Source organism: Candidatus Falkowbacteria bacterium (assembly GCA_016699775.1).
In the GTDB taxonomy this organism is placed as follows: Bacteria; Patescibacteriota; Patescibacteriia; order Patescibacteriales; family Patescibacteriaceae; genus Patescibacterium; species Patescibacterium danicum.
Genome location: CP065010.1, coordinates 346,028 through 403,698 on the forward strand (window position 1 = coordinate 346,028; position 57,671 = coordinate 403,698).

The window sequence follows — 57,671 nt, forward strand, 5'->3', positions numbered from 1 at the left end:
AATGTCCCAGGAATTATCCTAGGTGTTAATGCTGCTTCTGATATCGTAGCCTCAGGTGCAACTGTAACTGGTTCATTCCCAATGAATGGTAATCAGATGGCAGTTAACACTGTTGCTGACCTTGGTTATGCAAACATTACTTCTTTCACAACCTACCCTGCAACTATTGATCCAGGTTTGTTAAACCAGGAACTATGGCGCTTTGGTATCACTGCCAACGATCAGGATATGGCTGTTGAACAGATTAAGTTAACAGGTGTTGGAACTGTTTCAACAACTGACTTAGCTAACTTCAAATTGGAAGTTGGTGGCGTTCAAGTAAGCACAACAGCTGCTACTATGAATGCTTCAAAGGAAATTGTATTTGCCTTTGCTACTCCATGGGTTATTACTAGTGGTCAAACCAAAACTGTTGTCCTAAAGGGTGACGTTTTGAACGGAACAGGCCGAACTTTCAAGTTCACTATTCGAAAGTCTGCTGACGTTATGGTCAAAGATAATAGCTATGGTGTATATGTTGCTCCAATGAAGAGTGGCTCAGCCTTCTCATTAGTTGAACCAACAACCGGTTCTGGTACTTCTATTAATAACGGTACTATAACTGTGTCTGTTTCTTCAGATTCTCCAACAGGAAATGTTCCATCTGCTGGAACAAACATTCCTTTGGCTCGTTTTGACTACAAAGCTAATGGTGAAGATGTAAAAGTCACAACCGTTAGAGTTTCAGTTAATGAAGAATCAAGCGACTTAAACATTAAGAATGGTAAATTGTATTTCAATGGTTCACAGGTTGGATCAACTGACACAGTTGTTACTGATGCAACTGAAAATGCCTTCACAATGACTCAGGTCATTACTGCTGGCACAACTGGTGTCTTTGAATATCGTGCTGATATCGTAAATAATGCTGATAATACAGGTTTGGCTTCTGGTCAAACTTTAGTAGTCAGCTTGATTGCAGGATCAACTGATGCAACTGGACAGTCTTCACTTTCCAGTATCGCAACTTCTGCAGCTACTGCAAGAACTATGACTGTTAGAACTGGCTTATTGACTGTTGCCAAGAATCTTTCTTTGGGTAACTTCACAGTAGCCCAGCCAACTGGCGTTGTAGGTGCTACAAATACAAAGGTTGCTTCCATGATCATTACCGCCGGCTCTGCCGAAGGTGCAACAGTCACTCAGATTGTTGTTGGTGATGATGGTGATCAAACTGATTCTGAATTTGGTGCCAACTTCCAGAACCTGACTTTGAAGAGTGCTGCTGGTGTAGCTTTGGCTACTACTCAAGGTACTTTGTCAACAGCAACAGGTGCTGACTTTACATTCAGTCTAAGCCCAGCTATTACTGTTGCTGCAGGTGCACAATATGTAGTTGATGTCTATGCGGATATCTTAACTGGTGCCACTGGATTTACAACTACTGGTGAACCAGGTCTAGAATTCGTTAACTTAAGCGCAACAAGCTTGGTAACAAGCACAGACGCTTACCCAACTGCTACCATTGCTAATTTGCAAGAAAACGTAATTGTAGCTGGTGGTTCGTTGACTATAACTACTGATTCCAATACTCCTATTGCTACTCAGATGGTTATGGGTTCAACAGATCAGGAATTTGCTCGTTATAAGTTTGCTGCTGGAACTTCTGAAGACGTTAATGTTAACAGAATTGAAATTTCAGACAGCTCAACTAACAGCGAGAACTTGAATAACATTTATCTTTGGGATGTTACTTCAGGAACTCCTGTCCCAGTAGGTGGAACTATTGCTGCTTTTGACGCAAGTCATAATGCTACCTTTAACTTAGCTACTCCTTGGGTAATTGCTAAGGGTACAAATAGAACATTGGTGGTTGGAGCTTCTGTTAATCCTTTCCCAAATGCAACTTCTAATGATTCTGTTACTTTAGCAATCAGTTCAAACGCTGACGTTGACAGTATTGGCGCTGCTTCTGGTACCGCTATTACTGAAACCGTTACATCTGCTACTGGTACAGCTCAAACTGTAGTTAAGACTAAGCTTTCAGTTACAAAGGCTAGTGATACTCCTTCTGGAGCTTCAACTGGATCTTTGGCTCAAACTGTTGCTAAGTTCAATGTTACAAACTCAGCTAACGTCGGTACATATGACGCTACATTAAAGTCTTTGACTGTTAATATGGCTTCAACTATTGCTAACACTGCTGACAGTCTTAAGTACGTAACATTCTACAAAGACTCAGTTTCTGGTACTGCACCTAATCAAGGTAACTCTGGTGTAGGTTCTGGTAATGCATTAGCTTCAATTGGTGTTGAAGATGTTGACAACGCAACTAACCCTTGTACAACAGCTGCCCAATTGACTTGTGTAACTGCTAGTCCTGTAACTAAGTTCACCAACACAGCAATTCTTGACGCCGCATTTACGGACGTTACAATTGCTTCTGGTGCTACCAAGACAATTATCGTTGTAGCTGATACTGATGACGCTGCAACTGGTAAGAACTTCTCTGCTGGTATTGCTTCTGACGGTATTATCTGGAGTGACGGTGTTACTTCAGCTCTTACTTCTGTTAATAGCTTACCAATCATTGGAAGTACTTTGACTTACTAATCATTTAGTAGCTCAAATCTAAAAGAAGCAATTCTTTTATACCCCTTCTGTCATTTGACAGGAGGGGTATTTTCTTTGCTTTTTTGCTTGATATTTTTGGTAAAAATGCTATACTTTTTGTATGAATATACAAAAAAATAAATCAATTTTTGTTATAATAATTTGTCTATTAGTATTAATTGGGGCAGGATATATTACCTATTCAAAGGGGTATTTTAACTATTGGCAAAAAGAGACAGGTAATGTAACAAATCAAGATCAAAAAAATCCTGATGAAGAAATAAAGTTTACTGATGAAGAAGTTAAACAGTATGAACAGTATCTAAAAGATGCCTCGCCATTAATATTAGCTGGCGATAATGGGAATAAAGAGTCATATTTAAAGGCTATTGAGTTATATGAAAAAGCGGCCGCTATTGGCAATAATAATGTTTGGATACCATTTTTAAATATTGGTAATATTTATAAAAAAATGGGGGAGTATGATAAAGCTGAAGAAGCATATAATAAAGCTTTAGAAATTTCAAAGTATGGAAGTGAAACAGTCTATTTGCAAAAGATTGATTTATATCAATATTATTTGAAAAAATCTAATGAGGATGTAATTAAGATTTATGAAGAGGCCTTATCAACATTAGTTGAAAATGGAAATATAGTTGTAAGGTATTCTGGTTTTTTGCGTGATATTGGAGAAAATGAAAAGGCTTTAGAATATTATAAAATTCTTCTTGATCGATTCCCGGAAAATGAGTTATATAAAGAAGAAATAGCAAAGCTTGAAGCAAAGATACAGAAATAGTTTTAATCAATTGTTTTAAAATATTCAACCCTCTCCTCACGGAGGGGGTTGTTTTTTGTTATGCATAATTTTCCTTGTAAAATTTGTTCTACTTAATAAATGGCTAAGATAAAAGTTTATTTTTTTATTTTTTCTATTATTTGCCACCACTTTTTCTTTTTGTTAGACTGGGAATATTCCCTCCATAATTTTTAAATTTTGGAGTATGAAATTTATCACTGAAGAAGAATTTATGGAATATATGGATGTACTATTAGAATCTTTTTCTAGATTAGAACAAAAGATAGATGATAGATTTGATAGGATTGATGAAAAATTTGCTTCTATTGATCAGAAGTTTGCAGTGATTGACAGAAATTTTGAAAAAGTCTTCCAAGAACTGAATTATCACAGCTCTCGGCTTAAGTATATAGAAGAGAATATGGTACATAAGTACCAATTCAACAGCCTGGTCGGTATTCTTGAGCGTAAGAAAGTTATCACCAACTTTGATGCTAGTCATGTTTTGTATAGGCCTAGTGAGTGAAGTAAAGGTCATTGCGTTAATTACAACCAGATCCCCGTTTGCACGGGGATGACAGAGGAAAGACCGGGATGACAGTGGAGAGTCAAAATGACATGCTAAAAAACTAATTTTACCCCTCCTTAACTATTAATTTTTAAGGAGTATAAAATTTATTACTGAAGAAGAATTTATGCAATACATGGACATATTAAAAGAAACATTTTCTAGAATAGAAAAAAGGATGGACGAAAGATTTGATAGGGTTGAAGAGCAGTTTGCTGAATTAAGAGATGAAATCAAGTATTTAAACACAAGAGTTGGTAGAATTGAGAAATATATGGTTCACAAGTCTCAGTTCAATAGCCTGCTGATTATTTTAGAGAAAAAAGAAGTAATCTCATCTTTTGATAAAAGTCATGTTCTGTTTAAGAATACTGATAGATTAGATTAATTTTTAGTTACAGTTTTTGCGTGCAAATAACCCTCCTTAACTATTAATTTTTAAGGAGTATGAAATATATTACTGAAAAAGAATTTATGCAATATATGGACATATTAAAAGAAACATTTTCTAGATTAGAACAAAGGATGGACGAAAGATTTGATAAAGTCGATGAAAGACTTGATAAGGTAGACGAACGCCTTAATTATCATCAAACCTGGCTTGAACGGATAGAAGGTAATATGGCGACTAAGGGTCAGTTAAACAGCCTCGCTATTATTTTAAAAGATAAAGAAGTGATTAATTCTTATGAGGTTGCTCATATTAAACAAACTGATTCAGTGTAGTATTATATACTTGTAGTACAGCAAATATCCCTCCTTTTATTATTAAAAAAGGGATATGATATCAGAAAAAGAGTATTTAGAGTTATTGATAATTATTACTGAGTCTTTTGATCACCTGGAGAGACGGATTGATGATCATTTCGCGTCATTGGAAACACGGATGCGATGTAATGAAATATGGATGAAACGCATTGCCGAGATTATAGCTGAAAAAGACACACAATAATATTCTTGGGATTATTGGTTGAGTACAGATTTTGGCAACATTTTAATTTTGTGGTATACTATAGAAAAGTATTATGCGATGTCCGAACTGCCAAAAAACAATCCTAGATAATATTAAGAAGTGTCCATATTGTGGACATGACACAACCAAGAAAACAAATATTACTGATATGTTTGAAAATCCAGTAAACCCCATGGGGAATGTTCCAAGTAAGGGAGCCGTTCCATTAGCTGAACACCATGAAGCCGTTCAGACGGAAATTAAAAAACGTCATTGGCAGAGATGGTTTTTGTATGGATTAATTATTGTAATCTTTGTTGGCTTGATTGGGCTTATTGTAAAGATGAATAATGACACTATCACATTATTGGCCTCTAGGGACACTTTTTCTAAAGATTTAGAGAAATCAAAGGCGGAGATTGAGGAAAAGAATAGGTTGGTTATGCAGGCCGAAGAAGCGTTAAAGAAGACTCAGGATGAATTAAATGTTAAAGCTGATCAATATAAAAAAGATATTGAAGTTCAGGCCGGGGCTGTTAAAGATTTGGAGCAATGCAAAATTGAATTAACAGCATCAGACGCAAATATTTATAATCTAATCTTAACCTTAGGGACTGGAATTTCTAAAAAAGATTTAGCCAGAATCCCTATCGCTGAAGCTAATATCAGTACTGGTCTTGATACAGATCAAGATGGCTTATCTGATGATGTTGAGATCGCCGTTGGAACTGATAAAGAGAAAGCTGATACCGATGGAGATACATATACTGACCGAGATGAATTATTACGTAGTTTTGATCCATTAAAAGCTAATGCTTCAATGCCGATTGATATTAATTATAGTAATCAACAGAAAGGAAGAATAATCATTGCCGTAGAAGGAAACAAAGAAGCGTGGTATGTTAACCCTGGTGATGGTAAACGTTACTTCCTGGGACATCCTGGAGATGCCTATAAAGCAATGCGCAGTGTTGAGTATTGGACTAAGAGTTATAGTAAACAATAATTTAGGATAATAAAATAACACCCCGGCTCTGAGTCGGGGTGTTTTGTTATGGTTATTTTTTCACCATTAAGCAAAAATGCTGGAATGGGAAAAAGTATGAACCATTTTTTGTATATTCATTTAAAATTTCTTTCAGTTCTTCTGAATGTGAAAGAAATAAATTTTTTCGTTCAAGATTACCGTCACTCGCGACGAATGATAACGCTTCAATCATATCGTCTAATGTATCAGTTGTTACTTCAGTGACAACTTTATTTATTTGGAGATTGCCGAAACTTTTTAAGGTTTCCTCAATAATTGTATAGCAATCTTGGTATTTTTTCAGAGGATTTTCTCCAATCTTTGATAGAAGCGAGGTCCAGTCATCATCCTTTGCTCTAAATGTAATAATCAATAATATCGCGGAAGTCTTTAAAAGTTCCCAGCCTTTATTAATGAAATCAATTATGAGATTAGGTTTGTACGTGAGCGAATGTGACATAAGAACCATGTCAAATGACTCATCGATATCCAACGGGAAATCTCCATGCACTATCCTAAGATTAGCTGCTCTGAGTTTATTTACATACAGTGAATTTGATTCAACTCCCACGTAGTTGTCTACTTCTAAAGACAGAGGAATACTTAATCTTCCATCTCCAGGACCAACATCAAGTAAGGAAGAAATGTTGTGATCACAAATTTTTTCTTTTATAGCTTTGAGTAAGAGTAATTTTTCACTCGTATGACTCAGAAATTTTTCAAAATCTTTTTCGTATTGCTGATTTTTTTTCATAGAACATTTTATTTTTTTATTTTGTATTCTGAAAACTTTAACAGTATTTGCTATGAAAGTCAACTTGAATATTTTTTTACTTTTTCTTGAACTTTTCTTGAATGTAATTTTGGTAATGTATATGAGTCAAGATGTGAATACATTTTGACCTATGATCAGACAATCTCAAGTTACTTTGTGATGGTTCATTTGGAGGGGTGGACTATTGTAAAGCACTGAGATTGTCCGATTATAGATTAAAAAAAATGTATGATTTTTCAAAAAAAGTATGTCTACTCCTTCCTGATTATTATTTTTCTTGGTGCATGCCTGACTATTGGTCTGAAATTTTGGAGATATGGGGTATACCTACCTTTTATTTGGGAAAAAATATATGCAGAACCAAGCACTACTCCATTGGAAACCTTTGAAAAGTTTCAGCGGGCTCTGTCAGAAAATAATGATAATTATCTTTCATATATAACTAAAGACAAGAGAGATGGATATAAAAAAATGTTTTCTGATACTGAAATTAAAGACCGGTATCTTGAGCCACTCACTAATGTTCGTGAGGAATATATTATTGATTGTGAGAATAGTTTAACCTGCGAACGGATCGCAGTATATTCCTATGACTATGTAAGTAATGAGCCATATTGGGAGGAAGTTTCGGGAGAACGTTTTTTAGTCCCTTCCGGTACGCAAAAGTTGGAAATACGTTTTGTTGAAGTGAAGAAAGGGTATTGGCAAATTAATGAATTTTAAATAAAAACTATGAAAAAACAAAGGAGGGTCTGGTTTTTATTGCTTCTGTTCTTTTTATTCCCTCTAAATCAAATACAAGCTTTTGATACCTATGTTATTCATCCAAAATTAGCCGGGGTTATTGCTTCATTATTTAATGAACAATATCCTGAGTATGCATTAAAAGAAAATGAAATAGACTGGCTGGCCCAAGGTACAATTGAGGAAGATGAACCAATAACCAGAGCTTTCAATCATTTTTATAATCCCTTAAATAGACAAGGTTTAAAAATTGCTGGAATACAAATGGGTTTACCGTCGCCGGAGTGGACATTTAACACAGCCAAGCAAAGATCAACCGAAGGAGGGGATTGTTCTTGGCAAACAGCCATCAATGCTTATAAAAATAATGATATCGCCAAGGGCATACGATGTTTAGGCCACACCCTTCATTTATTAGAAGATGTTGGTGTGCCGGCGCATACTAGAAATGATCAACATGCCTTTGGAGACCCCTTTGAAGAATGGGGGAAATATAGCAATCCAGCAGTTATTACCGAGTCTAATGGTTTTGTCTCAAACTGTAAGAAGGCAGATGATTGTATTATTGAGCTGGCGACGTGGGTAAATAGTAATTTTCTCAGTAAGGACACAATCAATAGTAAAAATTTCCCTTCTCCAATGAATAGGGCTATTCGTGAAGACTTATATTTAATGGATAGTTCACGTAAATTAGCAGCCTATAATCCAAAGAACAAATCATATTATCTTTCCCAGGAAATTCAATATGAGTATTGGCAAGAAATTTCACCAAAAATTATTGCCTATGGTTTACGTTTACTGGAAATTTTTTATAGAGAAGTTGGTGTGCTTAAACAAAATACAGTCATTGAAAAAAATAATCCTTTACCAATACCATCAAGCGAGGTCATCCCTCAAGTAAATCAATCAGGAGTTCCCTTGCAGGTAACAACTTCATCAAATGCAAAGGCAAATACTCCACGAACACCATCAGTTCCTGTGATTCCTAAAGTTTCTGTTGAAAGTCCAAAAAAACAAATTGTACCAATTCCTGTGCCAGTTATTCCTAGCCAAACACCTAGTTTACCAAATCAACCACCAGTTCAAAATTCTTCAAAAGTCCCGGATACGTATATTTTAACTCGTCCAGCCTCAAGCACTAATCAGACTACAGCTACTTTTATTTTTTCTTCTGATATTCCGGAAGCTAGTTTTGAATGTAGTGGTAATGGCCGAAATTGGCAAAGTTGTTCATCAAATCACCAGATAACAAATTTATCTGAAGGCAAACATGATATTTATGTTCGTGCCATAACCCAGATTGGCTCTGATCAAACGCCAATTCATTATAGCTGGACAGTTGATACAACTCCGCCTATAACAGCTCTTATCTCAGATGTTGGATATAATAAGCGATCAGCTACGTTTCGTTTTTACTCCGAAATTGGTGCCCATTTTGAGTGTAAGCTTGATGATTCTGCCTGGGCAGAGTGTCTATCACCGAAACAATATACAGATTTGTCTGCTGGGAATCATTTTTTTCAAGTAAGGGCAAGTGATAAAGTTGGTAACAAAGAAGTAATTGCTTCAGGCCATACCTGGCAAATTGTTATTGATAAGCCAGATGCACCAATTATTGTTTTTCCATCATCATCACCTTTCTATACAAATAGTTCTATTATAGAAATTAAAGCCACGACTGAAGAAAATACAAAACTATTAATTAATGGTAGTGAAGAAAATATTGAGAAACAGGACAATGTCTGGGTGAGTGAACAGTCATTATCTAATAATGACAACGTTTTTACATTAACTAGTCAAAATATATATGAAGAGATCAGTGATGCTAATACTATTACCGTAATTAAAGATGCAATAACACCCTCAGCGATTATTGAAAATTTGTCTGAGAGTTATGATCAATTACAATTTACTGTGCAATGGCGTGGCTTTGATTCTAATAGTGATAATCTACGGTTTGATGTCCAGTCTCGGTTGGCTGAGGCTGATTGGCAAGTCTGGCAAGACATGACAACTGAATTGCAAGCTGAATTCATAACACCATATCTTGGTCCACCAATATCTTTTAGAGTTAGAGCTCGTGATCAAGCTGGTAATATTAGTGACTGGTCAGAAATAGCTACAACAAGTTATTCTTTTAATCCAATTAGCCATGTCGTTATTAGCCAAGTTATAACTAATGGTCCACAAGGTAGTTTAGATGAATTTATTGAGTTATATAATCCAAGTTCGGCGCATGTTAATCTGCAAGGCTATATCTTACAAAAAAAATCTCAGATTGGAATTTCTTGGCTTGATAGTACGGCCACACATTCTTTTGATGGTATAACTATTCCACCTTATGGGTATATCTTAGTTTCTGGGAGAGACTATAGTTACCAAACAATTTCTGACCTACGCATAACTAATGAGCTAGCGTTTGATGAAAATGGACATATTAGAATTATTAATTCAGCTGGTGAAGAGATTGATCGTTTGGGCTATGGCTCAGCAACTAACCCAGAAGGCTTAGCAGCCCCGTCCCCAAATCAATCAATTTCCTTACAACGAAAAGCATATTATTCATCAACAGCCCATAGTCTTCAGACTAACCCGCTTGAAGGTAATGGATATGATTCTGATTATAATTTATTTGATTTTGTTCTGCAGAATATTGTGATCCCAAGAGCTTCACATAATCAAGCGCTGGTGTCAGGAAATGTGGAAGCAGGGTTACTATATCTTTGGCATTTTGATGAGTGCAATGGGGCAACCTATGATAGTCTTAATCTCTCAACCACATATCAAACCTCTTCTTGGTCAGTGGGAAAGTATGGTTGTGGGATGTACCAAAGTTGGCAGACGGATCAAGAAATTAATTGGAATCTACCAACTTCAATTACTTCAGGCGAGCTAACACTATCATTTTATAGAAAAGAAATATTTAATGCCTCTGCTAGCACTATGTGGTTCTTAAATAGCCAGCGAACAGCTGGTATTGGCACAAAACTTTCTCCTCATGGCATTAATCCATTATTTAACAACCAAGAAATTCTTTCCGGAATTTCACCACTACCTGTAGGCACCTGGCATCATTATTCAATTGTTTATAGTAATAATTACTTAGCAATTTATATTGACGGTATCTTAAAGAAGAAAATCCTTGGAGATTATAGTTTAAATCAAATTTTAACCAATGTCGCTATTGATGAAGATAATCAACCCTATAAGTTTGATGAAATTGCAGTTTGGAATCGGGCATTGAGTAGTGAAGAGATTATTGCTTCTTTGGGTAGGCAACTTTCACCTCATATGCTTAGGCCAGCGCAAACATCAGCTCAAACTGTTCACTATTGGAATTTTGATAATCAGGGGAATGCTATTGATTTGATTGGAGGAAGAGAAATAGTTAATCCCGAAATAATTCCTGGTCGCTTGGGAAATGGTTTGCATATCACCTGGCAACGACAACTGGCGAATACTTCCATTTCTACAATTACAAACAAAGATGTTTCTCTCTCATACTGGCGTAAACGTGGTTTAACGGGAAATGGCGGGGGAGCTGTAGCAATTTCTAACCAACAAACTGGACGTCATTTTGGAATGGGAGGCGGCTATGGGGAATCATACTATTATTTTAATGAGAGTGTTGATGGTTTAGGGTGCTATATTCCGGCTGATAATAATTGGCATCATATTGCTCTGGTCTATGATTCATATTTGTATCAATTACGGTATTATATTGATGGGATATTACAAATAACACGTGAACAAGTTTGGCTTTGGGATAGCTTTAATTCTCTTGTAATCGGTGAACAACAGTATTCTTATATACTTGATGATCTAAAAATATGGGAAGGAGCTCTTACTAATCAACAAGTAGCTGAAGAAGCTAGTCTAGGTGAACTATAGTAAAAAATAGCTAATATTAAATAAAATATTACTATCTAAACTTGAAAAATAATTTGTAGCAAACCTTTGTTTTCTAGCTCTTGAGAAAAGCCTTGTATTTATTGTAGTTTTTTTAAAGATAGGGTATAATTATTAATAGATAAAGGCTTTTTGCCTCTTAATAATTTAACTTAGTCTCATATGACAAAGTCACAGTTCATGGAAGCCTTGTCTTCCAAATCAGGTATGGCGAAGAAAGATGTCGTCAACCTAATGACCGTTTTAGCCGATATGGCTTATAGCGAAGTTAAGCGTAATGGCGAATTTGTTTTGCCTGGTTTCGGAAAGTTAGTAAAAATGAAGCGGGCAGCTCGTCAAGGACGTAACCCAGCTACTGGTGCAACAATCCAGATCCCAGCTAAGACAGTTGTTAAGTTCCGTCTTTCAAAAGCAGCTAAGGATGCAGTTCTCTAAACAAATAGTTTAAAAAATCGCCAGGTCATCTGACTGGGCGATTTTTGTTTTACGAGATAATGTAAATTATAAAATTAACCTGCTTAATAAATATGAAAGGGTTGATTCAGCTCCTTGGTTTAGATTGATTTCATTTTCTCGTAAACCATCATAGCATCCACCTGAGCTTTGATCATACATAATTCGACCCAAAACATTTCCACCCAGGAACCAATCAAAGGTTTTATAAGCACATTTTTGATAATATCTATCTTGGCTAATTTCATACATGCTTTTTAAAGCCGTAATTGTCGTGGCCACATCTTCGGGCTGTTGATCAAATTTATGACGATGACCTCCACGTTTAAACCATCCATCTTGACCGATTGGAATATAGATTCCATCTTCAAATGTATGGGAGATTAAAAAGTCCAAAGTTTTTTTGCCAATTGTATAATATTCTTGGTTTCCAGTAATTTTTGAACTGATTATCAAAGCTTCGGGAATAGCTCCGTTTGAATAGGATAAAATTTGCTCAAACCATTCCCAGTCTTTTGCATTATTAGCTCGGTAATGGCTAACCAAGAGATCGCATCCGGCAATAAGGTTATCTAAATATTTAGGATTTGCTTCTTCTTTAAGAAAAATGGCTAAACTTTTAATATATGAGGCAATGGCTCGGGGTGATGTAAATTTTTTTGCATTTTCAATACTTTTTTCATACATTTGACGAGCTTTATTTTTTATTTCTTTGGGTAAAAAATGAGCTGTGGCTGTTATTGATAACGCGTAAAGAGCTCGACCATTGGCATCTTCTAGATTTTCATGATTATTTTGGATACTACTATGAATACGTTCAGCTGTAACATAGTTTTCAAAGACCCCGTTTTCGTGATGAACAAAGGCTAAAAAATGTAAATAGATTTCAATTAGACGTAAAATTGTCTTTGATTTTTTATGTTGATAGTAGAGAACCGTGAATTGTAAGGCTCTAGCGTTGTCATCTAAGGTATAGCCTGAAGTAAGATCAGGCTCAGTTAATAATGCAAATTGAATAATTCCAAAATCAGTAGTTAATTTTTTTAAATGCCGTAAACTTATTTTTGGAGCTCTTTTTTCACTTTCTTTTAATTCTGGTACATTGCGGACAAAAGTTCTCATATAAGCAATACAAACATTGGCCCACGTCATATTACGGGTTTTGAAATAGGCTAATTTTCCTAAGGAATTTTGACGTTCAGGACTACTAAGTAAGTTGATAAGGGCTTGGCTTATCTGTTTAGAATTTCTAAAATCTACCAGAATCCCAGACTCAGAAGTTACATCTTCTTTGGCTTGAGCAAAAGCAGTAGAAATAACCGGTCGACCAGCGCCCATTGCATAGGATAATGTTCCAGAAACGGCTTGATTGGGGTCAAGCGGTGTGGCCAGATAAATATCTGTAGCACTTAAATAGGTTAAGAGTTGGCTGGTTTTAATATATGAATTAATAAAACGTATGTTCTCGTTTAGACCTAGTTCTGCAATACGTTGTTGTAGAGAATCTCGGTACGCTTCGCCCTCTTCTTGAATAATTACCGGGTGAGTAGCTCCAATAATAAGATAGAGAATATGTGGATACTGTTTAATAACTTCGGGTAACGCTTCAATAACATATTCAATACCTTTGCCTCGACTTAATAAACCAAATGTTGAAATTATTGTTTTGTCAGTCGGTAGTCCAAGAATTTTTTTTGATTGAATGCTTGGGGCAAAAAGAGTTGGATGAATTCCATGTGGGATAACAGTAATTTGCTCGGAAGGGATGGCATAGATTGACTCCAGAATTTTCTTTGAAGTATGAGTCATGGTGGTGATTTGCTGTGCTCGTTTGGCCAAGGCTTGAACAACTTGTTTCATTTCCGGTGGGGGATCAGGGAGAACGGTATGAAAAGTTATGATCAAGGGTTTTTCTAAGGCTGAAGTAAAATGAAGTAAGTAATCACCATAATTCCCACCATAAATTCCAAATTCGTGTTGAATGGACACGACTTTAATTTGTGGTGCAGTGTTAATTTTTTCAGCTATTTTTACATAGTCTTCAAGGTAATTTTTTCTAAGATAGGCAACGACATTACTTGGATATTGATCTATAATTGCCGGGTCGCTATTAATAGCAATAATTTTTGATTCAATGGCCGGAGCATATAATTGATTAAAAGCGGTTGATAAATCACTGGTAAACGTCGCAATACCACATTTCTGAGGTGGAAACGTTGAAAGAGACACAATCCAAGATTTATGTGGTTGTTTAGTAAACATATATTCAGCGCAATAGAATGTTAAAGAGTTGGTGGGTATTTTTTAAGTTCAGTAAGTAAATTGGAAAGGGAAGTAGATTTTAGGCCAATACGGGTATCAGCCGCTCCATAGTAAATATCTAATGTATCGTCATGAATGATGGCGCTGGTTGGAAAGACAACATTATTAACATTGCCTTCTTTTTCCCATGTTTCTTCTGGAGAAAAAAGTGGGTAAGGTAGACGGCCAATAATTTTTTTGGGATTTTCTAAATCAAGGAGAGCAGCTCCGGCAGAGTAACGAACAATATGATCATTTTCTTCCACGGCATGATAAATGAGAAGCCAGCCGTCAGGAGTCTCAAGTGGGGGGCAACCACCACCAATATACCTATTTTCAAAAGGAAACTCTGGTTTAAGCAAACTTGTGTTATTAAAATGTTCAAAATAGTGGTGCCAGAAAGCTGGACTTAAATCGGAAAAATCTTTAAAGGTAACAACTTGAATGCTTGGCATTATTCGATGTGCCATCCAAAAAAGTCCATTAATTTTTTTAGGGAAAATAAATATATCTTTATCCCAGACACGAACATCTAGTCCGTTATATATCATTACTTGGCGAGCATATTCAAAATAAAGACGTGGAGTATGAGCATTTTCCTCTATCAAGGCTAATGCTTCACGATAGGGAATTTGTGGGGAAATAATACCTTGCTTTGTAAAATGTACTAAGTCTGGGCTTGTGGCATAGGCTCCAAGTGCATTTTTTCCATCAAAGGCAGTATAAAATAAATAATAAGTTCCTTCTAAGAAAATAATTCGTGGATCTTCCATTCCGTGCTTTTCATATTCAAATTCCGGAACTAAGACAGGATGATCAAGTCGTTTGATTACTGTATGATCTTTTATTTGACAATATCCAATACAAGAAAAAGTTCCTTCTTGAACTGCTCGGTAGAACATATGAACTATGCCATCAATTTCTATGCAACCAGGATTAAAGACACCTTGATTTTCAAATGGTAGTTCTGTTGATTCAAGAATAATTCCTTGATTATTAATCCGTATTTGTGACATAGATCTGACTGCAAAAGTTCAAAATATCGCACCTCTTCTTAATGCTAGTTTAGCATTTTAAGACTAAAGATGATACTTGCCAAATCATTAAAAATAAGCTATAATTAAAGCTAATTAGCGTATATAAAAAATATTTTTATATGATAGATCCCCAAGCTTTAGATCAACTAATAACACAATTAATACATAAAAAAATCAGGAAATTAATGATGAAAATCGTGTTTCTTTTACTGAAGAAATAGTTGATCGTATAAATGATAGTATTTTGCGCAATATCCCCGATGAGAAGTTACCGGAATTTGAACAAATTCTTGAAGAAGGGGATGAGGAAAAAGTAAAAATTTTTATTCGTCAACAGATTCCAAATTTGGAATATGTTGTAACACATGCCCTAAGTTAATTTACTTTACTATCGTAAAAATTTTGAGAAAAAAAATCCCCCCGGTCATTCGACTGGGGGGATTTTTAAGGAACCTGTACAACATCACGAGATCGTGAGTGCAGGATGAATGCCCACTTACCACTCCCGAGTGAGCGAGGGAGGGGTACGCTATAGGCATGAGAATTCGAAGCCTTAACCATTCGTCATATCAGCACCAGTATCATATGTGGGGAACTAAGTACCGACGCAAGTTTCCCAAAAGCAGTTAAACCAGAGCTCGAGACTATCTTCATCATGCCAGAAAAACCCAGAGCTCCATATGATAGCTATAACACTGATCATGACCATCTATGCAAATTGAAACCCCAGATATAACAGTGTCTACCGTCGTGCAACAACTCAAGTCACTTGCGAGTGCTCATCTCAAGAAGAAATATAAATTTATCAAAACATGTATTTAGACGGCAGTCTGAGCGTTGGGTATTTCTCATCCACCATTGGCCTGAATGAACAACAGATTAGGAAATATATTGAGTACCAGGGAAAAGAGGATCTTCCCAAGCCAGCAGGCTTTGAATTCTCATGAACCCCAAAGGAAACCCCGTATGAAAAAAGTCATCCCGAAGGGTGACTTTTTGAGTGCGGGGAGGAGGTCATTATAGGACTTATTTTTTTATGTCTTGCCAGACGCCAATTGTATTACCTTCTGTATCTTTGATATAGGCATACCAGCCCATTCCACCAACGACCTTTTTTTCCATGACAACTGATCCACCTGAAGCTTTGATTTTTTCAATAATAGTATCAAGGTCATCCACAACTACTGCAATAGTTGGGGTAGTAATAGGAAAATCTTGACCACGTTGAAACATTCCACCATTGATAAAACCTGTTTCTAGCATTTTGTTTTGTTCATCCATGGGGCCAGTATAAAGTCCAATATAGGGAGCGCCATCTGGCATTGGCCAATCCATTGTTTTCCAGCCAAAAATATTTTCATAAAAAGCTCGAGCGCGGCCAGTATCATCAACCGGAATTTCAAAATGTTGTACTTTATTCATAGATATATGTTTATTAATAAATTTTATAAAAATATAGTATCAGGAATTAGTTAATTCTGCTAGTAGATTATTAAGATCAAGTGGTTGTGAAATCATTTCTATTTTTCCTTGAGCATTTTTTGGCCATTGATTATTTGGTCTATCGATATATAGTTCAACGCCAATGTTATCAGGATCTTTTAAATAAATTGCTTCAGAAACCCCATGATCAGAAGCACCTTCAAGTGGGTAGTTTGCTTGTTGTATGTTTTGCACAACTTTTGCTAATTCAAGACGACTTGGTAATAAAATAGCAAAATGATATAAACCAGCTTGTTGTGAATTTGCTGGTCCAATCCCTGGACCTGACCAGGTATTTAATCCAATGTGGTGATGGTAGCCCCCTGCTGATAAAAAAACCGCAGAATCACCATAGTAAGTAACAACTTCAAAACCCAGAATATCACGATAAAAGGTAAGTGATTTTTCTAAGTTTGAGACAGTTAGATGCACATGACCGATCCTTGTTTCAGGATGAATTGACATACTCTGATGTTTAATAGATTTAAATACCCTGCGAAAGTTTATAACCAGCCCAGATTCCTAGGCCTCCACCGACCGCACTAAGGATTACTCCTAAAAATGAAAATGTATTTCCTCCCCAGAGGAGAGGAATAAAACTTCCGACGGTTGAACCAATAAGTAGGCCTAGCCAGATTAAGAATTTTGAGTTCATATACAATTAGTTTCGTTTTGCCCAGTGAATATTATTCCAGATTCGTTCATAAAGATAGTAGGTTGCCATAATAACAAGGGCAGAGATAATAGTGATTTGGGATGACTGGCCAATATCACCAGTATAGAGCCAAGCGACAAACCAGGTGATTGAAGACCCAATGATTCGCCAAATAATAGTTTTTACCAGGGTTCGTTGGTGAGAGTCTTTCATTACAGAATGTTAAGTAAATATATAATAGTAGTATATCATTAATCAACAAAAAAGCCGGTATTAACCGGCCGTTTTGTTTGCTATGAGTTTTTTGTTTATTTAATTGTAGAACGAAATTCCTTTGGTCCAAAGCCCATACCATGGGTTTTGTGATGACCAATACCTTTGCCAACCATACCAAACATTAAATATTCTTTAGGAATATTATTGTCTTGTGCCCACTGCTTGAGAGAATCCATTTGTTCTTTCATAGCAGTTCGACGCTCGGCCTCAGTTTTACTGTCCAAGCTTGCCATAAATGATTTAATTTCATTTGATTTGGCAATGATTGTATCAGCTTGTTTCTGAGTCAATTTCTTATCAGCTACCGCCTGGTTAAGACGATTAGTGAAAGCTGTGAGATGCAGAGCTTCCATGCTTGCACGTCGCTCGGTTTTAACTTGATCAACTACAGTTTGTACTTCAGTTGGATTAAGATTAAATTTTGTAGCTAGTGCGCTGACAAGTGCATCGCTTGGGGTTTGCCCTTCAGATTTTGAGGCAGCAAAGGCTGTACTTACCCCTAATATTGCCAATCCCAACACCGGTAGAATGACATAGGGGATAATTTTTTTATTCATGAGCGTAAATTAAATTAATTATTAGTAAGTCGACCTTTGATCACCATATCCAAGAAAGGATAATGGCAAGGGTTGGAGATGGATCCGTTCTCCTACTTATTAATACAAATCTATTTCAGTTTTATTTCATTATTTTTTTCGTGATTTTTTTCTTTTGAATCACGACGATATGGAGCTGTGCGAACTCCATACGGTGTGCCAACCGGTTGTACCCCATAGGCTTTAATAATATTACCCTGTCTATCTCCTAAGACAACCACTACTTCTTCAACTCGGATGCCTTGTCGAGGAAAGATAGTTCGTGGAGAGACTTCAACCATGAGAATTTCAAATTCTTGATTTCGTAAACTAAAGCCAGAAGGAATTTTTTCTATAACTTTACCCATCGTTATATTATTTGGATGTTTATTACAAAATCTATTATACATTCCACCAGCTACGGGAAGGTTTTTTTCTTCAGCTTGCAGGAGTAATCCAGAGTGCAGGGGAGTAAGAGCAATTAGAAAACCACCAACTGAAGCAAAAATGATAATTCCCAGTGCTGAATATAGGAGTGGACGACCATAGGCAAAGGAATATTTTTTAACTAAGAAGCCAACAATGATAACAAACAATAAAGCTAAGAAAATAAGGAGCCAGGGGAGTGAAATGAATAAAGCACCCCAGCCTTGTACTCCAAAACTTGGCATAAACCAACTTCCATTTTGACGAAGGGTAAAGACAATAAAGCTAACAAGATAGAGTAAACTTAGAGCGGCTAAAATTGTCCCAACAACTAATAAAGAGATATTAAGAATAAAATGCCATTTTGGTCGCATGCGCACATCATCTTTTTGAATAGTTTCTAAGATGTTTTCAGCTAAAGGCGATTGTTTTTTTATATTTTTTGATGTGGATTCGGAATTCATATGGATGGGTGATTTTTTAAATACAGTTTTTGCAATAATTTTTTACCTCTTCGTAACCGTATTCCGACTGTTGCAACCGGTATATGCATGATTGAAGAAATTTGTATATAGTCCATGTCTTCAAAGTAGTAAAGAATAAGTGGTTCACGATATTTTACATCTAGTGTTTCAAGGCAGGTTTCCAGGGCATCTTTTAGATCTTGCTCATTAATTTCTTTGTCAGGTGGATGAGCGGAAACAGGATGAGGAAAAATTGTATCGGGATCAAAAAAAGCGACGGGCTCTCGACCACGTTTTTTTATTATATTAATAAATTCATTGTGGGCAATGCGGTAGAGCCAGGGTGAAAAACGACGTGTTGGGTCAAAACTTTTGATGTTTCGATAGGCTTTAATGAAAACTTCTTGAATGGCGTCTTGAGCATCATCATAACCAAACAAAAATCGCCTCGCATAGCGCATCATTTTTGGTTCATAGCGATTAACAAGTTCTTTAAAGGCATAGACATCACCGCTTTGGACAAGCAGGACGATTGCCTCATCAGTTTGTGTAACCATAGGTGTTGTTATGTATATAATACACCACAGTAGGCTATTTGTTTCATTTTTTATCTATAATAAGCAAAAATCAAGGTATTTCTAATGAAACCTTGACACAAATAATTATTTATGATATAATTAATTTGTAATATATAAGAGGTTTGTGACGTAGTCGATTCAAAAAAACATCTATCTATCTTACGCTTTTATTCACTCAATAAAATCCATGAACGGTACAATTAAAAAATTTGACGGAAAAGGGTTTCGGATTCATTTCTTCTGAAGGTCAGGAAAAGGATTTGTTCTTCCATAGTAACAACTTGGTAGGCGTCCAATTCAGCGATCTTCGCGAAGGCGATGCTGTTTCTTACGAAACAGAACAATCTGAAAAAGGTTTGAACGCCGTCAACGTTCAACGCATCTAAGACATTTGTCTTAAAAAAACATCCAGTCATTCGACTGGGTGTTTTTTTATATTTACTTTATTCTTAAGCAATCCTTTCCATCATAATAGACCTGGAAAGGGATTATAATTTTAGACTGTACTTATTATAATATCTGCTTAGAAAAAATATCTACTGTTTTAGGGTATAATAAGGGGACTCTTTCCTTAATAGACGTGTCATCTCTAAATTGACTTACCTTTATTGCAACTTTATCAAAGGTGGTTTCGTCACCTGAATATTCCAGCTGCATTTTTTTGTAATCGTTAATATGAATAGATGGAGCAGAATGATACAGATCAATGATAAGTTGATTGTAGCGTTCAAGAGTCTGTAAATTCTCTCCATTTGGAGTTTCTACATAATTGAGTAATGGCAGAATTATTTGTATTTCAAAATTACTAATATCATTCATATCTTGAAGCATTTTTATAGCCGTTCTGGTTATCCAATTTTCATCTCCATAGAAAATTTCTGATTGGGGGACTATGTCAGAAAAAATTTCTCCTATAAGCTCGAATTGAATTTTGTCATATATAAGATGAGCTACCCAGCCTTTTTTAAAATCATTATGTTGATAAAAGTTTTTATCAAAAAACTGATTACCATGAGTAAGGTTTCTTTCAATCTTGGTCATATAACGACTATCAGGATAGATAGTCCCACTTAGATATTTATTAAGATCTTGGATTTGAAATCTTTCTTGAACATCTACTGCAAAACGTAGATGAGTGCCCTCAAATGCCATATAGTTTTTATTCAGAATTATAAATTGAGAATGGATTGAAGATTGTGATTTATTTATTTAAAGATAGCTTTTATTCTTTCTTTATTAATTCAATAGTATTTTTTATTGCTTGTCTAATTTCTGATTCTTGTACATTTTCACCCACTCTTGAGGCTTTGTATTCAGCAAAAAATTGTTTAATCCCATTTTTTTCTAGTTCGTCGGCTATGTCATCCATTTTTTCTTCTTTAGTTTTTGAAGATTCATCAAAAAGAATTTTTTGTGCTTCTATTATAATTAATGCATTCTTCTTAATCCAATTATACAGATCTTCAAAGGAATTATATGTAAATTTTTTTTGCTTCTTGTAGGTTTTAAATTTTTCTTCCAAGGTTGCCATTAGACTTGGATTGGCTCTTTTAAATCTCTCCCAGCCACGTTCCCAAGCATCCACCTCTTGTGCATAGAGTACTTGATGTGTTTTTGATGTATTTTTTAATTTGGGGTTTAAGCTCTCTTGTCGTAAATGACCTAATTCATGGATGGTTGAAATATATGATAAAAATATATCGCCAACTGGAAATTTAACTTCAAATCGCATATTTTCTTCACTAGTGGTTTTTCCTCCTCCTCGAAATTCTAGTGGCCAATCGAGTTTTCCTAATTTACCAGACAACTTTGGGGGTTTGGTTATGGCCTCTAAACTGATTTCTTGATTATCAAGAGAAGGGAATTGATTAATTTTTTCCATATTTTTTATCTATACATATATGGTACCCCTAAGTGAAAATTTTTGCCAAGGGTATTTATAATGATCCCAATAGTATTTAAATATGGAATATATGGGTAAGAGTAATTTTTTAATAAAAAACACCCCTCCAGTATAATTGAATAAAGCTCCTTCACGAGAGACCAATTCACAAGAATATGGCGCGAAGGATTTTATTAATTATACTAAAGGGGATAGTAAGCTAAAGAGAGTGCTTACGAGATTTGAAATCAAAGAACGCTGATGTATGTATTGCCCACCTTAGTATACTTTTTGAAAAAAGTCAATACTTTGTAATGATCAAATAAATTGGAAAATTACTACATATAGAAAGTCTAAAAGTCTATAATTTAGCATTGTATTAGTTATAATAATGTGGTATTATCTTATATATAATTTTAGATTAATTTATTAGCTTTTTGGCTACAGTTCAATTTTGCGAATGATCTGAAATTTTTTTAAATAATTGTGTTTGTCCGATATTTTTCTGTTTAAAAAATAATGTTTTACATCAAAAAAATGGGTCATTTTACTAGCTCTAGATCACTTTTAATCTCCTTTGCCATAGGTATATTTTTAGTTGGTTTATATTATACAACCAATATTGTTAAGGCTTCGCCAACAAATTATTGGTTTAATAATGCAGTTAATACTAGCCCGGCAACTTTAGGTAACTATTGGCTTAATGCAGGTTTAACTGTGCCTGCTTCTGAGCTCCCTGATTTAAGTGAAGACATAGTTAATATTGTAGCTGGCGTGACGTATAACGGAAATGTGACTCTCCGGGGTAGTGCCGTTAATGAAGGGACTATTTCCGGTAATGCTCTTTTTTATGATACAGCTTCAAATCAAGGAACTGTTGATGGTGATGGTACATTTTATGAAGATGGTACTGAGAATCTTGGTACGATAGGTGGTACTAAAATCCGTAAATATACAATAACCGATTTTGCGGCAGGGCGGGATTATGTTTCAGATGGACCCTGGACTGTAGTAGCAGCAGCTACGGGAATTAATATAGAAGATACCAGCTGGGATTTTGATACTGTTTTTCAAAGAGAGAACGGTGGTTATTTTGAGGCTGGAATTAGCCCTAATAATGTTTTGGCAGCTAACCAGTCTGTTTCTTTATTCTATCTTTATGATTTAATTCCCGGAACAAACATTACGCCTTCTGATTTTACGGTGACAATTAATGGTAGCTCGGTTGCGGTTAATCAGGTGACTGTTCATTTTAATAAAGTGGTTTTGACACTTGGAACAGCAGTTACTCCAGGAGATACTGTGCTTGTTAGTTACTCAACTATTGGTAGTAATGCTGTTGTTCTGGATCCAAATGGTTTAAATGTCAGCATTTCTAGTCAAACCGCTTTTACTCTAACACTTACTAATGATGCTCCGGTCTACGGAACTGCCTTAGGAACAAAATTATATATTAGTAATAATCATAGTGCGACTGTTTCAGTAATCAATACAAAGACAGACACAATTGTTAAGTCAATTCCCGTTGAATCTTATCCGGAGTTTAATTATATTGTTGGAAAAAAGTTGTATGTTAATAATCTTCAAAGTGATACGGTAAGTGTTATTGATACTACAACAGATACCTCCCTCGGTGTAATCAGGGTGGGAGATGGACCTTATTTTGCCACTGTTGTCGGACGTAAGATTTATGTTAGTAATACTAATAGTAATACTGTCTCTGTTATAGATACTTTTACGGATACTGTCACTGCCACAATTACTGTTGGTGGAAGTCCCTGGAATAGTGGAGTTATTGGCACAAAATTATATGTTCCTAATAGATTATCAAATTATATTTCTGTAATTGATACTACGACCGATACGGTTGTGGCAAGTATTGCGACAACAGCCAGTTCAGTTGGTACCCGAGCTTACCCGATTGGCTCAAAAATGTATGTTGGAAGTGGTAATAATATTGTGACGATTAATACTTTAACAGATACAATTACTAGCACCATTCCTGTAGGTACTACTCCTTATTTTACCTGTGCGTATGGTGGAAAACTATATGTACCAAATCGTGCTTCGGGTACTGTGTCGGTTATAAATAGTAGTTCGGATACTGTTGTGGGGACCTTGGCAACTGCCAATGATGGTCCGTCATCATGTGTAGTTTTTGGTTCGCGAATATATGTTATGCAAGATCGTAATCCAAATAATTCAATTACCGTGATTGATGGACTAACTGATACGGTTGTGCAACATGTCACTACTGGTTATAAACCGTTTTATGGCACTATTGCTGGTAATAAATTATACACAAGTAATAACTGGAGTGATGATTTTACTGTTATAGACACAACTACTATTTCCACTGAGCTACCTAATTTAGTTTCATTCACAACTGATTCGGCTGATGGAATGTATAATGAAAACGATACGATTGAAATTCAGGCAAATTTTGGCCAGACTTTATTAGCTGGTTCAACCATGACGGTTCAACTAAATTCAGGTGGATCGGTAGTGCTAAATTCAGTAGCCGGTTCTCAGCTCTATGGGCTTTATACAGTTGGTGCGGGAGAAACTTCCCCAGACTTAGCAGTTTCTGCCATTACAAGCGCTTCAGTTACCAATACTTTAGCCCAAACAAGAACAAATTATACTATCCCTTCATATCAGCCTGATAATCCAAATTTAATTGCTGAAAATTCTTTTATAACACGTGATCTTGGAGACAATTCTAATATTGTCGTTGGCTCATATTTCTCGGTGGCCACAGGGGATAATCCATATCAAATTTCATCACCCGTGACAATAGATGGAATTAAATATATGTATATTGCTAACCAAGGAGAGGCAACTGTTTCAGTTCTTCGTCTTAGTGATCAAACTGTAGTAGCGACTATCCCAGTGGGACTTGAGCCTTATGGTTTTGCAAATATAACACTAAGTGGAACAACCTTTGTGTATGTAACTAATACTGGCTCAGATACTGTTTCGGTGATTAATCCTATAACTAATACAGTCATTGCTACAATACCGGTTGGTGTTCGTCCATATTACGCAGCAGCCTATGGAAATAATATATATGTAACTAATAGTTTAACCAATGATGTTTCAGTAATCAATGCGGAAACAAAAACAGTTATTGCCACTGTTCCTGTGGGCTCATATCCACGTGGAATTAAAGCAGCCGCTGGATTCATTTACGTTGCTAATTACGGAGATTTAAATTACAGTGGCGGAAATTCTATATCTGTTATTAATCCAGCTACGTATACTGTTAGTGAGACTATTATTTCACCAAGAGGTAGTGATGGTCCCCGGGGATTGAATGTTTTGGGAACAAAAGTTTATGTAACTAATTTTCGTTCAAATAATGTTTCCGTGATTGATACAGCTAGTAATACTATTACCGATACGATCGCTGTTGGTCGTGGTCCGCGGGGTGTGGCTGGTTCTGGAACCAAGCTATATATTGAAAATTTTGAAGATGGCACGATTTCAATTATCAATACAAACACAAATACCGTTCTTGAAACTATTTCTTCCGGACATTCTCCAACAGGAATAATATTTGACGGTACTGATATATATCTAACTCGTTTTCAGGATGGCTCTGTGTCAATTTTAAACTCCACTACAGATACATTACGTCCTGCACCTCCGATCATATCTAATATGACTACCAGTAATATAACTACAGATAGTGTTACTATTAATTGGACAACTGATACATCTGCTTCATCAAGAATTGATTATGGAATTGGCTCTATACATAATAATAGCGTTACTTCACCAACTCTAACAACAAATCATTCTGTAGTCCTTTCTAATCTTTCTGGAGGTCGTTTGTATCGTTTTCGTATAGCTGTTACTGATGCACTTGGCACTGTTCGTTATTCGTCTGAATATACCTTTGTGACTGCTGGCGGAGGAGGAATAAATATCTGCACAAATAATAATTGTATAGGTTCTTCTCATACCGTTGATCCGTCTGGACCTGATTCATCTGCACCTGACAATACTACCACGCCTACAGAACAAATCGGTAATATGGTAAATCATTTTCTATGTAAAGGCTGGTCACGTCTTCTTCCTACAAATATAATTAATCAAAGATTGTTATCTAACACCATTGGTCGATTTCTATTGGCAACGGAAGATCGAGGAAAATTATGGTATGTTGATCCAGAGACAAAATATCGTTATGAGGTAGCGAAGCCAGTGGCACTTTGTTTGTTTGAATATGCCTCGCTGGGTATTACGGAAGATAATTTAAATAAGATTACTGAAGATACCTCTGAACAGGGATCAACAGCTTTAGGCAAGAGACTAAAAGGAAATATTCTGCTTAATGTTCAAGAGAAAGGACAGACGTGGTATGTTGATCAATTGGGCTTTCGTCATAAATTAAATATTGAAAACCTTATTTCTTTGGCTTCTCGTTTTGCTCTTGGGATTAATAATTTTAACCTTTCATTATTACCAGTGGGTGGAAAATGGTAGTTGTGGAAAAATTCTTTTTAGTATACATAGTCATTGTTTAATAAAAAAACTTCACAGCAGTGAGGTTTCTTAATTTTAAGGATTTTAGTAATGCCCTTTAATTTTGTCATAGTGTAGGGACAGTGATACAATAGAATTAATGCAAAAGATTTTTTCCCCTTCATTTTTAAAATATTTGGCAATTGGAGTAAGCACGGTTGCTCTTGATTTTTTATCTCTTATAGCCTTTAAACATCTTTTATTTTTAAGCGCTACAGTGGCGGTGGCGCTTAATCAACTATTTGTCTGGATGTTTAATTTTACTCTGAATAAACACTTTACCTTTAAAAATAAAGCGCTTCCATATGCTCAATTTCTACGTTATTCCTTTCTGGCTGGTCTAAACTATATTTTTTCTGTTATAACTATGCATTTTTTTAGTGATAGATTGGGTTATGATTACTTAGTAGTGCGAGGAGGCACTATCGTTATTATGACTTTATGGAATTACTTTATTTATAAATACTGGATCTATGCTTGAAACACTTTCTTTTGAATTGGCTCAAAATATTATGGTTGCTAAAATTTGCTTAGTGGTGGCCATGAGCTTGGGAATAACGGGAATATTTACCAAAAAAATAAAGGCTTGGGTATTTTTAGTAGGCATTGGGCTATGTATGGGATTGGCGTATTACTCGCTTGTTCATAATTTAGAGCTACCGTTATGGGGTTTGGTTGGTGATGAAATTACTATCTCAGCGATGTATACGACCTTTACTCATCACAGTATTTTTTCTGATTTTGCTTATCACCACTTACCGCCCTTTTATCCGCCCTTATTTTTTATAGTTATAGCACTGGGTGGTAAGTTATTAGATTTGAATGGAATTGCTACGGCAAAACTAGGAGCAACTCTTACCTTTATCTTTTTCCCAATTATTGTCTATGGTATCCAGAAATTATACTGGCGAGGTAAAAATAAGTTTGCTCAGGCCGAAGTAGCATTCCTATCTGCTCCTTTATTAATTTTGACCTTTGTTAATGTTGATGAAGTTATTGGGAAGCCCTATGAACTATTTGCAGCTGTCGGAGCTGTCTATTGGTTGCTTTTTTTATATTTAGAACTTAAAAAAAATAACTGGACGTATAAAAAAGCTCTAATTTTTGGAGTCACTGGTGGGCTTATTTTTATGACCTATTATTTATGGTTAATTTTTGCAGCCATTGCTCTGTCTCTTCTTAGTTTAGGTATTAGCAAAGAGAATCAGTTTAAATTTTTTAGGCGCCTGGCTCTAGTATTTGCGCTGACGTTTCTAGCTAGTTTACCCTTTTTATTCCCCCTTATTAAAGTATATGCCACGACAGGGTCTGAAAATTGGCAAGCGGCTCTTTTTACAATAGCTAACATAAATTGGCGAACATTATTTTTTGACACGTTAAGCTGGAAGTCATTGCTGATGTTGAGTGGTTTTATCGCAATTATCTATAACTATCGGTTGGAAAAAAATAAACCACTCCTGGCGGCTATGACAACAGTGTATATTTGGTGGGGGATGGGTTTAATCACTCTTTTGTTATTTGCAGTACCGATGCAAGAATTCCGAGGTTTCTACTTTTTCTTTCCAACTATTTTGGGAGTTGGTCTATCCTTCGGAATAGCTCAGGGCTGGGAATATCTAGATAAATATAAAAATGGCCAGACGATAAAAATTGTTATGGCCTTGGCGGGTTTAGTATTATTTGTTCAATTGAGTATTCTTGGAACTTTTATTGATGAGCCAATTGTTCATCAACGGCTAATAGCTTCAAAGGTCGCTCCAGCTAATTTAAAATCACTGTCCTCTTTTCTTAATGATCATTCAAGTGATGAATTAACCTTAAATGCTGTGCCATCTCTTTCAGCTTGGGTGCCAATAAATTCAGTAATTTACTTTAATCAGCACAATAGTCATCCTGCCTCTCATTTCTCTAATCGCTTAACTTATATCAAAACATTAGCTGAGGCTAGAAATGCCGAAGAGTTCTTTGAGCTAACCAAATATTCTCCCTTTGGACCAATCAGTCGTCTAATTTTATATCGTAATGAGAGTGGTTATCCGCTATTTTTCCATGTAGATAAAATAATGACAGGCTTTGAGGAAATAAGTCTTACAATTCCTCTAGATTTAATTTCTGATAAATATTTTGAGAAGATTTATTTTATTGATGGTTATGAAGTGTGGCAAGCACGTTGAGTATATATTGTCTAATACAATTGAAGGGGTGCTTTCTTTAGTGGGTAAGTTTTGAACTATGGGTTGGGAACAAATAGACTTAGAATTACAATTATTACTTTTTTAGAACAATAAAAAAAGCCTACTCATTACAAGATTTGTAATTTTCGGCTGAATCTTTAATTCATTCAATAATTAATTTGTAGGAGATTTCAATCGGTTCTCCCGCTGTAACTTTAAGTATTGTTTCTATTCTTTTTTCATTTTTTTGGGGGACAAATCCATACTCATCATCTTTTATGGAGATTGTTTTGACATTTGCCACCGCTGGAATACTTACGGAAAGAATTTTACCTGTATTCTTGTATTCCCAATTTATATAAAAGCGTAGTTCGTAGAGCCAGGCTGGATCTAATTTTTCATGACTAAAACTTTTTTCTAAATATTTATACGTAAACTCTTGATTGATAAAATCAAGGAAAATTACGTTTGTTTTATTCGAAGTATCAATAATCATAACTTCGGCTTGGAACGATTCTGTATTTACCAAATATCCGTAAGGATTTATAGCCTCAGCCATACATCCAGAAATATTTATGGTTTTTTCGGTGGTATTAATTTTACTGTTAAAAATCCAGAATTGCTCTGTGTTTGATTGGCTCATTAAAGAACCTGAACCGAAAAAAATTGCAACTAATACAAGCATTATTTTTTTCATTTCCATTCCCTTTCTTTTGATTAAGTTTAATATATTGAATTATCCCAATCTCCAAATAGAAACTAGAAGAATTCAATAAATCGTTTATTTTAAAGTACTAAATTAAACACAAAAAATATATCATATAATTATATTTTTGTCAAGGGATTAGATTATTGACAAAATATAGATTATATGCTATATTATATGATTCAATGAAATATATTGAATTTGCCCTATAAAAACCAATTAACTAAGTAATAAACTAAAATCAAAAGGAGTAAAATGTCACAAGCAAGTGGAACTTCTCTAGTAACCTATATCATTTATGGTGTTAGCCTACTTGGTATAATTTCTTTATTAGTTTCATCTTTTTTCACAATTGAGCAGAAACACGTTGGGATTGTCCAAAGATTTGGAAAATTCTTACGTATTGCAAATGCCGGACTCAATTTTAAAGTTCCATTTATTGATCAGGTTGCCGAGGTTCTCAGTTTGAAAATTGAAGAACTGGACGTGGAAGTTGAAACAAAGACAAAAGACAATGTTTTTGTTGATATGAACGTTTCTGTTCAGTATTCTGTAATTCCCGGCAGAGAAAAAGAAGCTTTCTACGAACTAACTTCTCCAAAAGAACAAATTGAATCTTATGTTTTTGACGTTGTAAGAGCCGAAGTTCCAAAAACAGTTTTGGATGAAGTTTTCGAAAAAAAGGATTCAATTGCAGAAGCGATTGAAAAAGAGTTAAAAGATACAATGGAAGATTATGGTTACAAGATACATAAAGCTTTGGTGACCAACATTGATCCGGATCAAAAAGTGAAGGATGCAATGAATGAGATCAATTCAGCGCAGCGATTAAAGCTGGCAGCCATTGAGCAAGGTGAAGCAAAAAAGATTCTGCAAGTTAAAGAAGCAGAAGGAGAAGCCGAAAGCAAAAAGTTACAAGGGAAAGGAATTGCAGATCAGCGAAGAGAGATTGCTAAAGGATTAGAAGAATCCGTGGAAGACCTCTCGGAAAAGACCGGGGTTGATTCTAAAACGGTAATGGAACTGTTATTAACTGTTCAATATTATGACACATTGAAAGAAATGGCAGCATCTTCAAAGTCAAATGTAATTTTTACATCCACTTCTCCGGCAGGACTCAAAGATCTCACTTCTCAAATTTCTGAAGGAATAATTGCAGCCAATGTAGCTATTGATAAGCCAATTAATAACTCAGAAGAGAATAAAATTATTCAATCAGATCATCTGGCAATGAAGTAAAAAAGAAGAAAGAAAAAAAGATCCGGATGAGGAAAATAAAGAAAATGATAACGAAGAAAATTAAAGAGTAAAAAAACTCTTCGAAAATATGATAATCCCCAATGAAGTTTTGTTGGGGATTTTTTATTTTCAAAATTAAATAAAAATGCGTGCTGTCGTTTAGATCCTTTATGTAGTTGAAACGATGCTCGAGGACAGGGATTTTCGCCCTCGTTTTGCTCGCGAGGGCGCTCGCAAAACTCGCTTGTCCTGGGTCAGCCCAAATGTTTCTCTGAAACATTTGTGATCGCTCGCTGTGCTCTCGCACGATAGTGCTCGAGCTAGCTCACTTCTGACCTGTTCGAATCCCTCCCGAAGTTAAAATAAATAACCGTCCGCTGGACGATTATTTATTTCAATGCTCGAGGACAGGGATTCGAACCCCGATAGCCAGGACCAAAACCTGGAGTCCTACCATTAGACGATCCTCGAATAAAATCTATAAAATTGACCCTTCCAAGGCTAAGGCTGAGGAAGGTTTTTATTACTTTAAAACAAAGTTATCATATAGATTTTTCATAGTCTTGTCAAAGTCTGCTATAATTAAAGAATTATACTTATATATATTATTATGGAAATAATCCGTACTGCGTTAGCGTGGTCTGTCATCGCAATCACTACAGTTTTTGTTGGTTTTGGTGTTTCTCAAGTTATTTCACATCAAAATGTTCATGCAGATGTTTTGCAATTTGATGAACAAGAGGCAACGATTCGAGCGATTAAAAGAGCTATTCCCGGAGTGGTTAGCATTTCTATTCAACAGCCATCAGATAATCCTGCTGACCCAAAGAAGGTAAAAAAGGGCAGTGGCAGTGGCTTTTTAATTTCAGCTGATGGTTTAATTCTCACTAACAAACATGTCGTGGAAAGTGGAGATGAAAAGAGTGAGTATAAAGTCACGCTCTATTCTGGAAAACAATACTTTGCGCAATTAATTGGCAAAGATCCCTTGAATGATTTGGCAATATTAAAAATCTATGACAAAAATTTACCTTATCTAGAAATAGGGGATAGTAATAAGTTAACGATCGGGATGACAGTTATTGCGATCGGAAATGCCTTGGGTCGCTATGACAATTCTGCAACCAAAGGTATTGTTTCTGGCTTAGCCAGAAATCTTTCTATCTTTGGGGTTGAATCTGGTGATTTAAGAAACTTAATTCAAACTGATGCCGAGATTAATTTGGGAAATTCTGGCGGGCCATTAATTAATTTGGAAGGAAAAGTTGTTGGAGTTAACGTTGCCAAAGATAACGGTGGACAGAGTATTGGTTTTTCTATCCCAATAAACGAAGTGAAACCAATTATTGAGAGTGCTCGAACTAGTGAACGGATTAGCCGAGCTTATGTTGGTCTTCGTTTTTATATGATCACCCCTGAGTTAGCTGATGAAAAGAAATTACTGAGAACTACAGGAGCTTTAATTATGCCTGGGCTTGAAGAGGGAGAAGTGGCAATTATTCCTGGTGGTCCAGCTGACAAAGCTGGCTTGCAAGAAGGGGATATTATTTTTGAAATTGATGGTCGAGTCTTAGATGAACGATTGCCTATATCAGCAATTATTAATCAGTTTAAACCTGGCAAAAAACTTGGCTTTAAAGTTCAACGAGGTAAGTCTATTTTTAATAAAATTGTAACATTAGAGGAAATTAAATAATATGAAACCAAAGTTTGATGTTATTACTATCGGAGGTGCTACAGAGGATATTTTCTATACTGTTGATGACTTTATATTGATTGATAATGCTAATGATGTATTACATAGAAAGTTAATGGCTTTTGAATATGGTTCAAAAATTGGAGTTCCAGAAATATCAGTTGCTTTTGGGGGTGGAGCTACTAATGCAGCCGTATCATTTTCTCGTTTAGGGTTAAGAACAGCTATGATTGGGGCTGTTGGTCATGACGGTCGGGGACTGGCAATTATTCGTAATTTAGCAAAACACAAGGTTAATAGTTTAATGGTTGAAACTATTAGCAATGCTCATTCAGGGGTTTCTTTTATCCTTGAAAATAGTGGTGATGATCATATTGTCTTTACCCACCGTGGAGCCAATGACAATTTAGTCTTGAATCAAAAGCAGTGCAAAGAAATTAAAAAAGTTTCTTTAGTTTATGTAACGTCACTGTCGGGAAACTGGAAAAAAAATCTTGAGGCAATTTTTAATAATGCTAAGTCTGTCGCCTGGAACCCTGGTCGTCAGCAAATTTCTGCTGGCATGAAAGTCTTATCGCCATTTTTACGAAAAACTAATATATTAATTTGTAATAAAGATGAAGCAACTGAGTTAGTAGCTTCTCAGAATAATACTATACCAAGTACATCATTGAATAATATAAGATTTTTATTAAAAGAATTAAAGAAACTAGTGCCTGGATATGTTGTTATTACAAATGGAGAACGAGGTTCAATGGCGTTTGATGGCAAAAAAGTCTATGAACAAAAAATAGTTAAAGTAAAAAAGATAGTGAATACAACCGGAGTTGGTGATGCTTTTGGCTCTTCATTTGCTGCAGGAATGAAATTGTATCAAGGAGATATCGCCAAGTCATTATTGTTAGGGGCAAAAAATTCAGCAGCAGTTGTTGGTAGAAAAGGTGCTCAACAGGGGTTATTATATTTCTAGTATGCCCGAGCTTCCAGAAGTAGAAACAATTGCCAGAGATCTCCATACTCATCTTAAAGGACAGAAAGTTAAAAATATAACCATTATTGGTTCAGATAGTTTCCTGCATAGCCCTATATCAGAGGTACAACGAGCGATAGTAAAAAATAAAGTTAAGCGGATTTTTCGACGGGCAAAGATGTTGGTAATTGACTGTGGTTCACAGCTTATTATATTTCATCTAAAAATGACCGGGCAGCTAATTTATACTTTCAAAAAGTCTTTCTTAGCTGGTGGACATCCTATTGTTTCTACAGGAGTTACGGTCCCGAATAAGTATACAAGGTTAGTTATTAATTTTAATAATGGCGGAGTACTGTATTTTAATGATCTACGAAAATTTGGGTGGGTAAAATTATTTTCAAAGGACGAGTATCTACAACTTGAAAAAAAACTTGGTCTTGAACCCTTGGAAGGCGATTTTTCGTTAGCTTTTTTTAAAAAAATGCTTGCTCGGCGTGGTCGTTCACCAATCAAAGCAGTCTTACTTGATCAAACCTATTTGGTCGGTCTTGGAAATATCTATGTTGATGAAGTGCTATTCCGGAGTAAGGTTAAACCAAGTCGAAGAACGGAAAGTTTAACTGAACTGGAAATAAAAAAATTGTGGCAATCTATACCAGTGATTCTACGAAATTCAATTAAACAGCGTGGTACAACTTTTAGGAATTACTTGGCGCCATCTGGCTTAAAGGGAAATTTTATGAATTTTCTAAAAGTGTATGGAAGGGGGAATAAACCTTGTTTAGTTTGTGGTCGTTTATTACAGAAATCTCGTATTGCTGGACGAGGAACTCATTGGTGTTTGTATTGTCAGAAGTAATCGTGGTTATTTATTAATTTTCACATTTAACAATTTAGCAGTTTCATTGTATAATATAGGTGTTATGAAAAAAGCTTTTTTTCTAGTTATTTTCGGTATAATCGGAACTTGTGGTCCGATGCTTGTTAGCGCTCAAGGAATATTAGGTAATAATCAAATTAGTCGAGATGCTATTGGATTACGAGTTTCACCAAATCCCGAGAATTTTTCTCCTTTAGAATGGTATAACGCAAATATTAAAATTAAAGGTGCTCCTCAGTCGTTGATTGTTGATGGTTATGAAGCAGTTCGGGATGGTCGTACCGTATATGTTAATGGAGCAAAAATAGCTCAAGTAAGTCGCTGCTCAGGTAGAAATACGGTTTGTAGAGGAGATGCTGATTGTGGCCGGGAAATTTGCGTGCCTTCATCAGTTCCGGAGTTGTACACCAATATATATATTATTTCCTATAATCAACAGCCAGAATCAGCCACAACGGATATTTTTGGTCAATTATTGCAGTATTGGAAATTTAATCCTGATGTAAAAAATTGCAGTAATGATACTACTAAATTATGTGCCGGAGATAGTGAGTGTACTGGTGGTGCAGTTTGTCAGCCAACTGGTTTTTGTAGTGGCGCAACTTCCAAAGCGTGTTTGCTTGATAGCGACTGTGGAGTTACAGAGTATTGTAATAGTAAAAAATCGGCTATTATTCGGGATGTAAAACGTTTATCTGATCTCAGAAGCACTAAAGACAAGTTAGATAAATTAAATAATGTCACATTATCATATCCAACATTATCAAGGGGAACATATTTATCTAATCGGACAATCTCCACCTGGCCAAGCTGGGAAGAAACTTTTAAGCCTGCTCTTGGAGTGGACTTGCCATCAGATCCAATTAATAAGTTAGGTCTTTGTGGTGGTGGAAGGCTGGAAAATTATGATCCAAGAACCTGTTGGGATGAAATAGCCAAAAAATATTCTGCTACAGCTGATCCTTTAGGTTTGCCAAATAATAGTTTTGCCTACTATTATCAATATGGGTCAGCTGAAAATACTTTTAGGCTTTGTGGCATTTCGGAATCAGGTTTTTATCAAGGACAGCCAATTGGTTCTCCGATTTGTAAAATTAATGCCTGTACATCCTGTACGGGCAAGCAATGTGGCACAAATGGTTGTGGTGTAAGCTGTGGGACCTGTGCAGAGGATCAGGTTTGTTATAAATATCAATGTCGACGTACCGGTTCAATTATTCAAACTGAGAATTAAAATATTTCTATACATAAAAATCCCTGCCTTGGTTAAGGTGGGGATTTTTTAGAACTCAATTAATTATATAGTGTTATAAAACAAGCAATAGCAACAAAAAAACCAATCATGGCGCCAGCAATAATTTGCATTGGGGTATGCCCGACTTTTTCAATTAGTTGTGGATACCGATCATCAAGATAGCGGTCCTCATTAAGGTCTTCAACCAACTCATTAATTACTTTGCCTTGTTTGCCAATATATTGACGAATTCCCATAGCGTCTCGTAAGGCTAAAAAGGTCATAAGGGTGGCTAGGGCAAAGAGTGGCGATTCTATGCCTTGAATAAGGCCAATAATTGTCATTAACGAAATAGTCACCGCTGCATGGCTAGAGGGCATTCCCGAGTAAGCTAGTAGATTTTTTATGGTTGGTTTAAGATGGTTTCTTGGTATCAAGAATTTGCTGATTTGAGCAATAATTACCGCTGTAAGCGGGGCTATAATATAGATAAAAGGCATAGTGTTAAAAGATATGTTATACTACTTGTAGTATAGAATATAAAGCTAAAAGATAAAAGGTTTATTGAAATAACCACCTAAATATACAATACTATATACTATGTTTAAAAGAGTTCTATTATTATTTTTAATAATTATCGGTACAGTTGTTCTTGCCTATATTGTCTGGTATCAGACTGTTTTGGGGCATCGATCTCGAAATACAAATAATGAGGTTGTTTCCATAGCTTCTGGAACGAGTACATCTGATATTTTAGAAAATTTAAAGAGTAGAAAGTTAATTGATTCAACTTTGGCCGTAAAGATTTATTTGTTTCGCCATAAAGATTTGAAAATTTTAGCCGGGGAGTATGAGTTCACGCCTAATACTTCAACACGTCAATTAATTGCACATTTAACAACTGGAAAATCACTATCAAATGAAGTCAGTATTTTATTTCGTGAGGGGTTAACTAATAAAGAAATGCAGGTTGAACTGACAAGGAATCGTTATTTAATTGATAATAGCTTTTTAGAGTTAGCACAAACACAGGTCAAAGATTTGCCAGAGAGCATTAAGAAAATTCCGATTGTTAAGGACTTACCACAAAATGCTGATTTAGAAGGCTATCTGTTTCCCGATACCTATCGTCTCTATAAAGACTTCACAGCTGAAGATTTGGTTGTGAAAATGCTTACAAATTTTGATGCCAAGTTAAACCCCGACTTACGAGCTGAAATTATCAAGAGCAAGCGTTCGTTGAAAGAAATTATAACCATGGCTTCACTACTTGAGAAAGAAGTTCGAACTGAAAAGGATATGAAGATAGTATCCGGAATCTTTTGGGATCGGATTGAAGTGGGGCAAGCCTTACAGTCTTGCGCTAGCTTGGCATATATTTTAGGCGTTAATAAAGTCCAATATAGTTACGAAGATACACAAATCAAATCTCCGTATAATACCTATCAGAACCCAGGTTTGACTCCGTCACCAATCGGCAATCCAGGTTTACGGGCGATTCAAGCTGCCTTGTATCCAACCGAGACAAACTATAATTACTTTTTAAGTCGTCCAGATACTGGCGAAACAGTCTTTAGTGAGACGCTTGAACAGCACAATGAAGCTAAGGCAAAGTATTTGAAGTAAATAGTATGAAAGAAAATTTTGAACCCACTCTAAATCCTGAACAAGAGAGGAATCTTGCCCTTGAAAGAGATGAGGCTGTTATAAAACATAATGAAATTTTTAAGGTTTATAACGACATGACTGAAGATGACAAAGAATGGAATTATGACAAACAGGAAACCAATAATCCAGAAGCAGATAAATATCAAAAAGAAATGGCAATTCTGGGCAAAAATGTATATCGAATAGATGAGTATAGAAAATTAGCCACACCGCAAGAAACAGAGAATAATTTTAACATAGATGATATTTCTAATCTTCAAAAGCTAGAAGATGAAAAACAAAGAATTGACAAGGAAATAATTAAATTAAATTTTAATATAAAAAGTTTAACTGTTGAGTTGAGTGCGTTACGCAAAGAATTAAATTTACCAGAATCTGATGATATTCCTTCACTTGTAAGTGATAAAATTCAATTACAGAAATTAATGGATATAAAAAATAATTTAGAGTCTCAGATAGCTTTTGAGAAGAAAAGAATTGAATTCAATCAAGAAGAGACTAAGGAATTAGAAAAAAGTGAGAAAAATAATTTAGAATATGGTTTATCACAAGTCTCATTAGATTTGAAAAAACTTAGTGATATATTTAAGTATAGACAATCAAGAGGGTACGAGCCTATTTTTTCTGATTTGGATGGTTTTAGTAATATGGCATCTAAGCTAGAAAATTTTTCTGATAAGGAGGATTTGAAAAGCACAATAAATAATTTTGAAAACCTTTTTGAAAAAGCTTCTTCTCATTCGGTTAAGGATGATCCAGACAGTCTGTTTGATGTAGTCTCTGCTTTACGGAGGTTAGAAGAAAGTCTTAGTGAATTATCAAGTGGAATTAAGTCTGAAGAAGAAAGAAAAGAATTTAGTCGATCCATTAATTCAGCCCTTGGTTCAGTAAGTTCAGCAGCAAACTTGGTAAACAATAAAGCTAATGCGTTACAGGAGTATCAATCTATGAGAATGCGTTAAATAGTTTGACATTTTTTTTATTGAATGTTAAAGTAACTTTGTCCTAGACAGCAGGCAATCAATAAGCCCTGCCGAGACAGATAATCCAAGCTTTAGCTTGAATATTAGTATCTGGGACGTAAAGGTCGCAGTTTTTTTTATTTAATATTGAATTAAAGCTTGTATTATGCCTAAATCAAAACAACAGAAACAGGAAATTTCCCGAGATTTAGCTGTGCGTTTTGGTAAAGCTACTTCTGTAGTTTTTACCAGTTTTAACGGTTTGGGTGTGAAGGATAACGAATTACTTCGTAGTGCTTTGGTAGCAAAAAATAGTGAATACTATGCTGCAAAAAAGACTCTTTTAAAGCGTGCTTTAGAAGAAATGAAAGTTGAAGGAGCAGAAGCTGCTCAACTGGATGGTCAAGTAGCTGTTACCTTTGGTTACGGAGATGAAGTCGCTCCCGCTAAAGTCATTGCTGATTTTAGAAAAAATAATGAAGGTAAAGTAGAGTTTTTAGGAGGTATTCTTGAAAATCGCTACATCGATGCTAGTGCAGTAACTGCTTTATCAACCCTACCTTCAAAAGAGGAGTTGTATGCAAAAATTGTTGGATCTATTAATGCCCCGGTTTCCGGATTTGTTAATGTTCTGGCAGGAAATTTGCGTTCATTAGTTCGCGTTCTTTCCGCTATCCAAGAAACCAAGTAAGTTTCAAAGTTCGTAAAGTTATAAAGTTTTTATAGTAAAACTTTAATAACAAATCGAACTTTATAACATTATAACCTTATAAACCTTATAACATAAATTATATGTCCGAAGAAGTAAAAAATGACGACGCAGAAGTTGTCGTTCCTGAAAAGTTTCAGTCATTAGTCTCCGGTATTGAAAAAATGTCCGTTCTTGACTTAGCTGAATTAGTGAAAATTTTAGAAAAGAAGTTTGGTGTTTCAGCCGCTGCTCCAGCCATGATGATGGCAGCCGGTCCTGTTGCTGAAGCTGCTCCAGAAAAAGAAAGCTTTGATGTTGAGTTAACAGATTCTGGTGCAAATAAAATCTCCGTTATTAAGGCCTTGCGTGAAGTAATGCCAGAGCTTGGCTTAAAAGAAGCCAAGGATGTTGCTGACGGAGCTCCAAAGATTGTGAAGGAAGGTGTGAAGAAAGAAGACGCTGAAAAAATGAAAGCTAAGCTTGAAGAAGCTGGTGGAAAAGTAACTTTGAAATAAATCAGCTAATAAAAAATCACCCAAGTCTAATGACCTGGGTGATTTTTTTGTTGCTAATTATAAGGAAACAGGGACTTGATAGATTGTTTTTCCATTTAAGAGGTATAAAGTTTTATTATCTTCAGTAATAGATAAACCTTTTAGATTGTTAAATGAATCTGAAGTAAATTGAGCTTTGTATGATCCATCAGTTGTATAGACAACCACTCGGTTATGCTTTGGTTCAAGAACATACAGGAATTTTTGATCCTGGCTAACAACGAGTTTAGTTGGATTTTCTAATAATGGCGTTGCAGTTTCAAAAACAATTTGATCATCACTACCTGTAGTATAACGATTAATTTTTTGGTCTGAAATGGTAAATATCTTTCCATTAACAGCCATTGCAGATATTTGCTGTGCTTCAAGTATTGATTTGAGCCATTCTTGGCGGCCGGAAAAAACTAAACTCCTTTTATCTTGGTTATAGCGAAAAATAGTTTTATCACCCAGTGAAACACCATATAGACGTGTATTGTAGACAGCTACAGACTGTAGGGTTTCTGGCTTATTTTCAATTGTCATTTTTTTTGCAGAAGTATCAAGAGGCGAAAAACTAAATAGATTTACGGAGTCCCAGAAATAGGTGTCTGGATCATCAGTCAAAGAAATAATTGATTGTCCGGAAAACTCTTCTGAGGTAATAGAAATAGTTTTTTTATCACTAGAAACTTGGTAGATAGTTTTAGCCCCTCCATTACTAGCATAGAGATCAGTTCCAGTTAGAGTCAGATCTTCACTATCGGCTGGTAAGTCGACAAAAACTGTTGGTGACGATAATCTAGTAACAGCAAAAATACTATCAGAACGGACGTGATATCGATCGGTTAACGCTTTAACAATGGCCTGATCTTTTTCGGTTTTAGTTGGTAAGCTTTCAATGATTGAATTCATTTCTATTAATATTTGCTTTGCTCCGTCGGTGTTGTTATAGAGTAGACTTGCCTCAAGTTGACTTTCTTTTTGTTGAAAGGTTGATTGGGCCTCGGCAACGCGTGCCGCTTCAGCTTTTTGCTTAGAGGTTATAGAGGAATAAGCTAGATTGCCAATAAAAATAAATAAGCAGACGGCAATTAGACTGAGCATTATTTTTTGTTTTGGGGTAAGGTGACGAACTCGATCGGCAAGGTTTCTGCTACTGTAGGCAATATTTTTGAACCAGTTTTTAATTTCACCTACGAAGTTTTGACGTGAGGTTTGATTTGTGGCTAGTTGGAAAATTGTTTTGCCTGAGTCAATAATAAGTGAGAAAATAATTTTGAAGAAATCAACAATTTTTTGTCCAATGGCAATAACGCTATGGTTAGATTTTAATTTTCCGGCTGATAAATTAATAGTCCGGGCTGTATCTTGCGCGTAATTTTTTAAAGTTGTAGAAGCAGGTTGTAATTTAGCTAACCATTTTTTTACAGTTAAAACTCCAGAAGGACTTAGTAATTCTTCGGTTCGTTCTTGAGTGGTATTAAATTGATCAACGGATGTTCGTCCACCACCCATAGAAGCTGTGGAAGAAGGAAGGGGAGAGATAGGATTTGCAAAATCAGTAATTTTTTCTTCACCCAGAGTATTTTTTACAATTAGAGCAAAGAAAGGAACAAAGGCATTAGTTTGTTCAAGTAAATTTTTCATTTGTTCAACAGCGCTGGCCGGAGGTAGGGTGGTGATAATATCAGTCAGCTGTTTTTTTGATAAATACTCTAATACTGCTTGATTGGCAAATAAAAAATAGCCACCACTCGGAATGGCTCCATTAATTACATTGGCAAATAATTTATTACTATTAGTTATTTCTTGAGTGGGGTCTTCGGTTTTCTCAGAAATATCCATTAAATTAAAATCACCGAGAATTTGCCCGGTTTTTACTTTTGGTTGGTAGAGAAGGAAGGCTTTACTAGAGCCTGTTTCCGTAAACAGGAGCCGATTTTGATGTAACACTCCAATAACTATTGTTAAACCACCGGGCAAAAAGCTAATTTTTTGAGTTTCCAGGAATTCAGCAATACCGCGGTTTAATTTTGTTAAGGCTGCTTCAAAAATATAATCAATTTTTAAGTTAGCAATTTTATCACGTAAAAAAAATTGTTCATTTTCATAATAATGTCGGTAGATTTCTTTAACGATAAAATCTGCTAAGGCAAAATCATCATTTCGGCTTTGATCAATTTCCATTAAAACAAAAAGCCGACCAACTAGAAGTTCTTCTTCCGCTGATGGCTGGCTAACAAAAGCCTTGCTCATAAAGCTTGATTTTTGCTTGGGATTGACGGTCAAAGGCGCCACTTTATAACTCATAGAGGAATTTGTTGATTTGACGACTGCTCTATAATACTATACGATAAAAATCGATAAAAATCAATGGTTTCTTAATGTATGCAAACCCCTGCCGAGCGTGCCCTTATTGACTATGTTGGTGAGATAATAAAATACCAACCATCTTCTGATACTCCACCGGTTATTATTAATCTTGGAGCTGGTAAAAGCACAGTTATTGAATCATATTTACAAGAACGAGGTCTGTATTTTATAAGTGATCGTCTAGATGTTGAGGATTGCACCAAAAAGGCACCATATATTCGAAATTGCTTTCAAGCTTCGTTATCTGATATGAAGATGGTGGCAAGTAATGAATATCAGCTTGCTTTCTCAAATTATGTATTAGAGCATGTCCCTGATTTAGAAGCGTCGGTTAAAGAAATTAAACGAATTTTAAAATCAGGCGGTAGTTATATAGTTTCAACGCCAAATCCTGCTGCACCTGAATTTTTATTTTCTCGTATAACTCCGTTGGCAGTTCATCAATTAATCAGGGGTTCAAAAGAAGAACACCGAGCTTTTGAAACCGTCTATGCCTATAACTCAATTCCTCAATTGATTTCAATGTTTGAACAGCATGGGTTTACATTGAAAAAATCTGTTTATTTTCCTGCCACGTTTACATATTTATATCGTTTCCCTATATTACGAACACTAAGCACATGGTATGATGCAGTTATAAAAGCACTTGGCTTTAAGTGGCTACTTGGCAATGTTTGTTTAGTTTTTGTTAAAGAATAATATATGTTAGCTAAATTATTTGGTTCTACAGCGCGTGTAAAAATACTTAAACTTTTTTTACTTAATCCTGACACGTCATATTACATGCGTCAGATTTCTCGTCATCTTAACCTTCAGTTAAGTGCTGTTCGTCGTGAGTTAGAAAATTTAGAAACACTTGGTTTACTTGAAAGTCGTCAAGGTGAAGAACATGAAGAGGGGATGAAAGATGAAAAAGGTAATAAAAATGATCGTAAGTATTTTCAGGCTAATCGAGAATTTATTTTATTTAATGAAATTCGTGAGTTAATTATCAAAGCGCAGGTACTTTGTGAACGTGACTTTACTGATAAACTCAAAAAACTTGGCACCATTAAAATGTTAATTCTTTCTGGTTTGTTTATAAATGACAAGCAAGCACCTGTTGATATGTTAATTGTTGGTAACTTTGATACTAATAAGGTGGCTAAGCTTGTAAAAAATTTGGAAGAAGAATTGGTCAATGAAGTAAATTACGCTGTTTTGTCAGAAGAAGACTTCCAGTATCGTCGTCAAGTGACTGATGTTTTCTTGTATAGTGTCCTTGGTGGCAAAAAAATTGTGGTAATTGATGAGAGTGGGTATCTAAATTTGACGTAGATTCAAGTATAAGTTAATTACTGATTTAAGCAAGAAATAAGCTAGTCTATTGAGCAAAGACTAGTTTTTATCTATTAAAATCTTTTTACCTTGACAATTATTATCGGTTGTGCTATAATCTGCAATTAGTCAAAACAGGCCAAATATAGGCATTTTATATGGAATTACAAAATTTTCTACAATTAGTTAGACGAAAGCGCAAGATAATTTTTGGAATTGTAGCTTTATTTTTAATTGTGGCGGCGGTGGCAGTAGCTTTTCAGCCTTTTAAATATAGTTCACAGTCTCAACTGTTAGTTATACAGGAGCGACAAGGAATGGTTGTAGATGCTTATACTGCTTCTAAATCAAGCGAACATTTATCACGTGTCTTAGCTAGTGTTGTTACTTCTAACTCATTTTTTACAAAAGTAATTACAACCAGTCCAAGTATTAGTACTGACTATTTTGGAAGCACGCCAAAAGATCAGATTAAAGAATGGGGTAAAACGGTTTCTGCAAAACACGTTAATGATACTGGTATTATTGCTATTACCGTGTACCACCCAAATCAAACTGAAGCTGAAAAAATTGCAGCTGCAGTTAATTATGTATTGATGACTCAGCATTCTGCCTATGATGGAGGAGGCGATACTGTTAAGGTTCGTTTAATTGACCAACCAGTTACCTCAAAATATCCAGTGCAGCCAAACGTTGTATTAATTGGAAGCTTAGCCTTAATTTTAGGCTTAATCACTAGTTTAATATATGTATATTTGTTTGCAGATGCTAACATGCCTAAGCAAAATTATTCACCATTACAGAATTTTATTTCACAATCACCAGTAGTTGAACAACCTAAACAATCAGTTTATCAACATAAACAATATTTTGCACCAGCTCATCCAAATTTACCGGAAGAGGTTTTTGCTAGTGCTCGTCATGAACGTAAAGAGCAACCGGTTCAGAATAATCAACGCGCAGATGTAACTCCCTATGGTCATCGTGAATCAGTTACACTTCCTGAATCTCAATTTGAATTCCAAGAATATGAAGAATTTGGTGAGTATATTGACCCTGAAGAATTAATCAATCCAGAAGCTATTGTTCAAAAAGGTGATATGCGTAATATATTACAATAATTCTAACTTAGATACTCCTCTAAAGATTTTGAAAACAAAGCTTGACAGCAAAGAATCTTTAGGGTAGAATTGTGAGTTACAGAATTAACTAATAATCTGGAGAGGAAATCTCAAAGAATTAGTGAAATTCAGTCACAAAGCGTTTTTTAAAAATTTAAATCACAAGTTTAATTAATATAAATAAAAACAGGAGGAAATTTGTTTAAGAAAATGATACTATTGATAACTGCAACTGCTTTTTTGTTATCATGCGGTATGAGCGAAAGCAAAGCTCAAAACAAAAGTCCAGGCAAGTTTTTCGGAAGAAACACATTCGGAGAGTGCTGGGTATTTATTGGAAACGCTTCTGATAAAACCGTAGATATAAATTTCTACGGAGTAACAGGAGCAATTCGCCAGACATCAGACAAAGAAATAAAGAAACTTCTAGGTATTGAGGCCTCGGCTTCAAAATATACTTATAAGGGTATCGACTCTGTAAAGTTTTCCGGTTCCGGTGAAGGAAAAGATCTTAGTACCGGAATCACCTGGGAAAGATGGAGGTCGACTTCTAATCGACTCAACACCATCAGGTTCTCGGGTGGAGGAATCTTCTCATCAAGAAAGCTCAACCAAGGTCAGCAACTGCAAGAGGTTGAGCAAGATACAAGGCTCTACGCACGCATGAGATCTGATATGCACAAAGATCAAATGCACTTTAGTCGGATTACAATCGACGCATGGTATGAACTTCAAGTTCAAGCCAGCGGAGAAAGATCCGTGAGTGGAGTCAAAAATGATTTTAAGCCGATTGACCGATCTAATTTCGGAATGTCGGCAGAAATTGGTTTGCTTTCGTTCTCCCAGGTGTTAGGCAGGAATACTGCTCTGACATTTTCTTTGGGTGGAAAGTACCACAGGTATATCCATCAGGAAGAAACTGGAGAGGTTAAAGCTATCGCCTCGTTCTATAACTACTGGTCTGACATCGTCAGGGTAGTTTATGGGGTGTCATTTAACCTCAAGAAAACAGACGGCAAACCGACAAAAACAATCAGCTGCGCAGTTGATATTCTGAATCTGTGCAAAGGGTTGTTCTGAAATTTTTCACAAAGTAAAAAAAATTTTTCAAAAAAACTTAAAATAAAAAGGAGTAAAAAAATGTTAAATGTTAAAAAGTGGTCAATATTAACCGTAGTTCTTTTCACAGGAATGATATATTTTTCATCATGTGACCTTTTCCAGCAAAGCGTGCCAGAAACAAAGAAAGAAACAAAGCCACCAGCGACTTCACGTACAAATGAAACACAACTCGGTTCACATGGCGTTTTCTTAAACGGTCATATTGCTATGTTTGGAAAAGATGTTGTCATGGACATGGAAAGTCCGACTGACACTTCCTTGAAGTATCGTCCCGATTTACCGGTTTATGCAGCAGCAGGAGACGCAGGACGAGGAAATGGATATATGAATTCGTCAGCAAAAAGTGAATGGAATAAATATAAATTGAACTTTGACGAAGCAAAGCAAGTATGGATTCTTGATCAGCCAGATAAAGACAAAAAACCTTTGATGTTTACTCTGTGTCAAGTAATTGAGTCTCCAAACGGTGCTACTAGGATTATTTGGCTACAGCTCGAGAGGTATGAATCCTCCGGCTATGTGTATGACAATAGACCTGGAAAAAATAAGCGCATAGCATTTTGCGCAGAAGGCTATCAACCTGAAACCATAGGCGGCAAGGAAGTGCCGCTCGTCACTACAGATGGAAAGTTTCCAACCCCGGATCTCCAGTTGACAAAAGTCGCTGGAAAATAAGGAATAATAGGGAAAAAACTTCAAAGAGCATTCAAAACATCGGATGCTCTTTTTTCTTACCAAAAAATTTGACATTTGCCTTTAAATATGTTATATTTTAGCAGAAATTTACGAATTTAGATGTTAGTTATGGAAAATATTCCTTCACTTATTTCACTACAAAAACCACTTGGTAATAAGAAATATGTCTTATTTTTGTTACCAATGATTTTTCTTGCTTCAGCTCTCAGCTTAATCGGTTGGCAGATTGCTATTGGGTTAGCTTTATTTTTAATATTTTATATTTTGGCTAATCAATATGCTTGGCTTTTGATGGTGTTTGCGCCACTGGGATTATTACTGGGAACTATTATCAATCTTGAAATTCGTCCTAATTGGATTTATGAAATTAGTCTTGGAGAAATATGTATTATGGCTGCCTTTGCAACTTTAATCTTGGATACATTATTTAACATACGACAAAAGAAATTACTAATCACCAAAACTGGTTGGTTTCTAATCATCTATTCGCTTTTTGCCACAGCTTCAGTTGCCTATGTTCGTGATTATGAATTATATGTGGCTGGGCTTAAAGTATTAGTTTTAAGTATCATGGCCTATGTTTCAGCAGTTAATTTATTAGAGACTAGATATAAAGTAAAAGCTTTACTGCTCTCACTATCTGTTTTTTCAGCATTACTAGCTTTGCAAATCGTCTTTATTTTATTTAGAGCTGGCTTTTCTCCAGCCATTTTCTTTGACCGAAGTTCAATTACTTTACCTTTTGGTCCTCTGGCTTTAGTTGCGGCGATGTTGGCCTTCTTATTGCCATTAATTTTTAGTTTATATTTTGAATTTAATAAAAAAAGTTCTATTGCTTTTTGGGCCTTACTTATATTTGGTATAGGAGCAATGGCAGTTTTTGTTTCTCTAGGAAAAGCAGCCGCAATGAGCTTAGTGATTGGTTTACTATTTTTGTTTTGGCGTTTTAAAGAGCAGAGAATTATTATTACGCTCTCTCTTTTATTTTTTATTACAGTGGGGTCCCAAACTCTTACTCCGTATGTTCAAGGATTTTGGGAGCGATTAACTCGGTTCTCAGTTGATGCAACTACAACTTTTCGTGTTGAAGAATATAAAGTGGCTAGACAGATTATCACTGACAATCCAATATTTGGTATTGGGGTTGGTGAACAACTCAATCAATATCGTCGACTTCTGCATCCTGAGTATGGGCAGTTAGCTAATAATTATATGCTTCAAGCAGGCATGGATTTGGGAATTATCGGGATGTTTCTTTATCTTTTAATAATTATTTCAGTCTTGGTGTTAATTTTTCGTTTAAATCGAAAACGATCATCACCTCTGATATGGGGGATAACTGCTGCAATACTGGCTGCTGGAATAAATGGTCTTTTTGAAGTCACTGTTTTTGCTTTTCAATATGCAGTTATATTTTGGTTAGTGGTTGGTTTAGCAAGACATTTAAGTTTAGGTAGTCCTAATGTATGGAAAAATTAAGTTGCATTATCCTTAATTATAATACTTCAGAAATGACCCATAAAGTCGTAGCTGGTTTTACTACTGCGGCAGAAAAATTTCCTCATGAAATTATTGTTATTGATAATGGCTCTACGGAAATATTATCTGAATTTTTTAATGAAGGAGTCACTGTTATTAAAAATCAACATAACCTAGGCTTTGCTGCTGGCGTTAATCAGGGGTTAAAGATAGTCACAGGAGATTATATATTATTACTCAATTCAGATGTTTTTATTGACGAAAAAACCATTATTTCTATGATTAATTATTTGGAAAATAATCCATCAGTTGGGATTGTTGGACCGATGATGGTTTTCCCAAAGGGTGATTTTCAAGCTAGCGCCGGTTTTTTTCCAACAATTTGGAGAGAAATTTTACGCTTTTCAACATTAGGGAAATATATTTCCGGCGGAACTTTGTTGTATAGAAACAAACAGACAGAAAAACAATTCTCTCAGCCGATACAGGTTGATTGGGTGAGTGGTGGCTGTATGTTAATAAAAAAACAGGTAGTTGAAAAAATTGGCTTTTTTGATTCTCGGTATTTTTTTAGTATTGAAGATCTTGATTTTTGCTTTCGGTCGCTTCAAAATAATTTTTTGGTTACATATCTGCCAACTGTCTCAGTTGTCCATTATCATGGTCTTTCTTCTGGGGGCCATGGTTCTGCTTATAGCTTAAAACAAGAAAAGATAAGCATGAATCTTTTTTTGCAGAAGTACTTTAGTTCAAAAATATTTTTTAAATATATTTATAATTTTTTATCCCGGATCAAAATTTTTATTTTTGAAAAGATATATAAATAGTAATACTATGAAAGTTGTATTAGTTAATAAATTTAATTTTCTTAAAGGGGGAGCAGATAAATATTTTTTGGAATTATCAGATCTTTTGAAAAGTCAGGGTCACGAAGTGATTAAGTTTTGTATGGATAATCAAAAAAATATACCTGATAAAAACGAAAAATTTTTTGTTAGTTATGTTGATAAACTTCAAAAGGGTTTTATAAATAAATTAAGATATATTGGCAGGATGTTATATAGTTTTGAGGCAAAGAAAAAATTTAAAGCTTTATTAATGGAAACGAAACCGGACATTATTCATATTCATAATATCTATCATCAAATTTCTCCTTCAATTTTAACAGTAGCAAAAAAAATGGGCATTCCGGTTATTATGCACCTCCATGACTATAAGTTGATTTCTCCAAATTATTTGCTATTTAATGATCAAGGAATAGATACCTCCTCTTTGCCTGGGAAATACTATAAGTGTTTTTTAAAGAAAAGCTTTAATAATTCGTATAGCCAGAGTTTTTTGGTGATGATTGAAATGTATTTTCATCATCGTATTTTAAAGATTTATGAAAAGAATATTTTATATTATTGTGCCCCTTCTTTATTTATAAAAAATTTAATGATCAGCTCAGGTATCCCTGCTTCAAAAATTATGTATCTTCCTTATTTTGTTAAAGGAATTGAGGTTGATGAACCAGATTACCACATAGGAAAATATTTTGTATTCTATGGTCGCTTAGAGAAAGAAAAAGGAGTTAACATATTATTAGAGGCAATTTCGCTTGTGCCTGAAGCTAGAGTAAAAATTATTGGGGACGGTAAAGAAAAAAAATCCATGGAAAAACTATCTATAAAATTAGGGTTACAGAACAGAGTTGAATTTAGCCAAGCATTATATAATGAAGATTTAAAAAATGAAATTAGAAGATCTATGGCTGTTATTACTCCTTCGGTATGGTATGAGGTCTTTGGTTTGGTGAATGTTGAAGCGGCCGCACTGGGTAAATTAGTAATTGCCTCAGACATTGGTGGAATTAAGGAAAGTGTAGTTGCGGGTAAATCGGCTTGGTTATTTACAGTTGGAGATGCTAGATCCTTAGCAGATTTACTTAGTAGAGCTATAGAAAATCCTGCTGACGTAATGTTAGCAGGGAAAGAAGGGAGAAAGTTTGTGTTAGAGCATTTTACTGCTTCTCAGCATTGGCTTTTGCTTAAAAAAATATATGAGCAAGCCTTATTACAATAAATCAATGATTAATATTATTTTTTCTTGGTGGCGCAAATTACTATAGAGAGCCAGCCAAGACTATCTTTTTCTTTTTTGAAGCGTTTAGACATGCTTGGCCGTACAGTTTCAACTGCGTTCTCGGGAAGTATAATTTTTGGGTAAATAACAATATTCTCCCACCCATTTTTTTCAAGTAAATTTTTATAAGTCTCAGGACGAATACGATTGGGACTACCAGAAAAACTTAATAATTTATATAGCCATTCTGGGTAGCGATAAATATTAAGAGGATCAGTCTCACGAATCCAGCGACTGTGTGTTTGTAGGTCAACTTCTGCTATTAATATTCCACCTGATTCCATAATTATACTTAACTGTTCGATTGTTCTTGGAATATCTGAAAAATGTTCAAATGCAGCATTACTTAACACAAGATTAATGCCCTGGTTGTTAAAGTGGGTAATATTAAATTTTTTATCGCAAACATAATCAATTTTATTTTTGAGGGTTTGAATATTTAATTTTTGCTTACTGACAAAGCCGTTTAATATTAATTGATGCTCTAATATCTCGTACAATTTGTTTGGTGTTGATAGAGCGAGGGGGTTTACATCTAACGCATGATAAGATTTAGCACCGGTAGCAAGTAGTGTTATGCCTACTCCAAAATCAGCACCAGGACCTAATTCTAATATGGAACAATTTTTCCAACTAAAATTATTTCCCTGGTATTTTTTTCCATACTTCATCCAATTTCCTATGACTTTTAAGTCATATTCCACAACGAGATCAAATTTAGTGACTGGAAATTTGCGCGGACGAGTGTAGCCTTGCAGTTGGTGACGTGGTTTATTAAGGATAAGTATTAGTAATCCAGCCCACCAGTAGAGTATATTTTGAAGTCTTTGTTTCATATGAGTATTACATAATACTTTTAATTTTTTGTCAAAGTTTTTAATTCTATTTTAATGTCAGTCCATACCAGGGATAAGTTTGGTTCTTGAGAGAAAATTTATATGATTGCTCGGGGTATCACGAAGTGAGAGATTTTTGCTTTGGTGTGATATGGTTATCAAAATAATTCAGCCTATCAGAATTAAAATGAGCTGGATGTTAGGCTAAAGTGATAGATGATACTTTGAATTATTTAATGATATATAAATTTCCTAAAAAATTTGTTCATATTCTTGAATTTCTTATAGAAATTGCGAATAATCTAATGATTTGTTTTACGGCTGTAGGTAAATTATTTTAATAGTGATGGGGTAAATTTAGCTAAAATTAGGTAAGAAAAGGCCGGCTTACCGGTCTTGACTTTTTTTTGGGTATATGGTAAGGTAAGGGGTTCTAAGAATTGTAACTATAGTAGACTGCTACATATAAACTATAATATATATTAACTATGTTTATCATTATTTTATGAAAAAAATCTTAATTATCTCTCTTTGTGGGATTGGACTGTTAATTTTAGTGTTTTTAATTGTTCCAATACAAGGTACAAAGGGTAGACTTAAATCATATTACTCTGGGGATGCTATTTCTTATCAAGGGCAGACCGTCATTGCGACTACTAATACTGGTAAATTGGAATTGTTTACATTGGGCCAAAATGGAAATATTGATCGTTTTGCTGAAGTAAAGTCTTATGATCGACGCTTCGGGACATTGGTTGATTTTCGTGATGTGTTATTAAACATTGAAACCGGTTCATTATACGCTTATACAGTTGATGGTAAGTCTTTTGTAAAGTATGATATTTCTGACTTACGTCAAGCGAGAGTAGTTTCTCGAACTGAAGATAATAGTTGGGATTGGTTTGGTGGTTTAGAAAAAATAGATGGTTATGTTTCGACTGTTGGCACTAATGGTATAAAACTTTGGACAGCGAATTTAAATGTTTTTGATCAATATAAAATTACTACACCAGGAAATTATACTTTTAATACAACATCAGCTGGAAGTCAAAAATTTATTTTTACTGTTGCTGATGGGCAAATTAAAATATATGACCGTGAGACACGAAATACGATAAAAACAATCCCCCTGACTTTCACATGGGCAGGAGAATCAAATAAACGATCTGTTTATAATGATAACATTGATGACTCTGTGTATGTTGTTGATGATGCAGAGGTTAAAAAAATTAACTTTAATGGAGAGATTTCCAAAAGTTTTGATCACACTGGTCCTTTTGGTTATGACGTAACATCTTCATCTGATGGAAAATATATTTACTTTACTGATGGAATTGGTATTGTAAAACTTCGTAAGAGTGATTTTGCTGTTATTGATTATTTATATACACAAAGTTTAGGCGGTGGAAATGGTTGGGCAACAGGCATAAAAGTTTTGGATGATCCAGAGGGCGATAAAATTGTTCTATTCAACGGATCAGGTATTATTATTCTTGATCAGAATTTACAACCAATGAAGAATGATTATAATCAATTAGCTATAGCCACAACGACTGAAATTGAAATGTATCCAGTAATTATTGAACCAGTCTATTTATCAGTTGATCGTAATAGAGCGGCCTCAAATAGTATTATTTTATTGAGCGGTGGTGGTTTTGGAAAAAGTGAAATAATTAACATTGATTTTTTGAACACTAGAAATACTGTAGTGGTGGATGAACAAGGGTCATTTTCAATTGCCCTTACAGTCCCAGTCTCAGAGGCAAAGGGTACAGATATAAAAGTTGTTGGTCAGAGTTCAGGTATTAAATATAATTTAGGTTTCTTTATAGAATAATATTTTTAAAGATTTAATTAATATGAAAGTAGTATTTATTGGACAAAAAGGTATCCCAGCCATCGGTGGTGGCGTAGAGCGTTATGTTGAAGACATAGCGACTCGTTTGGTTACCCAAGACCATGAAGTGATTGTTTATACTCGTCCATATTATACTTCAAAAAAAATTACTTCATATAAAAATGTTTCCCTAGTTAGCTTGCCATCCATCCGTACAAAACACCTTGACGCTATTTCACATACCTTTTTAGCAGTAGTTCATGCTTGCTTTTCCAAGGTTGATATTATTCATTTTCAGAGTATTGGTCCGGCTTTATTATCATGGTTACCAAAACTACTTCGTCCAAAAATGATCATTGTTTCAACACTACAAAGTCGTGATTATGAACATTTAAAATGGGGATCTTTTGCTTGTGCAATGTTGAAATTAGGTGAACGCTTTATGTGTCGTTTTTCAGATGAGTTGATTGTTGTTACAGAAAAGATGAAAGATTATGTTAAGTCGGAATATAATTTTGCAGCCACAGTTGTACCTAATGGCTCTAATTTATATGATGTGATTGAAAATGATGATCATATCAAAACTTTAGGACTAGAAAAGCAAAACTATATTGTAGCTATCTCACGTTTAGTTCGGCATAAAGGTTTGGCTTATTTAATTGATGCCTATAAGCAACTGACTACTAATCAAAAGTTAGTAATTGTTGGTAGTGGTTCATTTACTGATGATTATGTTTCTGAACTTAAGGAACTAGCTGGCGATAATCCTAATATTATTTTTACTGGCAACCAATCTGGAGAATCACTAGCACAACTATATTCTCATGCCACATTATTTGTTCAACCCTCAGAATCAGAAGGTCTTTCTTTGGCTTTACTTGAAGCTATGTCTCGTCAGGTTCCTGTGTTGGTGAGTGATATCCTTGAGAACACAGATGCTGTTAAAGATGCTGGTTTTATTTTTGAAAGCAAAAATATTACTGATCTAAAAGAAAAACTTCAATTTATTCTGGATGATCCAGAACAAGCACGTGTAATGGCAATTGCTGGAAGAAAAATTATTGAAAAGCATTACAACTGGGAAAATATTGTTCAGGATATTATGAAGTTGTATACTCATGCTTTGGCTGATAAAAAAGCTTCTTTTTTAGCAAAGCATTTTAGTTTTGTAAAGCGAATTAATGATTTGCTACCAATTTTTTAATCTGGTTTTCAGATAGTGCTTTATTTAGTTTAAAGTAGAGCTATACCTGTAAATCAAGGAAAGCATTTTAAAAAATAAATAGTCTCGAAAAACGGGACAAGGAGAAAAAATGAAAACAGCAATACTCGCCATTATATTGGCGCTGGTATACTGTGGCCAGATAAAAGCACAGGAAGTTGAAGACGTGGAGTCTCAGTACTTACCGTCTGAAGGAAAAAATAAGTATAAAATTCCACTTCCAGAAGTTCCTGAGTGGCGTGATCCGATTATATCTGGAGACTGGATGTGTTGGACTATGGAATCTATTGATAACGCGCAAAACGGTTTTTACCATTTTGAAATTACTGCGTATAATGGTCCGATATTATTTTATTGGAACAATAAAGAACCAACAGCCAATAAATATCTAAACCCTAATTTTCCAGGGTATGATCCAACAACACAGTGCATTCTTTATTATCTTAAAGATGGCAAAGTGTATACAGAAAAGCAAGAAAGTATTTCTCCTGGAGAGAATGGAGATCATTTGATTAGATGGACAGATAATCATAACGGGACTGTGACATACTTTTGTAATAATGCAGATATTGGTGCTGATGTCAGTAATCCATTTGTAATACACTCTGCCTCATCCCCGAATGAATGGTGGAAAAATAAAATATCTCAGACCCTAACGGATGCTTCAGGTTGGGGAAGTGTAATTATTGATAAAAAAAATAATACTTACTATGAAGGTGGCAGTAATAGTAAGTTTATTGAGATTGCGTATGGTGCATACAAAAGTGATGGGACAGAAGCGTATCCGATACATTTCTATGATTCTCATTACTTAAATGAAAAGCGAACAGGATTTAAACCACCTCTGCCGTGGTAAGTTACTTATTAAATAGTGATTAATTCAAACTTAACATAGGAGAAATAACATTGAAAAAGATTCAAAAAAATCCAGTTCTCAAATCTATTGGAAGCTGGGCAGTCGTAATAATGGTTTGCTGGTCACTTATGCTCACTTTTTCCAGTTGTTCAGAATACGGATTAAGTCCCACTGAGCAAAGTTCGGAACCGCCACTGCAGGGAATCGTTGATTTCTTGATGTATGATAATGGTGGCGGTGGGTATGAGCCAAATGGTTTAACTCACACAATTGAGGTGGGTAAAACATTTTATGCTAGAGCTCGAACCAATGATCCATCGATAGTTGCATTTACATGGACATTTGGTGATGGAAATTCTGGACAAGGAAGAGACATACTTCATTCTTATACAGATATTGGTTTATTTAATATCTGTGTCACGGGATGGAGATCTGATTCGACATATGTCACCTTTTGTGATCAGATGAATGTTGTGATTAGCACTTCAAATGCTAATCCAGTAGTAACACAAATTTCAAGTACTCCTGTTTCTGGAGGTAGATATAAGATTGTGCTTGAGTATCGCAAGAGATCAAGCACTGATTATACTACTTGCGGATGGGACACTTCTCGTGCAGCTATCTATAATACCGGAAAAAATATGCCTTGGGTGACTCACCGTCATATCAGCGATACCATTTTTAATGGCAACATGATAGATACAATAAGAGTCGCGAATGGAGATACACTCAAATGGGGATTTGGTGGAAGGTTTTCGGGAGGAGTAATCTGTTATGCTAATATGGCTCCTTCTTTAACCCCTCCTCAAACCAGTAGGTTCTGGCATGATGATTCAAATCCTGCAAACAGAGGTTTGTGGGCAAGAGTTCATAATGGGAATTTAGTTCCATTTGATTCAATCATTGCTGTTCCTGGACCAGTTGGAGATAACATTGTTAGATTGGGAAGAAGTCCAACCAATCAGGATTCGGTAAGATTTTATATGAATGGAGCCTATTGTTTTGGTTCATCCGGAAGTTACCAATGGGCAAATAACATCACTGGCCTCACGGTTGCTAAGAATCTATCTGACGTGCATGGTTTTTCAGGATGGAAAATGGGGGTTGTGCATAAGAATCAAATTCTTGCACTATTAAATTCCATAGTCCAGTTTAAATATGGACGACCTCTTTCTAGTCTGGCTTCGTATGAGGGTTGTATGTTATATAACCCCGACAACGGATTACTAGAGGTTGTAGTAATTGAAATTGGGAACAGTATTCAATCTAGGCCAGTGTTACGTATGATAGATAAGAAAACTGGCGAGATTGTTGCTGAGTTAGATCTTTCATAATTGCTCTTTCAGTATAGCCTAAACCCTGCATGATATTTGATGCAGGGTTTTTTTATTTACCTAAAACAGGGTATACTATGGCTATGATTCTTCTAATTGACTCATCTCAATCTAATTCTTTAAGACTCAGTCTGACTTCAAAGAAAGATAGTGTTTTTGATATTAACATCAAAGCTCACCATACTCAGTCCGAAAAATTACTACCTTTACTAGAAGAACAGCTAACTAAATTTCATCTTAAACTAAGTGATATCACAGGTATTCAAGTTGAAAACAGAGGAGAGGGATTTACTAACCTGAGAATTGGAGTCACAACCGCCAACGCTTTGGCTTTTGCATTAGGTATTTCAGTTACTCCAATAAAAGGAAAAGCCTTAAAAAAGAAAGGGATAATGGTCGTACAGCCAGAATATAGCCGTGCTCCTCATATTACCGTAAAAAAACCACAAGTCTCTAATTAACAAACAAAAATTTAATTACTAACCTTACTACCTGTGCATAACTGGTAGTTTTTTTAATTTTTACTATTTTTTTTGCCTAATCATAGGATAAATATATAAATATTCAGATCGTGGATTGACCTGAGGCAAAAAATGGTGTATAATTACATTAACGAGGTGAAAAGTGGGGAATTGTGGATAAGTTGTGTCTAACTGTTCCTCTAACAATAAGCTATTAAGTTATAAAGTATATGAAATACTTATTTTCTTTATAACTTTTTAAACCTTATTACTTTATAAACTGAGTTTTTCTATGTTTATTGGTGAGTATAATCATACAATTGATGAGAAAGGGAGAATCGCAGTTCCTTCAAAATTCCGCCAGTTATTACGTGGAGGTGCTGTCGTGACTAGGGGATTGGATAATTGTTTGGTTGTCTATACCAAGAAAGAATGGGGGAAGCTTGCTGAAAAGATTGCCTCTTTGCCATTTAACAAAGCCAATGACCGAAGCCTGTCACGTTTCATTTTGGCAGGGGCGATGGAAGTTGATTTTGATGGTCAGGGAAGAGTAACATTACCTGAGTATTTACGAGATTTTGCCAAGTTAACAAAAAAGGCAGTGGTAGCTGGGTTATATAACCGTTTAGAAATCTGGAATGAAGAAGCTTGGAATACCTTTAAAGCGACTACGGAAAAGCAAAGCAATCAGATTGCGGAAGCGTTAGGTGAGATTAATTAATTTAATTCTTAACTTTTAGTTTCTATAGATAGAAACTAAAAATTAGAAATTAAAGTAATGTACCGACACACACCAGTTCTATTACAAGAAGTACTTAGCTATCTAAACCCAAAGCCAGGCGAAAAAATTATTGATGCAACGCTTGGGGGAGGAGGATATACCTTTGCGATAGCTAAACAAGTTGGTAACAAGGGTCAAGTACTTGCCCTTGATATGGACGAACTGGCACTTAGTAATGCCAAATTAAAAATTGCCGATGGCAACATCGGCAATATCGCTTTATCCCATGCAAATTTTAAAGAAATTTCAAGCGTCGCTCAAGAAGAATTCGGCTCGTCACCTGATGTCGATGGTGTTGTCTTTGATTTGGGGCTATCATCAGCTCAACTCGAAGATCGACATCGCGGATTTTCTTTTCAGACGGATGCTCCGTTAAACATGGCGTTTGGTTCAGTAATTTCCAAGAATAGAACATCAACAATTATAAATACAACTCCCGAAAAAGAACTCGCACTGATTATCGGTCGTTTTGGTGAAGAACGTTTCGCCCGCCCGATTGCCCGCGCGATTATCAAAGCTCGTGAAGTTGCTCCAATTGAAACCACAAGTCAGTTAGTAGCAGCCATTGAGCGCGGAGTTCCACCAGCCTATCGACATGGATCTCGTATTCATTTCGCTACTAGAACCTTTCAAGCTATACGCATTGCCACCAATGATGAACTAGAGAATTTAGAAACTGCTTTACGCTCATTACGGGGAATTATGAAAGCGGGTGGAAGAATTGTAGTTGTTTCGTTTCATAGTTTGGAAGATAGAATTGTTAAAAATTTTTTTAAAAATGAAAGCAAAGGCTGTATCTGCCCTCCAAATTTCCCAGTCTGTCGTTGTGGTCACATTCCCTCTCTCGAGATTTTAACAAAAAAAGCTATAACTGCTTCGGAAAAGGAAATAATTGAAAATCCTCGATCACGAAGTGCAAAATTACGTGCCGCTAAAATATTAAAATAATATGACTCGTCATCAATCAACAGTTTCTATAAATCTACAAAAAATAAATATCATCTTGATTGGTGCTTTGATCTTAGCTGCTGTTGGTTATTTTTTTACAATCAATAGCTTGTCAACTAAAGGTTTTGTTTTTAAAGAATTGAAAGAGAAGGTTGCTTCCTTAAATATGGATAAACAGAAAATGGAAAGTCAGGTAACGGCTTTAGCTTCATATCAAAATTTAAATCCTCGTATCCAAACTATGCAAATGGTAGTTTCACGTGATGTTTCTTATATTTCTTGGGATAGTTTTATCGTAGCTCGAAAGTAGCTGTAATCTAACAAAAAAATATGATGGTACGGAATACAAGACGTCATGATCTAAGGAAACCACCGCATCA

At 35.3% G+C, this 57,671-nt stretch carries 56 protein-coding genes and 1 tRNA gene (2 of these 57 running past the window's edge); 40 read left to right on the forward strand and 17 right to left on the reverse strand.

What is annotated here, in order from left to right; translation table 11 throughout:
* The 7 genes from IPN41_01780 to IPN41_01810 form a co-directional block, all read left to right on the forward strand.
* Positions 1 to 2,592 carry the 3' portion of a hypothetical protein gene (locus IPN41_01780; GenBank protein QQS60682.1) on the forward strand. The gene continues 1,068 nt to the left of window position 1, outside the view, so only the last 2,592 of its 3,660 coding nucleotides appear in the window; its start codon lies beyond the left edge, outside the window; its stop codon occupies positions 2,590 to 2,592.
* A 121-nt stretch (positions 2,593 to 2,713) separates the two neighbouring features.
* The gene (locus IPN41_01785) at positions 2,714 to 3,391 is read left to right on the forward strand and encodes a tetratricopeptide repeat protein (GenBank protein QQS60683.1); all 678 of its coding nucleotides are present in this window, start codon (positions 2,714 to 2,716) and stop codon (positions 3,389 to 3,391) included.
* A gap of 205 nt (positions 3,392 to 3,596) precedes the next feature.
* Positions 3,597 to 3,917, forward strand: coding sequence for a hypothetical protein (locus IPN41_01790; GenBank protein QQS60684.1), 321 nt, complete (start codon positions 3,597 to 3,599; stop codon positions 3,915 to 3,917).
* 169 nt (positions 3,918 to 4,086) lie between these two features.
* Positions 4,087 to 4,347: a hypothetical protein gene (locus IPN41_01795; protein ID QQS60685.1), complete on the forward strand. Its 261-nt coding sequence runs from the start codon at positions 4,087 to 4,089 to the stop codon at positions 4,345 to 4,347.
* 95 nt (positions 4,348 to 4,442) lie between these two features.
* Positions 4,443 to 4,685: a hypothetical protein gene (locus IPN41_01800; GenBank protein QQS60686.1), complete on the forward strand. Its 243-nt coding sequence runs from the start codon at positions 4,443 to 4,445 to the stop codon at positions 4,683 to 4,685.
* Positions 4,686 to 4,740: 55 nt separating this feature from the next.
* Positions 4,741 to 4,911, forward strand: coding sequence for a hypothetical protein (locus IPN41_01805; protein ID QQS60687.1), 171 nt, complete (start codon positions 4,741 to 4,743; stop codon positions 4,909 to 4,911).
* Between the two features lie 73 nt (positions 4,912 to 4,984).
* A complete protein-coding gene (locus IPN41_01810) occupies positions 4,985 to 5,917 on the forward strand; it encodes a zinc-ribbon domain-containing protein (protein QQS60688.1) in 933 nt (310 codons plus the stop codon).
* Between the two features lie 52 nt (positions 5,918 to 5,969).
* Here IPN41_01810 and IPN41_01815 read toward each other — a convergent pair whose 3' ends face one another.
* A complete protein-coding gene (locus tag IPN41_01815) occupies positions 5,970 to 6,692 on the reverse strand; it encodes a class I SAM-dependent methyltransferase (GenBank protein ID QQS60689.1) in 723 nt (240 codons plus the stop codon).
* A 249-nt stretch (positions 6,693 to 6,941) separates the two neighbouring features.
* Between IPN41_01815 and IPN41_01820 the strand changes: the two genes are divergently transcribed.
* The 3 genes from IPN41_01820 to IPN41_01830 all read left to right on the forward strand — a co-directional run bounded on the left by IPN41_01820 (position 6,942) and on the right by IPN41_01830 (position 11,801).
* A complete protein-coding gene (locus IPN41_01820; GenBank protein ID QQS60690.1) occupies positions 6,942 to 7,436 on the forward strand; it encodes a hypothetical protein in 495 nt (164 codons plus the stop codon).
* Between the two features lie 9 nt (positions 7,437 to 7,445).
* Positions 7,446 to 11,348, forward strand: a complete 3,903-nt coding sequence (locus IPN41_01825; protein QQS60691.1) for a lamin tail domain-containing protein — start codon at positions 7,446 to 7,448, stop codon at positions 11,346 to 11,348.
* A gap of 180 nt (positions 11,349 to 11,528) precedes the next feature.
* Positions 11,529 to 11,801 carry an HU family DNA-binding protein gene (locus tag IPN41_01830; protein ID QQS60692.1) on the forward strand — a complete coding sequence of 91 codons (273 nt, stop codon included), beginning with the start codon at positions 11,529 to 11,531 and terminating at the stop codon, positions 11,799 to 11,801.
* A 66-nt stretch (positions 11,802 to 11,867) separates the two neighbouring features.
* Here IPN41_01830 and IPN41_01835 read toward each other — a convergent pair whose 3' ends face one another.
* The 9 genes from IPN41_01835 to IPN41_01875 all read right to left on the reverse strand — a co-directional run bounded on the left by IPN41_01835 (position 11,868) and on the right by IPN41_01875 (position 19,592).
* Positions 11,868 to 14,081, reverse strand: coding sequence for a glycosyltransferase (locus IPN41_01835; GenBank protein QQS60693.1), 2,214 nt, complete (start codon positions 14,079 to 14,081; stop codon positions 11,868 to 11,870).
* A 20-nt stretch (positions 14,082 to 14,101) separates the two neighbouring features.
* On the reverse strand, positions 14,102 to 15,136 hold the full coding sequence (locus tag IPN41_01840) for a pesticidal protein Cry7Aa (GenBank protein ID QQS60694.1): 1,035 nt from the start codon (positions 15,134 to 15,136) through the stop codon (positions 14,102 to 14,104).
* Positions 15,137 to 16,183: 1,047 nt separating this feature from the next.
* Positions 16,184 to 16,579, reverse strand: a complete 396-nt coding sequence (locus IPN41_01845; GenBank protein QQS60695.1) for a VOC family protein — start codon at positions 16,577 to 16,579, stop codon at positions 16,184 to 16,186.
* Between the two features lie 39 nt (positions 16,580 to 16,618).
* A complete protein-coding gene (locus tag IPN41_01850) occupies positions 16,619 to 17,104 on the reverse strand; it encodes a VOC family protein (protein QQS60696.1) in 486 nt (161 codons plus the stop codon).
* A gap of 19 nt (positions 17,105 to 17,123) precedes the next feature.
* On the reverse strand, positions 17,124 to 17,294 hold the full coding sequence (locus IPN41_01855; GenBank protein ID QQS60697.1) for a hypothetical protein: 171 nt from the start codon (positions 17,292 to 17,294) through the stop codon (positions 17,124 to 17,126).
* A gap of 6 nt (positions 17,295 to 17,300) precedes the next feature.
* A complete protein-coding gene (locus IPN41_01860; GenBank protein QQS60698.1) occupies positions 17,301 to 17,507 on the reverse strand; it encodes a DUF2061 domain-containing protein in 207 nt (68 codons plus the stop codon).
* Between the two features lie 95 nt (positions 17,508 to 17,602).
* The gene (locus tag IPN41_01865) at positions 17,603 to 18,127 is read right to left on the reverse strand and encodes a hypothetical protein (GenBank protein QQS60699.1); all 525 of its coding nucleotides are present in this window, start codon (positions 18,125 to 18,127) and stop codon (positions 17,603 to 17,605) included.
* Between the two features lie 110 nt (positions 18,128 to 18,237).
* Entirely contained in the window at positions 18,238 to 19,035 is a 798-nt protein-coding gene (locus IPN41_01870) for a hypothetical protein (GenBank protein ID QQS60700.1), read from the reverse strand.
* The gene (locus tag IPN41_01875) at positions 19,032 to 19,592 is read right to left on the reverse strand and encodes an RNA polymerase sigma factor (protein QQS60701.1); all 561 of its coding nucleotides are present in this window, start codon (positions 19,590 to 19,592) and stop codon (positions 19,032 to 19,034) included. Before IPN41_01875 ends, IPN41_01870 begins: the two co-directional genes overlap by 4 nt.
* A gap of 230 nt (positions 19,593 to 19,822) precedes the next feature.
* Between IPN41_01875 and IPN41_01880 the strand changes: the two genes are divergently transcribed.
* Positions 19,823 to 19,999, forward strand: coding sequence for a cold shock domain-containing protein (locus tag IPN41_01880; protein QQS60702.1), 177 nt, complete (start codon positions 19,823 to 19,825; stop codon positions 19,997 to 19,999).
* Positions 20,000 to 20,123: 124 nt separating this feature from the next.
* On the opposite strand, the gene IPN41_01885 is transcribed toward IPN41_01880, so the two are convergent.
* Complete coding sequence (locus IPN41_01885; protein QQS60703.1) at positions 20,124 to 20,765, reverse strand: hypothetical protein; 642 nt, start codon at positions 20,763 to 20,765, stop codon at positions 20,124 to 20,126.
* Between the two features lie 70 nt (positions 20,766 to 20,835).
* Positions 20,836 to 21,495 carry a hypothetical protein gene (locus IPN41_01890; protein ID QQS60704.1) on the reverse strand — a complete coding sequence of 220 codons (660 nt, stop codon included), beginning with the start codon at positions 21,493 to 21,495 and terminating at the stop codon, positions 20,836 to 20,838.
* Positions 21,496 to 22,014: 519 nt separating this feature from the next.
* Between IPN41_01890 and IPN41_01895 the strand changes: the two genes are divergently transcribed.
* The 3 genes from IPN41_01895 (at position 22,015) to IPN41_01905 (ending at position 28,199) form a co-directional block, all read left to right on the forward strand.
* Positions 22,015 to 25,986, forward strand: coding sequence for a hypothetical protein (locus tag IPN41_01895; GenBank protein QQS60705.1), 3,972 nt, complete (start codon positions 22,015 to 22,017; stop codon positions 25,984 to 25,986).
* A gap of 139 nt (positions 25,987 to 26,125) precedes the next feature.
* Positions 26,126 to 26,506 carry a GtrA family protein gene (locus IPN41_01900; protein QQS60706.1) on the forward strand — a complete coding sequence of 127 codons (381 nt, stop codon included), beginning with the start codon at positions 26,126 to 26,128 and terminating at the stop codon, positions 26,504 to 26,506.
* Positions 26,499 to 28,199 carry a hypothetical protein gene (locus IPN41_01905; protein ID QQS60707.1) on the forward strand — a complete coding sequence of 567 codons (1,701 nt, stop codon included), beginning with the start codon at positions 26,499 to 26,501 and terminating at the stop codon, positions 28,197 to 28,199. The genes IPN41_01900 and IPN41_01905 overlap by 8 nt, the downstream gene beginning before the upstream one ends.
* Before the next feature lie 163 nt (positions 28,200 to 28,362).
* Here IPN41_01905 and IPN41_01910 read toward each other — a convergent pair whose 3' ends face one another.
* Positions 28,363 to 28,902, reverse strand: a complete 540-nt coding sequence (locus IPN41_01910) for a hypothetical protein (protein QQS60708.1) — start codon at positions 28,900 to 28,902, stop codon at positions 28,363 to 28,365.
* Positions 28,903 to 29,160: 258 nt separating this feature from the next.
* On the opposite strand from IPN41_01910, the gene IPN41_01915 reads away from it, so the two are divergent.
* A complete protein-coding gene (locus tag IPN41_01915) occupies positions 29,161 to 30,144 on the forward strand; it encodes an SPFH domain-containing protein (protein QQS60709.1) in 984 nt (327 codons plus the stop codon).
* A 400-nt stretch (positions 30,145 to 30,544) separates the two neighbouring features.
* Here the strand turns inward: IPN41_01915 and IPN41_01920 are convergent.
* Positions 30,545 to 30,615 (reverse strand) — tRNA-Gln (locus IPN41_01920).
* Positions 30,616 to 30,754: 139 nt separating this feature from the next.
* On the opposite strand from IPN41_01920, the gene IPN41_01925 reads away from it, so the two are divergent.
* From IPN41_01925 to IPN41_01940, 4 genes are all read left to right on the forward strand, one after another.
* Entirely contained in the window at positions 30,755 to 31,840 is a 1,086-nt protein-coding gene (locus IPN41_01925; GenBank protein ID QQS60710.1) for a trypsin-like peptidase domain-containing protein, read from the forward strand.
* Between the two features lies 1 nt (position 31,841).
* Positions 31,842 to 32,810 carry a hypothetical protein gene (locus tag IPN41_01930; protein ID QQS60711.1) on the forward strand — a complete coding sequence of 323 codons (969 nt, stop codon included), beginning with the start codon at positions 31,842 to 31,844 and terminating at the stop codon, positions 32,808 to 32,810.
* 1 nt (position 32,811) lies between these two features.
* The gene (gene mutM / locus IPN41_01935; GenBank protein ID QQS60712.1) at positions 32,812 to 33,672 is read left to right on the forward strand and encodes a bifunctional DNA-formamidopyrimidine glycosylase/DNA-(apurinic or apyrimidinic site) lyase; all 861 of its coding nucleotides are present in this window, start codon (positions 32,812 to 32,814) and stop codon (positions 33,670 to 33,672) included.
* A gap of 64 nt (positions 33,673 to 33,736) precedes the next feature.
* Positions 33,737 to 34,927, forward strand: coding sequence for a hypothetical protein (locus IPN41_01940; GenBank protein ID QQS60713.1), 1,191 nt, complete (start codon positions 33,737 to 33,739; stop codon positions 34,925 to 34,927).
* Positions 34,928 to 34,986: 59 nt separating this feature from the next.
* On the opposite strand, the gene IPN41_01945 is transcribed toward IPN41_01940, so the two are convergent.
* Positions 34,987 to 35,427: a divergent PAP2 family protein gene (locus tag IPN41_01945; GenBank protein QQS60714.1), complete on the reverse strand. Its 441-nt coding sequence runs from the start codon at positions 35,425 to 35,427 to the stop codon at positions 34,987 to 34,989.
* Positions 35,428 to 35,527: 100 nt separating this feature from the next.
* On the opposite strand from IPN41_01945, the gene mltG reads away from it, so the two are divergent.
* The 4 genes from mltG (at position 35,528) to rplL (ending at position 38,763) form a co-directional block, all read left to right on the forward strand.
* On the forward strand, positions 35,528 to 36,553 hold the full coding sequence (mltG, locus tag IPN41_01950; GenBank protein ID QQS60715.1) for an endolytic transglycosylase MltG: 1,026 nt from the start codon (positions 35,528 to 35,530) through the stop codon (positions 36,551 to 36,553).
* 5 nt (positions 36,554 to 36,558) lie between these two features.
* On the forward strand, positions 36,559 to 37,557 hold the full coding sequence (locus tag IPN41_01955) for a hypothetical protein (protein QQS60716.1): 999 nt from the start codon (positions 36,559 to 36,561) through the stop codon (positions 37,555 to 37,557).
* A gap of 166 nt (positions 37,558 to 37,723) precedes the next feature.
* Positions 37,724 to 38,248, forward strand: coding sequence for a 50S ribosomal protein L10 (locus IPN41_01960; GenBank protein QQS60717.1), 525 nt, complete (start codon positions 37,724 to 37,726; stop codon positions 38,246 to 38,248).
* 101 nt (positions 38,249 to 38,349) lie between these two features.
* Complete coding sequence (rplL, locus tag IPN41_01965) at positions 38,350 to 38,763, forward strand: 50S ribosomal protein L7/L12 (GenBank protein QQS60718.1); 414 nt, start codon at positions 38,350 to 38,352, stop codon at positions 38,761 to 38,763.
* Between the two features lie 57 nt (positions 38,764 to 38,820).
* Here rplL and IPN41_01970 read toward each other — a convergent pair whose 3' ends face one another.
* Positions 38,821 to 41,094, reverse strand: coding sequence for a hypothetical protein (locus IPN41_01970; GenBank protein QQS60719.1), 2,274 nt, complete (start codon positions 41,092 to 41,094; stop codon positions 38,821 to 38,823).
* 78 nt (positions 41,095 to 41,172) lie between these two features.
* On the opposite strand from IPN41_01970, the gene IPN41_01975 reads away from it, so the two are divergent.
* The 8 genes from IPN41_01975 to IPN41_02010 all read left to right on the forward strand — a co-directional run bounded on the left by IPN41_01975 (position 41,173) and on the right by IPN41_02010 (position 48,956).
* On the forward strand, positions 41,173 to 41,856 hold the full coding sequence (locus IPN41_01975) for a methyltransferase domain-containing protein (protein ID QQS60720.1): 684 nt from the start codon (positions 41,173 to 41,175) through the stop codon (positions 41,854 to 41,856).
* 3 nt (positions 41,857 to 41,859) lie between these two features.
* Positions 41,860 to 42,474, forward strand: coding sequence for an ArsR family transcriptional regulator (locus IPN41_01980; GenBank protein ID QQS60721.1), 615 nt, complete (start codon positions 41,860 to 41,862; stop codon positions 42,472 to 42,474).
* 158 nt (positions 42,475 to 42,632) lie between these two features.
* On the forward strand, positions 42,633 to 43,595 hold the full coding sequence (locus tag IPN41_01985) for a hypothetical protein (protein QQS60722.1): 963 nt from the start codon (positions 42,633 to 42,635) through the stop codon (positions 43,593 to 43,595).
* A gap of 198 nt (positions 43,596 to 43,793) precedes the next feature.
* Entirely contained in the window at positions 43,794 to 44,675 is an 882-nt protein-coding gene (locus IPN41_01990) for a hypothetical protein (protein ID QQS60723.1), read from the forward strand.
* 60 nt (positions 44,676 to 44,735) lie between these two features.
* Positions 44,736 to 45,392 carry a hypothetical protein gene (locus tag IPN41_01995; GenBank protein ID QQS60724.1) on the forward strand — a complete coding sequence of 219 codons (657 nt, stop codon included), beginning with the start codon at positions 44,736 to 44,738 and terminating at the stop codon, positions 45,390 to 45,392.
* 129 nt (positions 45,393 to 45,521) lie between these two features.
* Entirely contained in the window at positions 45,522 to 46,892 is a 1,371-nt protein-coding gene (locus IPN41_02000; GenBank protein QQS60725.1) for an O-antigen ligase family protein, read from the forward strand.
* A complete protein-coding gene (locus IPN41_02005) occupies positions 46,880 to 47,719 on the forward strand; it encodes a glycosyltransferase family 2 protein (GenBank protein QQS60726.1) in 840 nt (279 codons plus the stop codon). Before IPN41_02000 ends, IPN41_02005 begins: the two co-directional genes overlap by 13 nt.
* A 7-nt stretch (positions 47,720 to 47,726) precedes the next feature.
* Positions 47,727 to 48,956, forward strand: a complete 1,230-nt coding sequence (locus IPN41_02010) for a glycosyltransferase (protein ID QQS60727.1) — start codon at positions 47,727 to 47,729, stop codon at positions 48,954 to 48,956.
* Positions 48,957 to 48,970: 14 nt separating this feature from the next.
* Here IPN41_02010 and IPN41_02015 read toward each other — a convergent pair whose 3' ends face one another.
* A complete protein-coding gene (locus IPN41_02015) occupies positions 48,971 to 49,852 on the reverse strand; it encodes a methyltransferase domain-containing protein (GenBank protein ID QQS60728.1) in 882 nt (293 codons plus the stop codon).
* Between the two features lie 505 nt (positions 49,853 to 50,357).
* Between IPN41_02015 and IPN41_02020 the strand changes: the two genes are divergently transcribed.
* From IPN41_02020 to IPN41_02060, 9 genes are all read left to right on the forward strand, one after another.
* Positions 50,358 to 51,689, forward strand: a complete 1,332-nt coding sequence (locus IPN41_02020; protein QQS60729.1) for a hypothetical protein — start codon at positions 50,358 to 50,360, stop codon at positions 51,687 to 51,689.
* 22 nt (positions 51,690 to 51,711) lie between these two features.
* Positions 51,712 to 52,893, forward strand: coding sequence for a glycosyltransferase family 4 protein (locus tag IPN41_02025; GenBank protein QQS60730.1), 1,182 nt, complete (start codon positions 51,712 to 51,714; stop codon positions 52,891 to 52,893).
* Between the two features lie 109 nt (positions 52,894 to 53,002).
* On the forward strand, positions 53,003 to 53,767 hold the full coding sequence (locus tag IPN41_02030; protein ID QQS60731.1) for a hypothetical protein: 765 nt from the start codon (positions 53,003 to 53,005) through the stop codon (positions 53,765 to 53,767).
* A 128-nt stretch (positions 53,768 to 53,895) separates the two neighbouring features.
* Positions 53,896 to 55,101 carry a PKD domain-containing protein gene (locus tag IPN41_02035; protein QQS60732.1) on the forward strand — a complete coding sequence of 402 codons (1,206 nt, stop codon included), beginning with the start codon at positions 53,896 to 53,898 and terminating at the stop codon, positions 55,099 to 55,101.
* A gap of 77 nt (positions 55,102 to 55,178) precedes the next feature.
* Positions 55,179 to 55,562, forward strand: coding sequence for a hypothetical protein (locus tag IPN41_02040; GenBank protein QQS60733.1), 384 nt, complete (start codon positions 55,179 to 55,181; stop codon positions 55,560 to 55,562).
* A 292-nt stretch (positions 55,563 to 55,854) separates the two neighbouring features.
* On the forward strand, positions 55,855 to 56,283 hold the full coding sequence (gene mraZ, locus IPN41_02045) for a division/cell wall cluster transcriptional repressor MraZ (GenBank protein QQS60734.1): 429 nt from the start codon (positions 55,855 to 55,857) through the stop codon (positions 56,281 to 56,283).
* 57 nt (positions 56,284 to 56,340) lie between these two features.
* On the forward strand, positions 56,341 to 57,291 hold the full coding sequence (gene rsmH, locus IPN41_02050) for a 16S rRNA (cytosine(1402)-N(4))-methyltransferase RsmH (protein QQS60735.1): 951 nt from the start codon (positions 56,341 to 56,343) through the stop codon (positions 57,289 to 57,291).
* 1 nt (position 57,292) lies between these two features.
* On the forward strand, positions 57,293 to 57,601 hold the full coding sequence (locus IPN41_02055) for a hypothetical protein (protein QQS60736.1): 309 nt from the start codon (positions 57,293 to 57,295) through the stop codon (positions 57,599 to 57,601).
* 20 nt (positions 57,602 to 57,621) lie between these two features.
* On the forward strand, positions 57,622 to 57,671 hold the 5' end (the start) of the coding sequence (locus tag IPN41_02060) for a penicillin-binding protein 2 (protein ID QQS60737.1). Its footprint extends 2,044 nt past the window's final position; only the first 50 of its 2,094 coding nucleotides appear in the window; the start codon lies at positions 57,622 to 57,624; the stop codon falls past the right edge of the window.

What these genes read in the sequence shown, in the direction of transcription:
- IPN41_01785 (QQS60683.1), top strand. Translation starts at nt 2,714, where the DNA reads ATGAATATACAAAAAAATAAATCAATTTTTGTTATAATAATTTGTCTA.
- IPN41_01790 (QQS60684.1), top strand. Translation starts at nt 3,597, where the DNA reads ATGAAATTTATCACTGAAGAAGAATTTATGGAATATATGGATGTACTA.
- IPN41_01795 (QQS60685.1), top strand. Translation starts at nt 4,087, where the DNA reads ATGCAATACATGGACATATTAAAAGAAACATTTTCTAGAATAGAAAAA.
- IPN41_01800 (QQS60686.1), top strand. Translation starts at nt 4,443, where the DNA reads ATGGACATATTAAAAGAAACATTTTCTAGATTAGAACAAAGGATGGAC.
- IPN41_01805 (QQS60687.1), top strand. Translation starts at nt 4,741, where the DNA reads ATGATATCAGAAAAAGAGTATTTAGAGTTATTGATAATTATTACTGAG.
- IPN41_01810 (QQS60688.1), top strand. Translation starts at nt 4,985, where the DNA reads ATGCGATGTCCGAACTGCCAAAAAACAATCCTAGATAATATTAAGAAG.
- IPN41_01815 (QQS60689.1), bottom strand. Translation starts at nt 6,692, where the DNA reads ATGAAAAAAAATCAGCAATACGAAAAAGATTTTGAAAAATTTCTGAGT.
- IPN41_01820 (QQS60690.1), top strand. Translation starts at nt 6,942, where the DNA reads ATGATTTTTCAAAAAAAGTATGTCTACTCCTTCCTGATTATTATTTTT.
- IPN41_01825 (QQS60691.1), top strand. Translation starts at nt 7,446, where the DNA reads ATGAAAAAACAAAGGAGGGTCTGGTTTTTATTGCTTCTGTTCTTTTTA.
- IPN41_01830 (QQS60692.1), top strand. Translation starts at nt 11,529, where the DNA reads ATGACAAAGTCACAGTTCATGGAAGCCTTGTCTTCCAAATCAGGTATG.
- IPN41_01835 (QQS60693.1), bottom strand. Translation starts at nt 14,081, where the DNA reads ATGTTTACTAAACAACCACATAAATCTTGGATTGTGTCTCTTTCAACG.
- IPN41_01840 (QQS60694.1), bottom strand. Translation starts at nt 15,136, where the DNA reads ATGTCACAAATACGGATTAATAATCAAGGAATTATTCTTGAATCAACA.
- IPN41_01845 (QQS60695.1), bottom strand. Translation starts at nt 16,579, where the DNA reads ATGAATAAAGTACAACATTTTGAAATTCCGGTTGATGATACTGGCCGC.
- IPN41_01850 (QQS60696.1), bottom strand. Translation starts at nt 17,104, where the DNA reads ATGTCAATTCATCCTGAAACAAGGATCGGTCATGTGCATCTAACTGTC.
- IPN41_01855 (QQS60697.1), bottom strand. Translation starts at nt 17,294, where the DNA reads ATGAACTCAAAATTCTTAATCTGGCTAGGCCTACTTATTGGTTCAACC.
- IPN41_01860 (QQS60698.1), bottom strand. Translation starts at nt 17,507, where the DNA reads ATGAAAGACTCTCACCAACGAACCCTGGTAAAAACTATTATTTGGCGA.
- IPN41_01865 (QQS60699.1), bottom strand. Translation starts at nt 18,127, where the DNA reads ATGAATAAAAAAATTATCCCCTATGTCATTCTACCGGTGTTGGGATTG.
- IPN41_01870 (QQS60700.1), bottom strand. Translation starts at nt 19,035, where the DNA reads ATGAATTCCGAATCCACATCAAAAAATATAAAAAAACAATCGCCTTTA.
- IPN41_01875 (QQS60701.1), bottom strand. Translation starts at nt 19,592, where the DNA reads ATGGTTACACAAACTGATGAGGCAATCGTCCTGCTTGTCCAAAGCGGT.
- IPN41_01885 (QQS60703.1), bottom strand. Translation starts at nt 20,765, where the DNA reads ATGGCATTTGAGGGCACTCATCTACGTTTTGCAGTAGATGTTCAAGAA.
- IPN41_01890 (QQS60704.1), bottom strand. Translation starts at nt 21,495, where the DNA reads ATGGAAAAAATTAATCAATTCCCTTCTCTTGATAATCAAGAAATCAGT.
- IPN41_01895 (QQS60705.1), top strand. Translation starts at nt 22,015, where the DNA reads ATGTTTTACATCAAAAAAATGGGTCATTTTACTAGCTCTAGATCACTT.
- IPN41_01900 (QQS60706.1), top strand. Translation starts at nt 26,126, where the DNA reads ATGCAAAAGATTTTTTCCCCTTCATTTTTAAAATATTTGGCAATTGGA.
- IPN41_01905 (QQS60707.1), top strand. Translation starts at nt 26,499, where the DNA reads ATGCTTGAAACACTTTCTTTTGAATTGGCTCAAAATATTATGGTTGCT.
- IPN41_01910 (QQS60708.1), bottom strand. Translation starts at nt 28,902, where the DNA reads ATGGAAATGAAAAAAATAATGCTTGTATTAGTTGCAATTTTTTTCGGT.
- IPN41_01915 (QQS60709.1), top strand. Translation starts at nt 29,161, where the DNA reads ATGTCACAAGCAAGTGGAACTTCTCTAGTAACCTATATCATTTATGGT.
- IPN41_01925 (QQS60710.1), top strand. Translation starts at nt 30,755, where the DNA reads ATGGAAATAATCCGTACTGCGTTAGCGTGGTCTGTCATCGCAATCACT.
- IPN41_01930 (QQS60711.1), top strand. Translation starts at nt 31,842, where the DNA reads ATGAAACCAAAGTTTGATGTTATTACTATCGGAGGTGCTACAGAGGAT.
- mutM (QQS60712.1), top strand. Translation starts at nt 32,812, where the DNA reads ATGCCCGAGCTTCCAGAAGTAGAAACAATTGCCAGAGATCTCCATACT.
- IPN41_01940 (QQS60713.1), top strand. Translation starts at nt 33,737, where the DNA reads ATGAAAAAAGCTTTTTTTCTAGTTATTTTCGGTATAATCGGAACTTGT.
- IPN41_01945 (QQS60714.1), bottom strand. Translation starts at nt 35,427, where the DNA reads ATGCCTTTTATCTATATTATAGCCCCGCTTACAGCGGTAATTATTGCT.
- mltG (QQS60715.1), top strand. Translation starts at nt 35,528, where the DNA reads ATGTTTAAAAGAGTTCTATTATTATTTTTAATAATTATCGGTACAGTT.
- IPN41_01955 (QQS60716.1), top strand. Translation starts at nt 36,559, where the DNA reads ATGAAAGAAAATTTTGAACCCACTCTAAATCCTGAACAAGAGAGGAAT.
- IPN41_01960 (QQS60717.1), top strand. Translation starts at nt 37,724, where the DNA reads ATGCCTAAATCAAAACAACAGAAACAGGAAATTTCCCGAGATTTAGCT.
- rplL (QQS60718.1), top strand. Translation starts at nt 38,350, where the DNA reads ATGTCCGAAGAAGTAAAAAATGACGACGCAGAAGTTGTCGTTCCTGAA.
- IPN41_01970 (QQS60719.1), bottom strand. Translation starts at nt 41,094, where the DNA reads ATGAGTTATAAAGTGGCGCCTTTGACCGTCAATCCCAAGCAAAAATCA.
- IPN41_01975 (QQS60720.1), top strand. Translation starts at nt 41,173, where the DNA reads ATGCAAACCCCTGCCGAGCGTGCCCTTATTGACTATGTTGGTGAGATA.
- IPN41_01980 (QQS60721.1), top strand. Translation starts at nt 41,860, where the DNA reads ATGTTAGCTAAATTATTTGGTTCTACAGCGCGTGTAAAAATACTTAAA.
- IPN41_01985 (QQS60722.1), top strand. Translation starts at nt 42,633, where the DNA reads ATGGAATTACAAAATTTTCTACAATTAGTTAGACGAAAGCGCAAGATA.
- IPN41_01995 (QQS60724.1), top strand. Translation starts at nt 44,736, where the DNA reads ATGTTAAATGTTAAAAAGTGGTCAATATTAACCGTAGTTCTTTTCACA.
- IPN41_02000 (QQS60725.1), top strand. Translation starts at nt 45,522, where the DNA reads ATGGAAAATATTCCTTCACTTATTTCACTACAAAAACCACTTGGTAAT.
- IPN41_02005 (QQS60726.1), top strand. Translation starts at nt 46,880, where the DNA reads ATGGAAAAATTAAGTTGCATTATCCTTAATTATAATACTTCAGAAATG.
- IPN41_02010 (QQS60727.1), top strand. Translation starts at nt 47,727, where the DNA reads ATGAAAGTTGTATTAGTTAATAAATTTAATTTTCTTAAAGGGGGAGCA.
- IPN41_02015 (QQS60728.1), bottom strand. Translation starts at nt 49,852, where the DNA reads ATGAAACAAAGACTTCAAAATATACTCTACTGGTGGGCTGGATTACTA.
- IPN41_02020 (QQS60729.1), top strand. Translation starts at nt 50,358, where the DNA reads ATGAAAAAAATCTTAATTATCTCTCTTTGTGGGATTGGACTGTTAATT.
- IPN41_02025 (QQS60730.1), top strand. Translation starts at nt 51,712, where the DNA reads ATGAAAGTAGTATTTATTGGACAAAAAGGTATCCCAGCCATCGGTGGT.
- IPN41_02030 (QQS60731.1), top strand. Translation starts at nt 53,003, where the DNA reads ATGAAAACAGCAATACTCGCCATTATATTGGCGCTGGTATACTGTGGC.
- IPN41_02035 (QQS60732.1), top strand. Translation starts at nt 53,896, where the DNA reads ATGCTCACTTTTTCCAGTTGTTCAGAATACGGATTAAGTCCCACTGAG.
- IPN41_02040 (QQS60733.1), top strand. Translation starts at nt 55,179, where the DNA reads ATGGCTATGATTCTTCTAATTGACTCATCTCAATCTAATTCTTTAAGA.
- mraZ (QQS60734.1), top strand. Translation starts at nt 55,855, where the DNA reads ATGTTTATTGGTGAGTATAATCATACAATTGATGAGAAAGGGAGAATC.
- rsmH (QQS60735.1), top strand. Translation starts at nt 56,341, where the DNA reads ATGTACCGACACACACCAGTTCTATTACAAGAAGTACTTAGCTATCTA.
- IPN41_02055 (QQS60736.1), top strand. Translation starts at nt 57,293, where the DNA reads ATGACTCGTCATCAATCAACAGTTTCTATAAATCTACAAAAAATAAAT.